Annotated in this window: 41 protein-coding genes; 19 read left to right on the forward strand and 22 right to left on the reverse strand. The window is 66.7% G+C overall.

What is annotated here, in order from left to right:
- On the forward strand, window positions 1-2,106 hold a 2,106-nt coding region (locus TL10_RS24550; RefSeq protein WP_338048688.1), incomplete at its 5' end, for an alkaline phosphatase family protein.
- A gap of 78 nt (window positions 2,107-2,184) precedes the next feature.
- Here the strand turns inward: TL10_RS24550 and TL10_RS24555 are convergent.
- The gene (locus TL10_RS24555) at window positions 2,185-3,948 is read right to left on the reverse strand and encodes an acyl-CoA dehydrogenase (protein WP_276555786.1); all 1,764 of its coding nucleotides are present in this window, start codon (window positions 3,946-3,948) and stop codon (window positions 2,185-2,187) included.
- A gap of 124 nt (window positions 3,949-4,072) precedes the next feature.
- Here TL10_RS24555 and TL10_RS24560 point away from each other — a divergent pair, with 124 nt between their 5' ends.
- Entirely contained in the window at window positions 4,073-4,657 is a 585-nt protein-coding gene (locus tag TL10_RS24560) for a TetR/AcrR family transcriptional regulator (RefSeq protein WP_043987767.1), read from the forward strand.
- Window positions 4,658-4,669: 12 nt separating this feature from the next.
- On the opposite strand, the gene TL10_RS24565 is transcribed toward TL10_RS24560, so the two are convergent.
- Window positions 4,670-5,989, reverse strand: coding sequence for a DUF445 domain-containing protein (locus TL10_RS24565; RefSeq protein WP_043987733.1), 1,320 nt, complete (start codon window positions 5,987-5,989; stop codon window positions 4,670-4,672).
- Window positions 5,990-6,125: 136 nt separating this feature from the next.
- Between TL10_RS24565 and TL10_RS24570 the strand changes: the two genes are divergently transcribed.
- Window positions 6,126-8,303, forward strand: a complete 2,178-nt coding sequence (locus tag TL10_RS24570; protein ID WP_082068076.1) for an adenylate/guanylate cyclase domain-containing protein — start codon at window positions 6,126-6,128, stop codon at window positions 8,301-8,303.
- A gap of 2 nt (window positions 8,304-8,305) precedes the next feature.
- The gene (locus TL10_RS24575; RefSeq protein WP_043987734.1) at window positions 8,306-9,748 is read left to right on the forward strand and encodes a mechanosensitive ion channel domain-containing protein; all 1,443 of its coding nucleotides are present in this window, start codon (window positions 8,306-8,308) and stop codon (window positions 9,746-9,748) included.
- 9 nt (window positions 9,749-9,757) lie between these two features.
- Here TL10_RS24575 and TL10_RS24580 read toward each other — a convergent pair whose 3' ends face one another.
- The 13 genes from TL10_RS24580 to TL10_RS24640 all read right to left on the reverse strand — a co-directional run bounded on the left by TL10_RS24580 (window position 9,758) and on the right by TL10_RS24640 (window position 25,659).
- On the reverse strand, window positions 9,758-11,254 hold the full coding sequence (locus tag TL10_RS24580; RefSeq protein WP_043987735.1) for a class I adenylate-forming enzyme family protein: 1,497 nt from the start codon (window positions 11,252-11,254) through the stop codon (window positions 9,758-9,760).
- Between the two features lie 12 nt (window positions 11,255-11,266).
- Window positions 11,267-11,758, reverse strand: a complete 492-nt coding sequence (locus tag TL10_RS24585) for an Rv1363c family protein (RefSeq protein ID WP_052506533.1) — start codon at window positions 11,756-11,758, stop codon at window positions 11,267-11,269.
- Entirely contained in the window at window positions 11,755-12,528 is a 774-nt protein-coding gene (locus TL10_RS24590; protein WP_234711534.1) for an Rv1363c family protein, read from the reverse strand. The genes TL10_RS24585 and TL10_RS24590 overlap by 4 nt, the downstream gene beginning before the upstream one ends.
- Window positions 12,529-12,796: 268 nt before the next feature.
- Window positions 12,797-14,266 carry a FadD3 family acyl-CoA ligase gene (locus TL10_RS24595; RefSeq protein WP_043987737.1) on the reverse strand — a complete coding sequence of 490 codons (1,470 nt, stop codon included), beginning with the start codon at window positions 14,264-14,266 and terminating at the stop codon, window positions 12,797-12,799.
- Window positions 14,263-15,816 carry an AMP-binding protein gene (locus TL10_RS24600; RefSeq protein WP_043987770.1) on the reverse strand — a complete coding sequence of 518 codons (1,554 nt, stop codon included), beginning with the start codon at window positions 15,814-15,816 and terminating at the stop codon, window positions 14,263-14,265. Before TL10_RS24600 ends, TL10_RS24595 begins: the two co-directional genes overlap by 4 nt.
- Window positions 15,817-15,865: 49 nt before the next feature.
- Window positions 15,866-17,134, reverse strand: a complete 1,269-nt coding sequence (locus tag TL10_RS24605; RefSeq protein WP_043987738.1) for a cytochrome P450 — start codon at window positions 17,132-17,134, stop codon at window positions 15,866-15,868.
- Window positions 17,135-17,153: 19 nt separating this feature from the next.
- On the reverse strand, window positions 17,154-18,359 hold the full coding sequence (locus tag TL10_RS24610) for a cytochrome P450 (RefSeq protein WP_043987739.1): 1,206 nt from the start codon (window positions 18,357-18,359) through the stop codon (window positions 17,154-17,156).
- An 8-nt stretch (window positions 18,360-18,367) separates the two neighbouring features.
- Window positions 18,368-19,843, reverse strand: a complete 1,476-nt coding sequence (locus TL10_RS24615; protein WP_043987740.1) for an aldehyde dehydrogenase family protein — start codon at window positions 19,841-19,843, stop codon at window positions 18,368-18,370.
- Window positions 19,836-20,843, reverse strand: a complete 1,008-nt coding sequence (locus TL10_RS24620; RefSeq protein WP_043987741.1) for an SDR family oxidoreductase — start codon at window positions 20,841-20,843, stop codon at window positions 19,836-19,838. The genes TL10_RS24615 and TL10_RS24620 overlap by 8 nt, the downstream gene beginning before the upstream one ends.
- Window positions 20,836-21,951 carry a spirocyclase AveC family protein gene (locus TL10_RS24625; protein ID WP_043987742.1) on the reverse strand — a complete coding sequence of 372 codons (1,116 nt, stop codon included), beginning with the start codon at window positions 21,949-21,951 and terminating at the stop codon, window positions 20,836-20,838. Before TL10_RS24625 ends, TL10_RS24620 begins: the two co-directional genes overlap by 8 nt.
- A gap of 3 nt (window positions 21,952-21,954) precedes the next feature.
- Window positions 21,955-23,067, reverse strand: a complete 1,113-nt coding sequence (locus TL10_RS24630; protein ID WP_043987743.1) for an ABC transporter substrate-binding protein — start codon at window positions 23,065-23,067, stop codon at window positions 21,955-21,957.
- A gap of 100 nt (window positions 23,068-23,167) precedes the next feature.
- Window positions 23,168-23,956, reverse strand: a complete 789-nt coding sequence (locus TL10_RS24635) for a CbbQ/NirQ/NorQ/GpvN family protein (RefSeq protein ID WP_043987744.1) — start codon at window positions 23,954-23,956, stop codon at window positions 23,168-23,170.
- The gene (locus TL10_RS24640) at window positions 23,953-25,659 is read right to left on the reverse strand and encodes a nitric oxide reductase activation protein NorD (protein ID WP_043987745.1); all 1,707 of its coding nucleotides are present in this window, start codon (window positions 25,657-25,659) and stop codon (window positions 23,953-23,955) included. Before TL10_RS24640 ends, TL10_RS24635 begins: the two co-directional genes overlap by 4 nt.
- Before the next feature lie 135 nt (window positions 25,660-25,794).
- Here TL10_RS24640 and TL10_RS24645 point away from each other — a divergent pair, with 135 nt between their 5' ends.
- The 4 genes from TL10_RS24645 to TL10_RS24660 all read left to right on the forward strand — a co-directional run bounded on the left by TL10_RS24645 (window position 25,795) and on the right by TL10_RS24660 (window position 29,395).
- A complete protein-coding gene (locus tag TL10_RS24645; protein WP_043987771.1) occupies window positions 25,795-26,727 on the forward strand; it encodes an SDR family NAD(P)-dependent oxidoreductase in 933 nt (310 codons plus the stop codon).
- Window positions 26,728-26,785: 58 nt separating this feature from the next.
- Complete coding sequence (locus TL10_RS24650; protein ID WP_423136076.1) at window positions 26,786-28,093, forward strand: TetR/AcrR family transcriptional regulator; 1,308 nt, start codon at window positions 26,786-26,788, stop codon at window positions 28,091-28,093.
- A 79-nt stretch (window positions 28,094-28,172) separates the two neighbouring features.
- On the forward strand, window positions 28,173-28,937 hold the full coding sequence (locus tag TL10_RS24655; protein ID WP_043987746.1) for an enoyl-CoA hydratase/isomerase family protein: 765 nt from the start codon (window positions 28,173-28,175) through the stop codon (window positions 28,935-28,937).
- 11 nt (window positions 28,938-28,948) lie between these two features.
- Window positions 28,949-29,395, forward strand: coding sequence for a hypothetical protein (locus TL10_RS24660; protein ID WP_043987747.1), 447 nt, complete (start codon window positions 28,949-28,951; stop codon window positions 29,393-29,395).
- Here the strand turns inward: TL10_RS24660 and TL10_RS24665 are convergent.
- The 5 genes from TL10_RS24665 to TL10_RS24685 are packed head-to-tail and all read right to left on the reverse strand — an operon-like array spanning window position 29,389 to window position 35,380.
- On the reverse strand, window positions 29,389-30,849 hold the full coding sequence (locus TL10_RS24665) for an AMP-binding protein (RefSeq protein ID WP_043987773.1): 1,461 nt from the start codon (window positions 30,847-30,849) through the stop codon (window positions 29,389-29,391). The two genes, TL10_RS24660 and TL10_RS24665, sit on opposite strands and share 7 nt — an antisense overlap.
- Window positions 30,846-31,613, reverse strand: a complete 768-nt coding sequence (locus TL10_RS24670; protein ID WP_043987748.1) for an SDR family NAD(P)-dependent oxidoreductase — start codon at window positions 31,611-31,613, stop codon at window positions 30,846-30,848. The genes TL10_RS24665 and TL10_RS24670 overlap by 4 nt, the downstream gene beginning before the upstream one ends.
- Entirely contained in the window at window positions 31,604-33,061 is a 1,458-nt protein-coding gene (locus tag TL10_RS24675) for an AMP-binding protein (RefSeq protein WP_043987749.1), read from the reverse strand. Before TL10_RS24675 ends, TL10_RS24670 begins: the two co-directional genes overlap by 10 nt.
- 7 nt (window positions 33,062-33,068) lie before the next feature.
- On the reverse strand, window positions 33,069-33,800 hold the full coding sequence (locus tag TL10_RS24680) for a GntR family transcriptional regulator (protein ID WP_043987750.1): 732 nt from the start codon (window positions 33,798-33,800) through the stop codon (window positions 33,069-33,071).
- Window positions 33,797-35,380 carry an SMP-30/gluconolactonase/LRE family protein gene (locus TL10_RS24685; RefSeq protein WP_043987751.1) on the reverse strand — a complete coding sequence of 528 codons (1,584 nt, stop codon included), beginning with the start codon at window positions 35,378-35,380 and terminating at the stop codon, window positions 33,797-33,799. Before TL10_RS24685 ends, TL10_RS24680 begins: the two co-directional genes overlap by 4 nt.
- A gap of 138 nt (window positions 35,381-35,518) precedes the next feature.
- Between TL10_RS24685 and TL10_RS24690 the strand changes: the two genes are divergently transcribed.
- From TL10_RS24690 to TL10_RS24740, 11 genes are read left to right on the forward strand one after another with little or no spacing between them, the layout of a single operon-like run.
- Complete coding sequence (locus tag TL10_RS24690) at window positions 35,519-36,370, forward strand: SDR family NAD(P)-dependent oxidoreductase (RefSeq protein WP_043987752.1); 852 nt, start codon at window positions 35,519-35,521, stop codon at window positions 36,368-36,370.
- Window positions 36,370-37,710, forward strand: a complete 1,341-nt coding sequence (locus TL10_RS24695; RefSeq protein WP_110789211.1) for an aromatic ring-hydroxylating oxygenase subunit alpha — start codon at window positions 36,370-36,372, stop codon at window positions 37,708-37,710. The genes TL10_RS24690 and TL10_RS24695 overlap by 1 nt, the downstream gene beginning before the upstream one ends.
- Window positions 37,707-39,548, forward strand: coding sequence for a flavin-containing monooxygenase (locus tag TL10_RS24700; protein ID WP_043987754.1), 1,842 nt, complete (start codon window positions 37,707-37,709; stop codon window positions 39,546-39,548). Before TL10_RS24695 ends, TL10_RS24700 begins: the two co-directional genes overlap by 4 nt.
- A complete protein-coding gene (locus tag TL10_RS24705; protein ID WP_043987755.1) occupies window positions 39,549-40,460 on the forward strand; it encodes an SDR family NAD(P)-dependent oxidoreductase in 912 nt (303 codons plus the stop codon).
- Window positions 40,453-41,583 (forward strand): CaiB/BaiF CoA transferase family protein, encoded by a 1,131-nt coding sequence (locus TL10_RS24710; protein WP_043987756.1) that lies wholly within the window; start codon window positions 40,453-40,455, stop codon window positions 41,581-41,583. Before TL10_RS24705 ends, TL10_RS24710 begins: the two co-directional genes overlap by 8 nt.
- A 2-nt stretch (window positions 41,584-41,585) precedes the next feature.
- Window positions 41,586-42,734, forward strand: coding sequence for an acyl-CoA dehydrogenase family protein (locus TL10_RS24715; RefSeq protein WP_043987758.1), 1,149 nt, complete (start codon window positions 41,586-41,588; stop codon window positions 42,732-42,734).
- Complete coding sequence (locus TL10_RS24720; RefSeq protein WP_043987759.1) at window positions 42,731-43,621, forward strand: acyl-CoA dehydrogenase family protein; 891 nt, start codon at window positions 42,731-42,733, stop codon at window positions 43,619-43,621. Before TL10_RS24715 ends, TL10_RS24720 begins: the two co-directional genes overlap by 4 nt.
- Window positions 43,618-44,784, forward strand: coding sequence for an acyl-CoA dehydrogenase family protein (locus TL10_RS24725; protein WP_043987760.1), 1,167 nt, complete (start codon window positions 43,618-43,620; stop codon window positions 44,782-44,784). Before TL10_RS24720 ends, TL10_RS24725 begins: the two co-directional genes overlap by 4 nt.
- Window positions 44,781-45,725, forward strand: a complete 945-nt coding sequence (locus tag TL10_RS24730; RefSeq protein WP_043987761.1) for an acyl-CoA dehydrogenase family protein — start codon at window positions 44,781-44,783, stop codon at window positions 45,723-45,725. The genes TL10_RS24725 and TL10_RS24730 overlap by 4 nt, the downstream gene beginning before the upstream one ends.
- An 11-nt stretch (window positions 45,726-45,736) precedes the next feature.
- Window positions 45,737-47,449: a thiamine pyrophosphate-binding protein gene (locus TL10_RS24735; protein WP_043987762.1), complete on the forward strand. Its 1,713-nt coding sequence runs from the start codon at window positions 45,737-45,739 to the stop codon at window positions 47,447-47,449.
- Between the two features lie 33 nt (window positions 47,450-47,482).
- Window positions 47,483-48,901, forward strand: a complete 1,419-nt coding sequence (locus tag TL10_RS24740; RefSeq protein ID WP_043987763.1) for an aldehyde dehydrogenase family protein — start codon at window positions 47,483-47,485, stop codon at window positions 48,899-48,901.
- Between the two features lie 61 nt (window positions 48,902-48,962).
- On the opposite strand, the gene TL10_RS24745 is transcribed toward TL10_RS24740, so the two are convergent.
- Together TL10_RS24745 and TL10_RS24750 are read right to left on the reverse strand one after the other, a co-directional pair.
- A complete protein-coding gene (locus TL10_RS24745) occupies window positions 48,963-50,585 on the reverse strand; it encodes an MCE family protein (protein ID WP_043987764.1) in 1,623 nt (540 codons plus the stop codon).
- A partial coding sequence (locus tag TL10_RS24750) for an MCE family protein (RefSeq protein ID WP_043987765.1) occupies window positions 50,585-51,458 on the reverse strand: 874 nt, incomplete at its 5' end. The genes TL10_RS24745 and TL10_RS24750, both read right to left, overlap by 1 nt.

Below are 51,458 nucleotides of genomic sequence, written 5' to 3' on the forward strand. Positions count from 1 at the left end.
GCGGCACAGCCCGGCGCCACACCGGCATCAACATCAGACGACTCGGCGACGACCTCCGCCCACAAACCCAAGCCGCAATCCAACAAGAGCAGCGACGCTACCAACCGTCACCGTAACGCGAACGTCAACGCTCACACCGGCAGCACCACCAAGACCGCGCCGACCTCGACGCCCCCGGCCGGCGAATCCGTCAGCGCCACAAAGAAAATCGGTCGGCCGCAAGCCGCCACGGTCGACCATCCCCCCGCACCATCGATCGTCGCCACGGCGGCCGTGCCGACCACCGCATCAGTAGCCCGTACCGCGGCGGCGACACCGTCGGCGGCACTCGTCACCCCCACCGTGTCCGCCCCGAGCGCGACCGGCGCAATCGGCCAGATCGTCACCGCGGCAAAACAACTCATCAGTATCGCGCTGAGGCCTCTGGTATCGACCCTGCCGTCGAACGTGCCGGCAAATTCGCCGGTCCTGTGGACGGTGCTCGCCTGGGTGCGCAAGCAGATCGAGACGAATCTCCTGCCACCCCATGTGGTTTCGGCATGGAACGTGACCAGCCCGAATCTCCTGACCAACCCGAGCGCAGAGCTCGGTGATCCATCGCTGTCCGGCGGCAGCACGGTGTCCATCCCCGGCTGGACCGTCACCGGCACGCCGACGGTCATCAAGTACGGCACCGTGCGCCAGCTCCCGTTGGGCCTGCCGACACCCGGGCCGACGCTCCCCGCCATCTTCAACTTCCCCAGCGATCGGCCCGCCCCCGGAGACACGCAGTTCTTCGGCGGCGGCAATGTCGCGACCTCCACACTGACCCAGACAGTCGATCTCAGCGGCGCTGCATCGGGCATCGACGCCGGCACGACGCCGTTCAAGCTCAGCGGGTTCCTGGGCGGCGCCATGATCGATCCCTCTGCGGCGTCGATCAAGGTCACGTTCCTGGACGCCACCGGAACGCAGCTGGGTGTCGGGAAAGTGGCGCCTGTCGGCCCCCTCGAGCGCTGGTTGCAGACCGGACTGCTCCAGCGCAGTACCGAAGGGACCATCCCCGTCGGTACCCGCACCGCGCAGGTGGTCGTGACGCTCAAGGATTCGAACCCGTTCACCGGCGGATACAACAACGCATTCGCCGACGATCTGTCGTTCACCGTGGGAGCCGCGCTCCCGGCACCTCCGCCGCCCACGCCGCCGGCATCGACGGTGGGCGCGCTCGACCACGTGTTCATGGTCTATCTGGAGAACAAGGGCTACAAGGACATCGTCGGCAGCCCCAACGCGCCGTACCTCAACAGCCTGATCAACACCTACGGCGTCGCGACCGACTACTACGCGCTGACCCACCCGAGCGACCCGAACTACTACCCGATCCTCGGCGGCTCCGACTTCGGTCTCAGCTACAACTGCGCGACCAACTGCATCGATGCCACGAACCTCGCCGACAGAATCGAGTCGGCCGGCAAGACGTGGGCCGGGTATGCGCAGGGCATGTCCGCGGCCGGGCCCTACGTCTCGACGAGCGATTACGCGCCCGACCAGCTGCCGTTCCTGGCGTACCGCGACATCTTCAACGACCAGGCTCGCGCCGCCGCGCACCTGCACCCGCTGACCCAGATGGCGACCGACCTCTCGTCGTCGGCCACCACGCCGAATTTCGCGTGGTTCGCGGCGAACGAGGCCAACAACGGCGAAGGGCCGCTCGACTTCCCCGGCGGCTATCTCAACTACATCGGCGCGCTGCTCACCAACCACCAGTACAACGTCAAGGCGGCTGACCAGTTCGCGCAGCAGACCATCCCGACCATTCTGAATTCGGCGGTGTGGAATGACCCGACGCAGAAGTCGGCCATCGTCGTCACATTCGACGAAGACACCGACAATCTGTCACTGGGCTTCGGCAACGGCGGCAATCGTGTTGTCACCGTGGTGATCCCGTCCCCCGGCGCCGTCAGCGCCGGGATGCGGTCGGGCAACTTCACCGACACCAGCTATGCCAATCACTACAGTCTGCTGCGCACCATCGAGGATGCGCTGAAGCTGGCACCGCTGACCAACAACGACGCCTACGCCGCACCGCTCAACGACTTCTGGGGCACACCACCGGTCATGCCGTAACCGGATACCCACCCCAGAATTGAACGTAGGGCCCGAGGAAACCTCGGACCCTACGTTCAATTCTGGGAGTTCAGCAGATCAGAACCAGTCGACCTGCGCCTCGACGGTGGTGCGGTCCAGGCTGGCCAGCAGGTCCAGCTGGGTCGTCACCTTGGGCAGCTCGTAGCGGAAGAAGTACTGCGCCGCAGCACGTTTCCCGTCGTAGAAGTTGCCGGTGTTGCCGCCGACAGCGTTCAGCTGCTCGAGCCAGATCCAGGCCATCACGATGTGGCCCGCCGCCTCCAGGTAGGCAGTCGAGTTCGCCAGCGTGGTTTCGGCATCACCGGCGGCCCACAGCGTCGCGGTCACCTCGACCAGGCGCTCGGTCTGGGCCTGCAGGTCCCTCGCGTAGCCGGCGGTGGCCTCCGACTGCAATGCGGTCTGGACGGTTTCGTTGATCCGCCGCTGCAGCAGCTTCAGGCCGGCGCCGTCCTGCATGACGACCTTGCGGCCGAGCAGGTCGATGCCGTGGATGCCGTGCGTGCCTTCGTGAATGGCGTTCAGGCGGTTGTCGCGGTACTGCTGCTCGACATCGTATTCGGTGGTGTAGCCGTAGCCTCCGTGAATCTGGATGCCGAGGTTGTTGGCTTCCAGGCACCACTGCGACGGCCAGCTCTTGGCGATCGGGGTGAGCACCTCGAGCATCAGGTTGGCCTCGTCGAGTTCGGCGCCGGTGAAGATCCGCATCTCGTCGACGAGCCGCGCGCAGTACAGCCCCAGCGCCAAGGCGCCTTCCACGTAAGACTTCTGGGCCAGCAGCATGCGCTTGACGTCAGCGTGCTCGATGATCGCGACCTGCGCGCGCGACGGGTCCTTGTCGCCGACCGGACGGCCCTGCGTGCGCACCTTGGCGTACTCCAGCGACGTGAGGTATCCGGCGTAGCCGATGGCGGTGGCCATGGAGCCGACCGCGACGCGGGCTTCGTTCATCATGTGGAACATGTAGCCCAGGCCGCGATGCTCCTCGCCCACGAGGTAGCCGACAGCGCCGGGCTCGTCGGAGGGCTGGTGGCTGCCGTCACCGAAGTTCAGCAGGGCGTTGGTGGTGCCGTGGTTGCCCATCTTGTGGTTCAGGCTGACCAGCGCGACGTCGTTGCGGGTGCCGTCGGTCAGGAACTTCGGCACGACGAACAGCGAGATGCCCTTGACGCCGGGGCCACCGCCCGGGACCTTGGCCAGGACCAGGTGCACGATGTTCTCGGCCAGCTCGTGGTCGCCACCGGTGATCCACATCTTGGTGCCGGTGACCCGGTAGGTGCCGTCGGCCGACTTGGTGGCCTTGGTGCTGATGTCGGCGAGCGACGAGCCGGCGTCGGGCTCCGAGAGGCACATGGTGCCGAAGTAGCGGCCCTCGAGCATCGGGCGGACCCAGGTGTCGATCTGTTCTTCGCTGCCGTACTCGGTCAGCAGGTTGGCGTTGCCGACGGTGAGGAATGCGTACGAGAAGGTGGCGGGGTTTGCGGCCCGGAAGAACGCCGCCGAGGACTGCGCGACCACGTTGGGCAGCTGCATGCCGCCGACGCGCTCGTCGAACGAGCTGGCCATCAGGCCCGCCCCGTTGAAGTCGTCCAGCGCCTGCTTGATCTCGTCGATCAGCACGACCTTGCCGCTTTCGTCGACGAACGGCGGGTTGTGGTCGGCCTTCTTGTTGTGCGGCGCGAAGCGCTTGGTCGCGATGTCGGCGCTCAGGTCGAGGACGGCGTCGAAGGTGTCCCGCGAATGCTCCGCGAAGTGCTCGTGCTTGGTGAGCTCGACGACGTCGAGCCACTCGTACAGCAAGAAGTCCAGGTCGCGCCGAGACATGAAATCAGTCACTGGGTTCTACCTTCCAATGCAGCCAGACATTAGCAGTCGCTCATTTCCTAAGCGATTGCTAATATCGCCTATCGGCCTGGCATGTGTCAACTGTGTGTACGATCACGTGCACATGAAGACCGACCGGACGACCGATTCGGCCGCCGCCGAACGCATCCGGCGCGCGGCCATCGAGGCGTTCGCCGAGTCCGGCTACGGCGGCAGCTCGACCCGCCAGATCGCCAAACGCCTCAACATGAGCGCGACGGCCATGTACCCGCACTACCGGTCGAAGGAAGAACTCCTCTACGCCATCGCCCTGGAGGGGCACGGCAGCCTCCTGGCGACCCTGCGCGCCACCGATGACGCCACCGCACCCTGCGCCGAGCGCTTCCACGCGGTCGTCGCGGCCTTCACCACCTGGCATGCGGAAAACAGCAAGCAGGCCAGGGTCGTGCAATACGAACTCCACGGCCTGACGCCGGCCCACTACCGCACCATCGCGCCACTGCGGCACCAGGTCACCGCGGTGATCGCCAACATCATCGAAACCGGCATGGCGACAGGCGAATTCCACGTCGACAACCTCGATGACGTCGTCATGGCGATCTCATCGCTGTGCGTCGACGTCTGCCGGTGGTTCCCCTCGCGCACGCACCGCGATCCCCACAAACTGGGCGAAATCTACGCCCAGGTCGCGGCCCGCCTGGTGCGCTGACCGACCTGCCGGTCAGCGGAGCAGGACGACCCCCACGAAGTCGTGCAGCGCAGCGGGGCTCTGCACGTCGCGGCCGAACAACTCCATGATCTGGACCTGGATTTCACCGACGATTCCGCCCAGCATCGCACCGACTGCGATCACCAGTTTCTCGTCGTCCTTGAAGATCGGGCGCAGAATCGACTCGTATTCTTCGTTGGTGAGCTGACTCATCTTGTCGACGATGATCTTGTCCAGGTCCATCATGTCCTTGGCGTAAACCTCGGCCAGCGCAAGCGTTTCAGGCAATCGAGCGAGCACGGTGTCCACCACGGTGCCTTTGAGCGCGTTGTACCGCTGCCCACCGACCACCAACTTCACGAACGGGACCGCGGCGCCGAGCTGGCTGTCGATGGCGGCCTGAATCTCCTTGGCCGCCAACGCGAACAGCTTGTCCGCGCCCGGCCCGGTCAGCACGGCGTCGAACAGGATGTCGGGCGAAAAGAGATCCTGGGCCAGGATCTTGGCGTAGTCGCGGGTGATCTTTTCGCGCTGGTCGTGCAGTAGTCCGCGAAACGGAAACAGCCCGAGATACTTCTTCCGATACACCGGGCGGAACAGCATGTTCAGCGCGATGTAGTCACTGACCGAGCCGATCCCGAATCCGAAGGCCGGCATGATCCACGGATTGTGGAACAGACCCCACGCAACCATCTGCACGCAGCCGATGCCCAGCCCGAAATAGATGCCGCTACGTCGCATGAAAGCCATCGCGTCGTCGGCGACGCTGCGCATCAACCTGACGAGCTTCTCCTTGTTGCGCACCAGGGTGGTCACCGCGATGAACTGGAAATCCAGATAGCGGTTCAGATCGGAGCTGATCTCCCCGAGCATGTGGGCCACGATGCGGGGCGTCTGCGCCTGAACCCGGGCCGAAATGGCCTGGCGCGCGGCGTCGGGCAGCGAGTCCCACAGCCCGGGCCGGAGCTGTTCGGCCAGCTCGCGGGACATCTCGTCGACCGCTCGGGTCAGCGGCACTCGCAATGCCGCCACCAGCTCGTCGGCATCGACCCGGCTCAATAGTTCGTCGGGTTTGAGCAGGTTCGCGGTCAGCAATTCGATGGTCTTGGAGCCGACCTTGCCGGCCCGCCGCGGCACGATGCCCTGCCAGCCGAACGGACCGATGCCCTGGTAGTCCAAGGGCCGGTACAGCATTTCCAGCGCCACGATCTTCGTGCTCCAGCCCACGAAAGCGGCGACGAAGGGCATGGACAGGTAGACCAGCCAGTTGACACCGAAATCGGCCTTGATCTCGGACCAGCTCTGGATCGCGAGGACGACCTCGCGGTTCACCGATCACCGTCCCGCATGGCGGCAAAGGCTATGCCGAAAGGCCATATATTGCATGATTTTTCACCAGGTACCTGCGATAACCGGCCAGCGAGCGCCGAAGGTCGTGATGTACTTGCTGCCGACGACAGGAGGCCCGATGGTCAACCCTCCACCGGAGGATCACGATGAGGTCGTGACGGCAGCCTCGGGTGACACACCGCCCGAGGTCCGGCCGCGGCGAGTGCGCGGCCGGTTCAGCATCCAGTCGAAGCTCATCGCGATGCTGTTGGGGGCCAGCATCGTGTCGGCCGCCGTGGTTGGGTTCATCGGGTACCAGACGGGGCAGGCCTCGCTGCGCAACGCCGCTTTTGACCGGCTCACGCAGGTCCGGGAGACGCAGTCCCGGCAGTTCCTCATCCAGATCGCGAACTTGAAGAATGCCCTGCTCATCTACACGAGCGGACCGGCGATGGCCGAAGCGGTGCAGGCCTTCACCGCCGGGTTCAACGAATTGGCCAATGCCACAATCGATCCCGCCGAGCAACAGGCCATCGTCAACTACTACAACCAGGATCTGATCGACCCCGTCGAGCGTGCGACGGGCGCCAAGCTCAACCTCGAGGTGTTGTTGCCGTCGTCCAACGCGGCCAAGTATCTGCAGGCCCGGTACACCGTCGCCGCCGCGCGGCCCAATGGACCGCCACCCCCGCCCGACCCCAGCGCCTGGGGCGCCGCCGCCAGCCGCTACAACGCGTTCTTCCAGGAGATCGTGCGGCTGTTCGGCTACGGCGACGCGCTCTTGATCGACTCCTCGGGCAATGTCGTGTACTCGGCCAAGAAGCGCGCGGACCTCGGCACGAACGTGCTGTCCGGTCCGTACCAGCAGGGCAACCTGCATGAGGCCTACGCGAAAGCCATGGGCGCCGACCGCGTGGGGTACGTCGCTGTCACCGACTATCAGACCTATCACCCGGCCGCAGACCACCCCACCGCGTGGATGGCGGCGCCGGTCGTTGCCGCGGGTCGCACGGTGGGAGTGGTGGCGCTGCAGTTCCCGATCAGCGGGCTGAACGAGCTGATGACGTTCAACGGCAAGTGGCAAGCGAACGGCCTGGGGGCTACCGGCGAAACCTATCTCGCCGGTACCGATGACCTGATGCGCTCGAATTCGCGCCTGTTCGAAGAGAATCCGCAGACCTATCAACACGATGTCACGGCGGCCGGAACGCCGGCCGAGCTGGCGCAGCGGGCGGTCCGCCTCGGCGGCACGACGCTGCTGCAGCCCGTCGGCGGCCCGGCGACCCGCGCGACGCAGCGCGGCCAGTCCGGGGTTCTGATCGCCACCGACTACCTGGGCAAGGAAACGCTGCAGTCGTATGCGCCGATGACCGTCGGGCCCGACGTGAATTGGTCGATCGTGGCCAAGATCGACACCGCCGAAGCCTTCGCACCCGAACGCGTCTTCACCAGGACCATGGGCGTGGCGGTGACCGCGATCGTCATCTTGGACTGCCTGGCCGCGATGGCGCTGGCACAGTTGTTCGTGCGGCCCATCCGTCGCCTGGAGGCCGGCGCGCAACAAGTCAGCCGTGGAGACTACGACGCGATTATTCCGGTGCGGACCCGGGACGAGTTCGGCGATCTGACCAAGACGTTCAACGACATGAGTCGCCTGCTCGGCATCAAGGACGATCTGCTGCGCCGCGAACGCCGGGAGAACGCACAGCTGCTGCGTTCCCTGATGCCTGAATCAATCGTCGAGCGGTACCGCAGTGGCGAGGAGACGATCAGCGAGAACCACCAGGACGTTGCGGTGCTCTTCGCCGACATCGACGGCCTCGACGCCCTGTCCAACGAACTGCCGGCCGACGAGTTCCTCACCGTGGTCAACGAATTGGTGCGCCAATTCGACGACGCCGCCGAACGTAGCGGGGTCGAGCCGGTGCGAATCCTGCGCAACGGCTACACCGCCAGCTGCGGATTGAACGTGCCCCGGCTGGACAACGTCGAGCGCACCGTCAACTTCGCCATCGAACTGCAGCGCATCGTGGCCCGCTTCAATGACGAGGACAACCTGCAGCTGGGTTTCCGGGCAGGCATCGATACCGGCACCGTCACCAGCGGCCTGGTGGGCGGCACCACGATGATGTACGACATGTGGGGCAGCGCAGTCGATTTGGCCTATCAGGTCCAGGCCGGCGGAGCCGAACCCGGGATCTACATCACCGCGCGAGTGCACGACGCCGTGCACGACACCCACCGGTTCACCCCGGCCGGCCAACTGACCGTCGGCGATACCGAGGAGCCGATCTGGCGGCTCGCGGGGCGGCGGTAAGCGTGTACTCCTCCGGTGCGTCATGGTTCGTGTGGGTCGCGGCAATAGCGATCGGACTGCCGGTCGGCCTGATCGTCCTGACCGAGTGGCGCCGGTCCCTGATCCGCCGGCACAGTCCGCTGGCCGGGCCCGTCGGACTGCTGCGCACCTATGTGCTGCCGGTGATCGCTGTCCTGCTGCTGATGCTCAAGGTCGCCGTCGTGCCCGCCCGCGACGTGCCCATCCGGATCGTGGCGACCGTACTGGTTTTCCTGGTGCTGCTGCTGGTGCTGTCCGGCCTGAGCAACACCGTGTTCGCGAACGCCCCGGAGACCTCCTGGCGCAGCCGTATCCCGCGCATCTTTCTCGACGTGGCCCGGATGGTGCTGATCATCCTTGGCTTGGCGGTGATCTCCCGGTACATCTGGGGCAGCAACATCAAGGGCGTCTTCACCGCGGTCGGCGTCAGCTCCGTGGTCCTCGGCCTGATGCTGCAGCACTCCGTCGGCCAGATCGTGTCCGGCCTGTTCATGTTGTTCGAGCAGCCGTTCCGGATGGGCGACTGGCTCGACACGGCCGCGGCCCGGGGCCGCGTCGTGGAGGTCAACTGGCGCGCCGTCCACATCGAGTCCGGCACCGGCATACAGATCACCCCCAACTCGGTGCTGGCCGGCACGTCGTTCACCAACCTCAGCCGGCTGGCCACCTCGCACATCACGATCACCACCACATTCGCAGCCACGGATGCGCCCGACCAGGTGTGCGCGACGCTCACCCGGATCGCCGCCGCCCTGCCGAACCGTGGCGACACCGTCGAGCCCGCCACCGTGCCCATCGGCGACCACAAGTACCGCACCACCATCGGCTTGAAATCCCCCGGGGACGACGACGCGGTACAAGCCACGTTCCTGCGCTGGGCCTGGTACGCCGCGCGCCGAGACAAACTTCATCTCGACGGTGTCGGCGACGACTACTCGACCGACAAACGCGTCGAAGCGGCACTCGAATCAGTCGCGGCGCCCGCCCTCCGACTGAACAAGGCCGACCAACAAGCGGTGGCGCCCTACGCACGCCTGATCCGGTATGGCACCGGCGAACTCATCCACACCCCCGGTGACATCCCCGCCACCGTCTCGGTGATCGTGTCCGGACACGTCCGACTGGCCGTGGCCACACCCGATGGGTCGATCGCAGGCGTCCGCACCCTCGACAAAGGTGCGCTGCTGGGAGTCGCCGCCTTCACCCACCAGGCCAACCTGGCCTACGTCAACGCCCTGGACGAGGTCACCCTGCTACAGATCGAGCATGACGAGATCCAACGATTGCTGACCGACCGGCCGGTACTGTCTCGCGAGTTCGGCCGCCTCATCGATGAACGCCGCGGCGAAGCGCGGGCCACGATCAAATCAGCCGGTAAATCGGATCGCGCCATGGTGATTCGCGATGCCGGGGTCGAGTCCCCATAGCTCCACCCCTCACGCCGTGCCTGCCGCGACGCTCAAATCGCCGGCCAGTTCCCGCCGCAGCACCTTCCCGGTCGGAGAGGTCGGCAATTGGTCGCGGAACACGATGCGGTCGGGGGTTCGAGAACCGCGCAGGGCTGCGCGCACGTACTCGCGCAGCACCTCTGGATCGGGTGCGGCGCCGGCTTCCGGGACGACGACCGCGACGATGATCTGTCCCCATTCGGGGTCCGGTACGCCGACCACCGCGACGTCGCTCACCTGTGGATGCTCGACGAGGACATCCTCCAGTTCGGCGGGCGCGATGTTCTCTCCCCCGCGGATGATGGTGTCGTCCGACCGGCCGTTGATGAACAGGAAGCCCTCGGCGTCCAGCCAGGCGAGGTCGCGGGTCGGGAACCAGCCGTTCTCGTCGAGGACCGAACCGAGGTCGGTGTATTTGCCCGACACCTGCTCGCCGCGGATGAAGAGCTCGCCGATTTCGCCCTGGCCCAACGGCTTACCGTCTTCCGCCCGGATCTCCACCTCGATCCCCGGCACCGGCCGGCCGACCGACCCCAACCGTCGCTTGACGTCCGCGTCCGGTGACCCGTGCGCATGGCGGTGGTCCTCCGGAGTGAGGACGGCGATGGTCGAACTCGTCTCGGTCAGCCCGTAGGCGTTGACGAATCCGACTTCGGGCAACAGATCCAGGGCCCGGCGGACCAGTGGCAGCGGCACTTTCGATCCGCCGTACGCCAGGTTGCGCAAGGAACGCGGAGCAGCGGCGCCGTGCATGAGCTCGCCGACGATGCGGTCCAACATGGTGGGCACCACCGTGCCCGACGTGACGTCTTCGGCAGCCGCCAGTCGCAGCCAGTCCGCTGCGTCGAACTTGGGCAGGTACACCATCTTTCGGCCCGCGTACAGATTCGACAAGGCCGCACTCACACCCGCGATGTGGTACGGCGGCACACAGATCAGCGCGGCGTCCTGGGCGTCGGCGGAGTCGAATTCCACTGTGCCGGTGACGTAACTGGTCAGGTTGTGGTGGGAAAGCTCGACAGCCTTCGGCGTGCTCGTCGTGCCGGAGGTGAACAGCACGATGGCGACGTCGTCGGGGTCGGCGAATTCGGCCGCGGCCTCGGCGGCGGTCGCCGCGTCGATGAAGGCCGTCGATTCCATTGCGCGGTCGCAGGCCTCGGCGACGTCGGCGTATTCGGCGTCGTAGATCACCAAAGGATCCGGCAACCGTGCGATCAGGTCGCGCAACGCGGCCGAGCTGAGGCGGTAGTTGAGCGGCGTCAGCGGACGATTCGCCCGCGCCGACGCGAAGATCAGCAGCGGCAGCATGGCGCCGCCGGTCCCGATGTAGGCGACGCTGCCTGCACCGCAGGCCGCGACGACGCCTCCGCCGCCATCGGCGAGTTGGTTCAGTTCGTCTGTCGTCCAGCGGGTTTCACCGGAGACGACGGCGGTGCGGTCCGGGTTGGCCGACGCCGCCATGTCGAGCAGTATCGCAAGACTCAACGAGGGCTCCGTCTAGATGGGATCGAATTTCGAAATCAGCCAATTGCCACCGCTTTTGGCCATGGTCACCCGAACGCTGCTGGCTGCCAGGCTCGGCTGCGGCCGTTCGGTGCTGCGTGTTTCCTGGTCGATGAACAACAAGACGACGGCCGAGTCGGGACGAAGTTCGGAGACCGCGGACTGCACGACGGACGCCGTCGTCTTCACGCCGCGTTGCTTGGCGGCCGGCGCCACGATCTGCTGACTGAATTGGCTGTAATACGTCAGGAAATCGCCGGTGAGATGTGATTTGGCAGCCGAGAAGTCTTTGTCCAAGGTGTCGGGCGAATAGGACAGCAGGGCCACGGCCCCAGCTGATGCCGCGTCGATCACCGTGCGTTCGGCCGCGGCGTCGGTCTGCTTGTCGGGCCGGTACTGGGTCCAGTAGAGCGATCCGGCCAGTGCCCCCGACGCGACGACGAGCAAGGCCAGGACGATCGGCAGCCACCACTTCTTGATGATCACGGTACGAACTCCACCTTCGCCATCTTGAGCACGCCGCCATCGCGGTTCACCGTGACCTTCAGCCGCCATGCGCGTGGGTCGTTCTTCGCGCCTGCGGAATTGGTGACCTCCGATGTCGCGGCAACGAGCACCACCGCGGAGTCCTCGGACATCGATTGCACGGCCGTGAGGTTGACGGTGCCTTTCGTCACGACCTTGGACTCTTGTACCACTTTGACGAAATCTGTTGCCCGTGAGGTGAAATCGGCCTTGAATTCGCCGGTGGAGCTGTCGAGGATGTGCTGCACACCCTCTTTGGCGTTGTTGAAGTCCAGCGACGTCATGTTGACCACGCCCAGCCGGGCCGCCGCGGTGAACTCGTCCGCCCGCTGACGGTCGGCCTCGACACCGTTGTGGTGCCACATGATGGCGGCACTGATCCCCAGTAGCGCGACGATCAGCAACGCGGCCGCGCCTGCGGCAAGCACTCCACGCAGCGGCCTCCGCCGGGGCAACTCGTCGGCCGGCTCTGCGGGCTCATCCAGGAGGTCGGCGTCGGAATGGTCGGCTGCCGGCTCATCGGCTACCACCTCGGCTATCGGCGCCTCGTCGGCAGCGGCCGCCGTCTCCTGCGCCTGCCTCCGCAGCCGGATGGCTCGCGCCCGTGCGCGCGCCGCCTCGGCAGCCGCTTCGGCGGCCTCGGCCTCCGCCTCGGCTTCCTCCGCCAGGATCTCCGGATCGTCGGTCGGTGCGTGGGCTAGCTCGTCGGCCATAGCGCTCTTCGGGGTCATGAGTCGGAGTCCAGTGCCGCCGACTCGACGGACTCCGTTATGCCTACCATCCGCCATGGGCACGTCACAGCCGGACTCGCGGTGGAGCGCCATACCGGCCTCCATCGTCGTTGTGCCGCGGCAACATGGCGACCTCCTCATCCGAGCAGTAGATGCAAATGACGTTATCAGAAACGGTAATGACATTGCCATAGCGCGGCGGCCAAGCTCGATACGTGCAGCTTTACCTGCGAGAATACTATTCTCGCTGATTGTGAGTCCGGGGTGCTCACGCCCGCGCGCGACGCTCCAGCATCGGCCCGGCCATCGCGACCAGGGCGTCTTTGGTGACCTTGCCGGTGGCGTTCTGCGGTAGCTCATCGACGAACTCGACGAACCGCGGCGCCTTGTACCCCGCCATCCGCTCCCGGCTCCACGTGATCAACTGCTGTTCGGTGGCCGGGGACGCGGGGACGACGAACGCCATGCCCACCTGCCCGAGGCGATCGTCGGGAACGCCGATGACCGCGACCTGATCCACCGCCGGATGCTCGAGCAGATAGCCCTCGATCTCCGCCGGATACGCGTTGAAGCCGCCGACGATGAACATGTCCTTCTTGCGGCCGATGATGCGCAGCCGACCGTCGTCGTCGAACGATCCGAGGTCACCGGTGTGCAACCAGCCATCGGCGTCGACGGCTTCGGTAGTGGCGATCGGATCATCGAGATAGCCCGCCATCACGGTGTAGCCGCGGACCAGCACCTCGCCGTCGTCGGCGAGTCGAACCTCGACCCCGTCCGACGGCCGGCCCACCGTGGTGGCGATGTCTTCGAACGAATCCCCCGGCCGGGACATCGTGGCCGTGCCACACTCGGTCAGCCCATATCCGGTCGCGAGGGTCTGGAAAGGCAACTCGTGCAAGACCCGGCGTACCAACTCCACCGGGATGTCGGCGGCGCCGGTGACGCCGGCCCGCAATGTCGCGAGCCTGGTCTTGTCCGGTACGGCGAGCAGTGAGTGATACAGCGTGGGCGGGCCGGGCAGCATCGTGATCCGCTCCCGTGCCACGAGTTCCACGACAGCGTCGGCATCGAAGACGGCCACCGGCAGCATCGTCGCGCCGCGGATCAGCGCCGCGACGATGCCCGCCTTGTAGCCGAAGGTATGGAAGAACGGGTTGACGATCAGGTACCGGTCGCCTTCGCGCAGGTCGACCCGGTCGCACCATTCGGCGTACTGCCGCAGGGTCTGCCGGTGGTTCATCATCACGCCCTTGGGGCGGCCGGTGGTGCCCGACGTGTAGATGATGTCGGCGATGTCGTCACCGTCGATGTCCGGGCACTCGAAAGGTGCTGCGCTGTCGAGAAATCCCGACTTGACGTCGATGGCCGGCACGCCGGTGGGGACCGCGAAATCCTGTCCGAGGAAGCCCTTTTCCACCAGCACAGCCTTGGCACCGCTGCGCGTGATGATGTCTGCAGCTTCCTCGGTCTTGAACCGGGTGTTGACCGGGACCACAACTGCGCCGGCGGTCACCACCCCCAGCGCGGCGATCACCCACTCGGCGGAGTTGGGTGCCCAGATGGCAACCCGGTCGCCTTTGTCGACACCCAGCGCGTGGAACGCCCCGGAGGCTCGCCGGATGCGCCCCGCCAGCTCGGCGTACGACAAACGCAGCGGCCCATCGATCAGCGCCTCCGCGTCGCCGAATCTGTCGGCGGCACTCAGCGCCATTTCTGGAATCGTGCGCCAGGTCATGCCCGAAGTCCTTGGCGTACCAGGAACTTCTGCACTTTTCCGCTGGCGGTCCGCGGGTAGTCCGCAACCTCGTGCAGTTCTTCGGGCCACTTCTGGCGCGCCACGCCCGTAGCCCCGAAGTGCTCGCGCACCTGCTGCAGCGTCGGCAGGACGTGGCCGGGCCGGACACGCACCACAGCAGCGACGCGCTCGCCGAGCCGGGCGTCGGGTGCGGCCACCACCACCGCGTCGGCGATACCCGCCATACCGAGCAGCACCTCTTCGACCTCGACGGCGCTGACGTTCTCGCCGCCGCGGATGATGACATCCGATTTACGGTCGGTGATGGTGAGATAGCCGTCGTCGTCGAGGAATCCGATGTCGCCGGTGCGGTACCAGCCGTCGTCATCGAATGCCGTCGCGGTCAGTGCGTCGTCGGTATAGCCGAGGCACAGGTCCGGGCCGCGGCTGAAAATCTCGCCGTCCTCGTTCAGCCGGATCTCCACGCCGGGCCGTGGATCGCCATCGGTGAAGAGGCGCTTGGCCTCGGGCGCGGTCGGGTGGGTGCCTGTGATCGACGGGTGTTCGGTGCTGCCGTACGCGCGGTAGACGAACACGCCGAGGTCCGACAGCCGGCGCGTCACCGCCGCCGGTACCGACGATCCGCCCAGGCCAACGGTTTTCAGGAGGGCGCGGTGTTCGTCCGTGCAGTCGGGATGGTCGAGCAGGCTGGTCACGAAGTACGGCGGGCCGCCGCCGACCGCCAGGCCGTCGCGTTTCATCAGCGCCAGCACCTCGCCGGTATCCCAGCTGTCGCAGAGGTTGATGGGCCGCCCCTCCAGTACCGGGATCAGGAACGCCCCGACCATGCCGATGAAGTGACCGACGGGTGCGACGGTCAGTTCCTTGCCACGTTTGGTGGGGTACCCGGCGTTGAGTTGGCGCGTCTCACACACCAGGGACTGGTGACTGTGCACGACACCTTTGGGGTTGCTCGTGGTGCCCGACGTGTAGGCGATCAGCGCCGGCGCCGCCGGGTCGACCGCCAAGGTGCCGGCCATCGGTTCCTCGGCGAGCAGGTCACCGAAGTCGCGGCCCACCACCCCGACGATCGGCACGTCGGCGCACAGATCAGCGTGGTAGGCCGGGCGGCCGGCGTTGTCTGCGGTGATGAACACCCGCGGGCCGGCATCGGCGAGGATGTGCGCCAGTTCCTTCCGGCCGTAGAAGTGCACGATCGGGACGACGACCGCGCCCAGGAACGCCGACGCCCAGAACACCGCGGCGGCTTCCATCCAATTCGGCAGCTGGAAGGCCACGACGTCGCCGGGCCCGACACCGCGTGCCCGTAGACCCGCCGCCAGCCGTCGGGCCACGCGCTCCGCCTCTGCGTAGGTACCCGACCACCCCCGGACCGCCGAGTGAATCCGGAAGTCGGCGTCGGGTGCGGACCGCAGGCCGACGGCCAGCAGGTCACCGACGGTCTCGGTGGTCCACCAGCCGTTGTCTCGGTAGCTGGCGGCGAGACCGGCGGGGACGGTGCGGTTTACGGGGCTTCGAAGACCAGTCATGACACTGGGCATCGTATTCTCCAAAATGGAGAATGCCAATATCAGCAGCCTACCCGGCCGGGCTGAATTCGAGATGCAGCTCGGTGAGCCCGCGCATCTGCCAGGTGGGTTCGTAGCTGTAGCGCCGCGCACCGTCCGGTCCGTGGTGCTCGTCGCTGATGCGGATGTCAGCCATCCGGTCGAGGATCCGGTTGAGCGAGATGCGGCCTTCGGCCCGCGCCAGCGGCGCGCCGGGGCAGGAATGGCTGCCCCGGCCGAAGGCGATGTGCTCGCGCACGTTGGGGCGGTCGAGGCGAAACTCATGGGGCCGCTCGAACTTTCGCTCGTCGCGGTTGCTCGCGCCGGGCAGCAACATGACCATCGATCCGGCGGGTACCTCGACATCACCGACGGTCGTCGACGTACGCGCCATCCGGAAATGGCACTTGACCGGGCTCTCCATCCGCAGCGCCTCCTCGACGAAAAGTGGTATCAGGTCCCGATTTTCGCGCAGCAGCTTCGCCATGTCGGGGTTCTCGCCGAGCACCTGCATCCCGAAGCTGAGCAGCTTCGTGGTGGTCTCCTGGCCCGCGGCGAACACGAATGTCGCCAGCCGCACGACGTCGATGATCTCCGGCGTCGATCCGTCCGGGTATTTGGCCTGCGCCATCTCGGTGAGCACGTCGCCGCGCGGCTCGCGGCGGCGCTCGGTGATGTAGCCGGTGAATTTCTCGTCCAGCCACTCGAGCGGATTGTGGGCGCGGGTGATGGTGTCGTCGGTGATGTCGCCGACCACCTGCGCCCCGTTCACCGCACGGAACTCATCGTGGTCGGAGCGGGGTATGCCCAGCAGGTCGGCGATCACCAGCCCGGAGAACGGCCGCGCGTAATCGGCAAGAAATTCGCAGGAGCCGCGGGAAACGAACCTGTCCAACAGTTGGTCGGACAATTCCCACATGAAGTCTTCGTTCTCCTTGAGCCGCTTGGGCGTCAGCAGCCGGCTCAGCAGCCCGCGGGTACGCGCGTGCAGCGCACCGTCCTGGGTGACGATGTGCTCGCTCATCGGAATCTGATCGCGGTACGCCTCCAGCAGCTCGCTGATGTCGTCACCTTCGGGCTGAAATGGCAAGCCGGAGAACGGTCCTGCCACCGACACGCACGACGAGAACGCGCCGTCCTTGTAGACGGCGAGTGCCTCGGAGTGACCGGACACCGCCAGTACCCCGTGGTGCGGTTGGTCCAGCACAGGGCATTTCGCGCGCAGCTCGTCGAAGTACGGGTAGGGATCGTCGACCAGCGACGGCTCGGCGAAGAAGTTGGTCGGCTCGAGATCGGTCATCACACGCTCCTGGTTGTTTTCAGCCGAACAGCACCGGCAGGGCGGTCGGCGACCTGAACACCTGCCCACGGATGTGCGGGTCCTCGGCCGCGGGGTCCAGTCGCAGGTTGGGCAGCCGGTCGAGCAACAGATTCAGCGCCACCCGCATCTCCAGCCGAGCGAGGTGCATGCCCAGGCACACGTGCGCACCGTGCCCCCACGAGATGGGCGTGCGAGCTGCCCGGAAGATGTCGAAACGGTCCGGATCCGGGTAGCGGTCGTCTTGCCGGTTCGCGGCCCCGAGCATGGGCATCACCGACGAACCCGCCGGGATGTCGATGCCGCCCAGCTGGGTGTCGTGCGCGGCGACCCGGGTGATGGTCAGCAGCGGCGCTTCCCAGCGCACCGCTTCCTCGATGGCCTGCGGGATCAGGGACCGGTCGGCGCGGATGGCGTCGAGCTGGTCCTGGTGCGTCAAGAGCCCGAGCAGCAGGTTGCCCAGCGAGCGGTAGGTGGTCTCCACACCCGCGGGCAGCAGCAGCCGCAGGAACGAGAAGATCTCGTCGTCATCGAGCTGCTCGCCGTCGATCTCGGCCGCGGCAAGGCTGCTGATCAGGTCGTCCTGCGGGTCGGCGCGGCGGGCGGCCAGGATGGGCGCGAAGTACTCCTCCAGGGCCTTCGAGGCGGCCTTGCCGCGTTCGGGATTGATGGTGAACGACAGCAGCGAGATCGACCACCGCTGGAACTGCGGGTAGTCCTCCTCGGGCAGCCCCAGCAGGCCGGCGATGATGCGGGTCGGGTAGGGGAAGGTGAATTCCTTGACCAGATCCACGCGCCCGTCGCCGACGAAGCCGTCGATCAGTTCGTTGCCGACGCGGCCGACCAGATTCTCCTCCCAACGCGCAAGAGCCTTCGGGGAGAAGGCCTTTGACACCAGCGCCCGGTGCCTGCCGTGGTCGGGCTCGTCCATGCCCAGCATCACCCGTTGTCCGAGCACCGCACCGAACGCCTGGATCACGATGGCCGACGAGAAGGTCTCGTTGTCGCGCAGCATCGTGGCGATGTCCTCGTGGCGGTACACGATGAACAGCGGCTTGCCCTCTTCGCCCGGCATCACCGACATGTCGATGCGCTGGACGCCCTCCTCCCGCCGCAGTCGGGCCATCTCGGTGTATGGGTCGCGGATGTCGCCCGACACGACGTCGTCGAACGCGCCGAAATCCTCGAGGTCGTCAAACAGCTCCATGGTTCTCCCTACGGCTCAACACTTGTGGCTGGGTACGAGACCGATTTGATCTCGGTGTACTGGTCGAATCCGGCGGTGCCGTTCTGGCGGCCGACGCCGCTGGCCTTGTAACCGCCGAACGGCGCCTCGGCGCCGTATGGCGACGTCCCGTTGAGGCCGACGAACCCGGCTCGCAGCCGGCGCGCGACGGCCACCGAATGCTCGACGGATCCGGACATCACGTTGCCGGCGAGGCCGTAGACGCTGTCGTTGGCGATGCGGATCGCGTCGTCCTCGTCGTCGAAGGGAATCACCGCGAGCACCGGCCCGAAGATCTCCTCCTGCGCGATGGTCATCGAGTTGTCGACGTCCACGAAAAGTGTTGGCCGAACCCAGAATCCCTTGTCGAATCCGGCGGTCGGTTCGGTCCCGCCGACCAGGCAGGTGGCGCCCTCGTCGATGCCCTGCTGGATGTATCCCAGCACGCGACTGCGCTGCTTGGCCGAGATCACCGGGCCGCACAAGGTGCTGGGGTCCTGCGGATCGCCCGGCGAGACGTTCTCGTAGATCGCCTTGAGGATCGCCACGCCCTCGTCGTACCGGGATCGCGGCAGCAGCATTCGCGTCGGGTTGGCGCAGCCCTGCCCGGCGTGCATGCAGGGCGCGATGCCGATGGCACACGCGAGCCCGAAGTCTGCGTCCTCCAGCACGATGGTGGCGGACTTGCCGCCGAGCTCCAGGAACAGCCGCTTCATGGTGGCCGCGCCCTTCTCCATGATCCGTACCCCGACCGGTGTCGATCCGGTGAACGAGATCATGTCGACCTTCGGCGACAGCGTGAGTTCTTCGCCCACAAGGTGATCGGATGCGGTCACCACGTTGACGACGCCCGCCGGGATGTCGGTCGATTCGGCGATCAAGCGGCCCAGCCGGGTGGCGTGGAACGGCGTGTCAGGTGCCGGTTTGAGGACGACGGTGTTGCCGGTGGCCAGGGCCTGGGCAAGTTTGTGGATGCTGACCTCGAACGGGAAGTTCCACGGGGTGATCGCGCCGACCACGCCGACGGGTTCGCGCCACACCTTGCGCGTGGTCAGCTGTCCCGTGAGGGCGACGAAGGCATCCCCCAGATCGGTCTCCCAGGGGTACTCGTCCATCAGCGCGATCGGATACTTCAGGGCGTCAGAGAGCGGCGCGTCCAGCTGCGGGCCGTAGGTGATGGCCCGTGGCGCGCCGGCTTCGCGGATGAGTTCCTCACGCAGCGCTTCTTTTTCGCCTTCGAGCGCGTCGCCCAGCTGCTGCAGGCACCGCTTGCGTAACTCGAGGTTCGTCGACCAGTCGGTGTCGTCGAACGCCCGCCGCGCGGCGTCGATGGCCCGGAGTATGTCGGCTTGCGACGCGTCGGCGACGTCCCCGATCACCTCTTCGGTGGCCGGGTTGATGTTGGCGAACGTGCCCGCTTCCCCGTCGACGAGCTTGCCGTCGATCAGCATGCGCGACTCAGACATTCGGCTCGCTCCCAGAGGTGTTGGTGGATGACAGCCGCATCAAGAGCGGGGCCATGCGCTGAAGTACCGGCGCGGGCAAGACGCGGGCAGCGGTCACCGCTGCGCGCTGCCCGACGGTCAGAGTGACCGCCCCCGCGCGGAGCTTGCCTTGCCCAGGCAGCCCCATCGCGATTCGCACGATCTGGTGCAGAGCCGCGGTGGGCAGAAACTTGTTGGAGATCAGCAGCATTCGAGCATCGATGCCGACAGGGTGTTTGGTGAAGGGCGCCTTGTCCCGCAATGCCGTGGCCAGCCCGTTGGCGAACCGTTCGGGTGGCTGTGCCAGCCGCATCGCGGCGCGGCCCCGCTTGTCGATGTTGCGGTGGTGCGGGGCGTACGGGCCGGCGAAGTCGCGGTGGTCCGTCGTCCCGGCGTCGGTGATGATGTCGGTGTCGAACGTGCCCGTGACCAGGACGGTGACACCCAAGCCGAACGGGGCGACCTCACCGGCCAGTGACTCCGCCCAGCGTTCGAGGGCCCCTTTGGCGGCGGAGTACGCGGCGATGGCCGGCATTCCGCGGACTCCGCCTTGGCTGGAGATCACCACGATCCGGCCCTGACCGGCTGCCCGCATCGACGGCAACAGCGCCTTGGTGAGCAGTACCGGACCGGTGACGTGGGTGGCCAGCATCTGGTCCCACAATTCGATGGGCGTCTCTTCGACCATGCCGGCGGCAGAGATTCCGGCGTTGTGCACCAACGCATATGGGGCACCGACGGCATCCTCGATGAGTTTGGCCGCTGCAGCGATCGACGCCCGGTCCTGCAGATCGAGTTGCACGCCGATCAGGCGCGGATCGTCGTCGAGTGCACCGGCGGCCTCGCGCAGTCGCGGCAGGCCGGCGTCCGGGTTCCGCATCGCGGCCACCACCTGCCAACCGTCCCGGTACAGGTGCACCGCGGAGGCGAAGCCCAGGCCCCGGGACGCGCCGGTGATGACGACGCTGCGTGGCTCAGCCATGCTGTCCTTGCTCCGCGCACCGGTTGCTCGTGGACCCCAGTTCCACATCGGGGCGGCCGCCCGGCTGCCCCGACATCCACGTCGACATGATGCCCACCGCGTAGGGACCTTTTTGGCCGTTTTCTTCGTAATAGCCTTGCGGGTCATAGATTTTGACCTCCGGGTACGGCCACGGGCACGCCACCGAGGTGGCGAATCCCGACATACGGATGGCGGTGAACCCGGCGCCGTAGCAGAAATAGGCGACGTTCACGATGACGAACATCACCGTGAACATGCCAAGTACCGGGCGACCCGCGAACAATCGCGCCCGCTGCGCCAGCTTCTCGGCGACGGTACGGCCGGTGTCGTCGCGGTAGACCAGGATGCCGGCGGGCACCATGACGAAGGTGACCATCGTCGACTCCCACAGCAGCGGGAACTGGAACGTCGTGCCGGTGAAGATGGACCCGAACGGGATCACCTGCGAATAGATGTACAGCCCGGTGCGCACCAGGGTGAGTTCGAGCACCATGTCGAACAGGAACCCGATCACGAAGATGAACCCGGCCAGCGTCACCAACGGGTGGCGCCACACGAACGAGTCGACAGGCTTGCGGGCCTGAATCTTTCGCAGAATCCAGACCGCCGGGAAGTACGGGCCGAACTGGAACATGACGTAGCCGAGGACGATGAACGGCTCGACCGTCGGCGACAGCGACACCCAGGGCCAGTCCTCGGGCCAGTGCCACAGCGCCGGGTTGTAGACGGCGTACGGTGACCAGTTCATGTACGGGTCCTGCCACACGATGGCCGTGGTGATGAAGGCCATCAGCACGATCGGGCTGCCCGGGTTGCGCCGCCACCCCCACACGCAGACGGCGATCAGGGCAGGCACCGAAAAGATGGTGAAGGCCTCCCAGAGGGTGATCCAGTGGTCGAATCCGAACAGGAAGTCGACGGGCCGGGGCGCGCCCTGCACGTTCGGGTTGCTGATGCGCGGTGACACCGCTCCCCTGCGGGCGTAGTGGGCGATCACCGCGACGAGCGCGACAATGATTGCCGACCACACCCAGGGCCATGGTGAACGGCTCTGCGGCTGAGCAGGTTTGGTTTCCAGCGCGGTCATGCGTCACTCCTCGCCGAAGCGGTCGACAAGATGCGAATTGGTGCCGTCGGCATCGAGTTGCCGTGCGACGAGATAGCCGGCGCCCATCCAGGCCCGGCGGGTCCACTTGCCGAAGGAGACGCGGGTCCCGGGTGCGCCGGCGGCGGCGGGCATCATCTTCACGCGCTCCAGCGCTTCTTTGACGCCACGGGGGCTCAGCGGGTGCGCATCGGTGAATGCGCGCAGCAGGGCGGTGGCGACGTCGCGGTTCACGACCGGAACGCAGTACTCGGGTCGCCGGCCGTAGGCCTTCTCGTACTCGTCGAGGAAGCGCTGCCCGACGGTGTTGGCTTCGTCGTACTGGTCGACACCGGTCCACCCCATGAACGCCTGCCACATCACCGGATTGATCCACGCGTTCTGGAACGCGGTGCTGGTGAACCGCGGCGGGTCCCAGTCGAGGGCCTGCAGTGCCGCGTTGAGAAAGACGATCCCGAACCCGAATCCGCAGTGCACCAGCGCATCCGGCTTCGCGTCGTACATGGTCTGCACGACCTCGTTGATGTTCTGCGCAGTCTGGGCGATCTTGGCCTCGGCCACGATGCGAATGCCTTTGCGCTGACAGGCATCCCGGAAGTGCTTCAGGTAGGTGTCGCCGACCAGCGAGTGCTCGACGAGCACGCCCACTTCCCGGTGTCCGGCCTTGGCCAACTGATCCGCCCAGAAGATCGGTTCGTCGGTCAGCGAGCCCTGGGGAAACGAGAATGTCCACTCGCCCAGCCAGTCATCGCTGCCGCTGACGCTGATCGCCGGGATCCGGAAGCGCTCCTCGATGGCCTCGCGGGTGGGTACCGCGTTGTCGGTGATGTGCGGCCCGAACACCGCAAGACACCCTTCGTCGACGAGTTCACCGAACGCGTCGATGACGGCCTTGACGGTCCCTTTGGGCAGGCCTTCGACTTCCTTGTAGATGATCTCGACCGGGCGGTCGATGATTCCCTCGGCCAGCGCCGCGGTGAACACCAGCTCGAAGGACTGGGAGAGGTCGTCCTTCATTTCCTTCGGATATGCGTCGGGCAGCCGGAAGTCCATCAGGTAGCCCAATTTGATGGGCTGCGCAGTGCTCTCGTAAGACATGGAACCTCCGTTGGAACCGGCCAGGAGATATGAAACCTAATATTTGTTCTGAAACTAGCTGAGCACTTGCTCAGCGTCAATCACCGTCGCGGCGGGTGGGTCAATCCCGCAGGTAGACGTCGATCATCTCGTCGAGACCCCGACCCACGATCGGGTCGTCGGTGAGCGGGCCGGCGATGGCCGCGCGCGCGGCCTCCGGCACACTCAGCCCCTCGGCGATCAACCGCCCCGCCGCGATGAGTACCCGGGTCGAGGCCACTTCACGCAGCCCGGCCGTCTCCAGCCGGCGGATCGCGTGCGCGAACGAGACCAGTCGCGCCGCGACGTCACTGCCCACCCCGGCCTCGTGCGCGACGATCTTCTCCTCGACTTCCCCTGCGGGGAAACCGAATTCGATGGCAACCATCCGCTGCCGGGTGGAGTCCTTCAGGTCTTTCAGCACGCTCTGGTAGCCCGGGTTGTAGGACACCACCAAACCGAAACCCGGTGCCGCATCGAGCGTCAGGCCGAGTCGCTCGATGGGCAGTTGCCGACGGTGATCGGCCAGCGGGTGCAGCACCACGGTGGTGTCCTGCCGCGCCTCGACCACCTCGTCGAGGTAACAGATGGCGCCCTCCCGCACCGCCCGGGTCAGCGGGCCGTCGACCCACTCGGTCTCGCCGCCCCGCAAGAGGAATCGTCCGACGAGGTCGGCCGTGGTCAGGTCGTCGTGGCAGGACACCGTGATCAGCGGGCGGCCCAGGTCGTAGGCCATCGCCTCGACGAAACGGGTCTTCCCGCATCCCGTCGGGCCTTTCAGCACGATCGAAAGCCCTTGCCGAAATGATGCTTTGAACACCCGCTCCTCGTTGCCCACTGCCACGTAGTAGGGCCGAGCTCCTGCCGTCATGTAGCCACTCCTCTGGTGGTGGATTTCGAGATGCGCCGACGCATGTCTGCCGATTGCAGTGCCGATCGGAACAGCGGGCCGATCGTGGCACTGAGTTGGTCGAGCCGCGGCAACGTCGCATGGGCGGCGCTGCCGAAGACCGCACGCAGTTCCTCGGTGTCGGTGCCGGCACCGACGGTCAGGCACAGGCAGCCGATCCCCTGGCGACGTGCTTCGGCAAGTGCGCGGCGCGCGTCAGCCGCCCCGTACGCCCGCTCGTAGCCGTGGTCGTAGGCGAGTCCATCGGTGAGCACGACCAGCAGTCGTCGCGCGGTGCCCCCATGTCGTTGCAGAACCGCGGATCCGTGCCGGATTGCCGCGCCGAGGCGCGAATACGCACCGGGGCGTAGACCATGGAGGCGGCGCAGCACCACCGCGCTCACGTCGTCGCCGAAGCGCTTGACCGGCATCATCCGAACCGACGAACGCCCTTGTGATTGAAAGGCGTACAGCGCAACACGGTCGCCGAGATCGTGCAGGGCGACCATCAGCGCGGCGGCCGCCGCCCGTTGGTGGTCATGCACAGTCTGGCCCGCGGCGCTGGGCTGCCCGACCGAGCCCGACGTGTCGAGCAGCAGCAGAACCGACAGATCGCGGCGGCGCCGGAGGCTGTCGATGTACACCGCTTCGTCGGGCGCGGATCCCGCGAGGAATTCCGCCTGAGCCTCGACCGCCGCATCGATGTCGATATCGTCGCCCTGCGCCTGCCGGCGACATCGGTCGAGTCCGACCCCGAGCCGCGCCAGCGGCCGGCGCAGGCCGTGAGCGTCCGGCACCGGAGGCACCCCGGACCGGTCGGGCTCGGGTTCCATCTCCTGGACCGTGCACCAGGCTTGCCGATACTCGCGGCGGTGGATGTCCCACTCCGGATACTTGAATCCGAGCCCGTCTCCGGTACTCCCGTCTTCGGCAGCGGTGGCCATCGAGACCACGGCATGGCCGCCACCGACCGGTCCGGAACCGCCGCGGTGGGTCGCCGTATCCGCACCGGGCATGCCGCCGTCCCCGAGCTTGCGTGCCACCGACATCAGCTTCGCGAGCAGCTTGCCCAACCCGCCGCCGCCGCCGACCGGGCTGCTGAAGATGTCGCGTACGTCGTCAGCATTATCGTCGGCATCACCGGGCAGCTCGACGAGTTCCCGCTGCCGCTGATCACGCGGAACATGGTGACCAGACATGCTGGATTTGTTTGTCGCCAAGATCTTTCGCGACCGTATCGCACCGAAGATCAGCGGCGGATCCGCGATCGGTTCGCGGCTGAGCGCCAGCGTCAGGGACGCCTCCGGCGAGTCGCTGCGGGCAGCGAGCCCGGTGTCGATGAGCAGCCGCGCACCGGGTGGCAACAGCTCATCGAGCTGCGCGAGCGCGCGGTGACCCTCGACCGCCAGATACCGGCGCGCGACGTCCGCGCGCCGCCCGATGCGGCGCACGATGTCGGGTGCCAGGCTGCCCGCCGCCAGCAGTGACGACTGCACCGCCACTGCGCACCGTTGATCGACCGCGCCGGCGACCGGATCGACGAACATCGTGGCGCCGTCGGTCCACGCCGGCTCTCCCGGGGCGGCCTCCGCCACGTCGACCGGGCACCCCGACATCGCGGATGCGAGCAGGCCGAATCGCTGTACGCCGTCGTCCGCGGCGCCGCTGTCCACCGAATCTGTCATGCCTCGCCAATGCCTTGACCAAATATCTGTTCCACCATAGAGTCCGATTTTGACCACAGTCAATGACGTCGGCGGAAAACGTTGATATCCCGCGACAGCCCCGCCACTGCGTGGCGAATTCATCAGGAGCAGAACGTGATTGACTTCGCAGGACAGTCGGCGATCGTCACCGGGGCCGGGCGCGGCCTGGGCCGTCTCTACGCGCTGGAACTGGCCCGCCGCGGCGCTGCAGTGGTGGTCAACGACCTGGGCGGCTCGATGCGCGGCGACGGCAGCGACCCCAGTGTGGCCGACGACGTGGTCGCCGAGATCACGGCCGCCGGCGGACGCGCGGTGGCGTCGCACGATTCGGTGGACACCCCGGCAGGCGGTGCGGCGATCGTCGCGACCGCCGTCGAGAGTTTCGGGCGCCTCGACGCGGTGATCAGCAACGCCGGGATTTTCAACAGCATTGCGTTCGAGGACCTCGCGGTCGACGACTGGCGCCGGATGCTGAGCGTGCACCTCGACGGCGGTTTCTATCTGAGCCAGCCCGCCTACCGGGTGATGAGAACCCAGGGCTATGGGCGATTCGTCTTCGTCTCCTCATCGGGTGGCATGTTCGGCCAGCCGATGGAGGCGCACTATGCGGCAGCCAAGGCGGGCCTGGTCGGACTCTCGAACGTCATCGCGATCGAAGGCGCCGCCCACGGCATCTTGTCCAACACGGTGCTGCCATTCGGCTTCTCCCGCATGGTCACCGAGACCGTCGGCGATCCGAAAGCCCTTGAAGAGACGGGCTTCCTGAAACTGATCGCACCGGAGCTAGTGGTGCCGCTCGCGGTGTTTCTCGCGAGCCGGACCTGCGAATTGACCCACCACAACTACTCGGCTTGTGCGGGGCGCTACGCACGGGTGTTCGTCGGACTCGGCGACGGCTGGCTGGCAGGCACCGATATGGCGCCGACCGTCGAGGACATCGTGGCCAATCTCGACAAGGTCAGCGCCACCGAGCCGTTCGCCGTTCCCGGGTCGATCTTCGAGGAGGTTTTCGGGGTTTGCGAGCGGCTGGGCGTCAAGGTCTTCTAGCCGATGGTTCGACGCTGACGAGAGCTGAACCCCAAACTTCTGTTCCACGCTAGATTGTGTGGAGCGCGGCAACCGATCGCGCGCATCTGGAGGGAGGGTTCTGCTGACCCACGCATATGACGACGGCACCCGTCGGACCGAAATCCTCCAGACCGCCGCGTCGCTGATCGCGTCCACCGGTCTGCGCACCTCGCTGCAGGAAATCTCCACTGCCGCAGGCATTCTGCCCGGCAGCCTGTACCACCATTTCGAATCCAAGGAAGCGATCCTGGTCGAGCTGATCCGGCGCTTCCACGCCGATCTCGATCGCATCGGAGCCACCGCCCAGGAGCGGCTCGACGGGCCCGACGCGGCACCGTTCCCGGACAAGATCGTCGCGCTCGGGTCCGCCATCGCCCGGTGCGCCGTCCAGCATGGCGCCGCGCTGCAGATGTCGTTCTACGAATCCCCCAGCGACAACCGGGAACTCGTCAAACTGCTCAGCGAGCCGCACACCGCCGTCCAGCAGGCCATGCTGAACACCCTGCGCGCCGGCAAGTGGGCCGGCTACCTCCGACCGGAGATCGCCGATCTGCCCACTCTCGCCGACCGCATCTGCCAATCGATGATGCACGTCGGCCTCGACGTGATCCGGAACAACGCGTCGCCCGACCAGGTCGCCACCGTCATGTGCCGGATCATGCTCGGCGGACTGGCCGGCCGACTGCCCACCGACGCAGAACTCGACCGCTCGCCCGCCCTCGCCGTCGCCGAAGCGGCCATCGAAACCTGGTCGGACGAGGTGGTTTCCGAAGGCAGTGACCGGGCCATCCATGTGCGCGCGGTGGCACGCGCCGAATTCGGCCGTCGCGGTTACGAAGTCACCACGATCCGCGACATCGCGTCGGCCGCCGGGATGGGAATCGGGACCGTGTACCGCCTCATCGGGTCGAAGGAAGAACTCCTGGCCTCGATCATGGCGTCTTTCGGAACGAAGGTTGGCGACGGGTTCGACCGCGTCCTCAATACCGAAGCCACACCGGTGCAGAAGTTGGACGCACTCAGTTGGGTCAATATCAACGCGCTGGACCGGTTCCCGGACGAGTGGAAGATTCAGCTGGCCTGGATGCGCCAGTCACCACCTGACACGCCGGCCATCGGCCTGGCGTTCACCACCCGCATGCGCCAGTTGAAGACCCTCGTGTCGGCAGGTCTGCGATCCGGGGACATCCGGATCGACAGCCCGAACCGCGAAATGCTGGCCCGCTGCGTCATGGACGTCCTGTGGATGCCCCAGAACATCGTCGCCGCCGAGGGCAAGCGCGCGGCGCTGATCACCGCGCGCGACACCATGGTGCGCGGCATCGCGGTGCGCGACGACGCCTGAGTCCGACATCTCCCCTCGGCCGGCGGCGCGGTGATGCTATTCTCCCAAATGGAGAATGCCACTATCGGTTAGGTGACGCATGCAGGGCGAGCGAAGCGACAGGTCCGTGGACGTCGAGTTCGACGGCGGATTGGCCGTGCTGACCATTGACCGGCCGCATGCGCGCAACGCCATCTCGCTGGACACGATGGACCAGCTGAACGCGGCACTGGACACGGTGGCCGACGCGCGGGTGCTGGTGGTCAAGGGCGCGGGCGATCGCGCCTTCGTCTCTGGCGGCGACCTCAAAGAACTGGCCGCCATCACCACTCACGATGGCGCCGCCGAGATGGCGTGGCGGATGCGTGAGATCTGCGACCGGCTGGTGAACTTCCCCGGACCGGTCATCGCGGCCCTCAATGGCCACGCCCTCGGCGGCGGCGCGGAGTTCGCCACCGCCGCCGACATCCGGCTGGCCGCCGACGACATCAAGATCGGCTTCAACCAGGTGACCCTGCAGATCATGCCGGCGTGGGGCGGTGCCGAGCGCCTGGCCGCCCTGGTGGGCACCGGCAGGGCGCTACTGCTGGCGGGCACCGGGGAGATCCTCAACGCGGGTGACGCCGAGCGAATCGGCTTGGTGGACAAGGTGTTCGAGCGGTCGCGCTTCGAGGACGGCTGGCGCCAAGTGGCGCAGGCCCTGACCGCCGCGCCGGTGCGCGACATCAAGCGCGTCGTTCGTGGGCTGCCACCGGCGGACGCCGTGGACGCGTTCGCCCGGCACTGGGTATCCGACGAGCACTGGACGGCCGTCGACAACCGCACCAAACCGGTGCAGAGTCTTGACGCAGGACGCTCGGCCTGAAGGGAGGCTTCGTGATTCGTCTGCTGCTTGCCGCGACGACAGCCGGTGCCGCCGCGCTCGGCTTCGCTGCCTCGGCCGCTGCTGCGCCGCCGCCAGCCCCCACCGGCTGCATCATCACGGGCTACATGCTCCCGATGGGCTGCGATCAGACCACCACTGCCGGGGGCGGCGTTCCCCGCTGGGGCAACTCCTGCAACGACCGCAACAAACTCGCGTGGGACGACACCGATGTCGGCACCGTCATCGGCACCATCCTGTGCGACGGCAACGTATGGATCCGGATGGGCCAACCCCCGCAGGGGGTACATCCTGCCGGGTCTCCGTGCGGCGTCGACGACGGCGTGCAGCCGTTCGAATTCTCGGCGACGCCGGACAACCACCTGGTGGTGTGCAACTGGATGCAGCCGCCGGAGACGCGGACCTGGGTGCCCTACGAGAAGAAGTGGTCGAGTTACTGAGCCGGTTCCGCCAGCCGCGCCCGTAGTTCGCGTTTGAGGACCTTGCCGTAGCTGTTCTTGGGCATCTCGTCGAGGTACACGTACCGCTTCGGCCGCTTGAAACGCGCGATGCGATCCAGCAGATGGGCGTCCAGGTCATCGGCCCGTGCGGCGCCGACGATGAACGCGACGACGATCTCGCCCCACTCCGGATCCGGCGTCCCCACCACGGCGGCTTCCGCGACGCCGGGGTGTTCCAGCAGCACTTCCTCGACCTCGCGCGGATAGATGTTGCTGCCACCACTGATCACGACGTCCTTCGACCGGTCGCGCAGCGTCAGGTATCCGCGACGGTCGAAGGACCCCATATCCCCCGTGTACAGCCAACCGCCTCGCAACGTGTCGGCGGTCGCGCCGGGATTGTTCCAGTAGCCAGTCATGACAACGTCACCGCGGCAGACGATTTCGCCGATCTCATCGATGGCGGCGCGGGTGCCGTCCTGCCGCAGCACAGCCACCTCGACACCGGACCGCGCGTAGCCGACCGACCCGAGGACTGCATCGTCACCGGATTCGTGGTCGGCGCGGCGCAGCCCGGTGATGGTCATCGGCGCCTCCCCCTGGCCGTACAACTGCGCGAACACGGGGCCGAACGCGGCCATCGCCTTCTTGAGGCCATCGAGGTACATCGGCCCGCCCCCGTAGATGAGGGCGCGCAGATTACGCGGCCGGGCTCGGCCGGTGTCGACCAGACGGGCCACCATCGTCGGGGCCAGGAACGCACTGCTGCCGGGGTGGTGGTCGCAGAGGTCAAGGAACTCGTCCGGGTCGAACGCGCCGGACTCCGGCACGACCTGACGCGCGCCCCGCAGCACGTACGGCGGAATGTAGAGCCCCGAACCATGCGACATCGGCGCCCCGTGCAGCAGGCTGCAGTTCTCGTCGGGGTCGTCCAGATCAGCCAAGTGGGCGAGCGTCATCGCCATCAGGTTGCGATGGGACAGCATCGCGCCTTTGGAGCGTCCGGTGGTGCCGCTGGTGTAGAACAGCCAGGCCGGCGCCGCCGGATCGGTGTCCGGCAGGGCCACAGCCGGATTGGCCAGCCGCTGCGAATACTGTTCGGTACCAATGACTTCGGCCGGCCGTCCGAGCCCGGCCGCGATGGTCGGCGACGCGAACACCAGCGACGCGCCGCTGTCGTCAAGGATCTGCGCCATCTCACGCGGGTGCAGTTTGTAGTTGATGGGGACCGCCACGCATTGCGCGGCCCAGATCGCGAACAACAGCTCGATGATCTCGGGGCGGTTCTCGCTGGCGATCGCCATCCGCGCCCCCGGTGGGCCGAGGCCGGCGGCCAGGCGTAATGCGCGCTCCCGCAACTCCTTCCAGGTGTGCAACGGAGTCTGTCCGCGGTACACCGCGCCCCGGTCGCCGAAGCGGGCGGCAGCGGAGTCCAGCACGGCGAACATGTTCACCGCGGGACCCACTCGGAGTCGAGTGCATGGTCCGACAGGTATTTGGTCGAGCTCCAGCCGCCGTCGACGACGATGGTCTGACCGTTGATGAAACTGCCCGCCTCTGAACACAAGAACGCCACGGTGCCGGCGATATCGTCGACCCGGCCGAGCCGCTGGTGCGGCGTCATCTCGACGTTGATCTTGCGGAACCGCTCGTCCTCCAGCCGGTGCGCGACCATCGGTGTCACCGTCACCCCCGGCGCCACAGCGTTGCACCGGATGCCCTGCGCGCCGTACTGGCATGCGATGTGCGTGGTCAATGCCGTCAGCCCGCCTTTGGCCGCCGAATACGCGCCGCCGCGCAACCCACCGACGACGGCGAACGTCGAAGTGACGTTGATGATCGCCGACCCCGGCGCCAGATGTGGGATGACCTCGCGAGCCAGCCGGAACGGTGCGCGCAACATCAGTCCCAGTGCGTAGTCCAGTGCCTCGTCGTCGGTTTCGTGCAGCGGCTTCGGGCTGCCGACACCGGCGTTGTTCACCAGGAAGTCGACGCGGCCCCAGCGGCTGAGTGCGGCCTCGACGATGCGGGACGGTGCGTCGTCGTCGGTGAGGTTCACGGCGAGGGTGGCGATGCGCTCGGGGTTGATCCGCTGCAGGTTCGCCAGGCGGCCCTCGTCCCGACCGGTGCCGAGCACGGCCATTTCGGCCGCGGCCAGCGTTGTCGCGCAGCCGAATCCGATTCCGCTGCTGGCACCTGTGACTATCGCTATCTGCATGTCAGCCTCGCTCTGATCTGGTGCTTGAGGACCTTGCCCGCGTCGTTCTTCGGCAGCGTGTCCCATGTCTCGACCTGCTCGGGAATCTTGAACCGGGCGATCCCCTGCGCTGTGAGGAAGCTGCGCAGGTCGGCGATCCCCGGCCGCGCCCCGGCGGCCGGCACGATGACCGCGCAGGCCCGCTCCCCCGTCCGCTCGTCGGGCAACGCGACGATGGCGATCTCCGCAATACCGGGGTGGCCGATCAAGATGTCCTCGACTTCTTTGGGGGCGATGTTCTCCCCATTGCGGACGATGATGTCTTTGGCTCGCCCGCTGACCACCAGGCAGTCGCCCTGCCACCGGCCGAGGTCCCCGGTGCGGAAATACCCTTCTGCATCGCGGAATTCGTCGTCGGCGTGCCGATAGCCGATGAGCATCTGGGGTCCCTGTACCCGGATTTCGCCGTCGACGAGCCTGATGTCGGCGATCCCGGCCCGGCCGTCGGTGTCCGCCGCGGCATCGGGATCGTCCAACGCGCCGACGGTGGCGACCGGAACCTCGGTGGCACCGTAGACCCGGCTGACCTTGGCCCGCTCGAAATATGTAGTGGCCCTGCGGATCAGGGCTGGCGGTACGGACGCGCCGCCGCAGATGAAGACCTTGAGATCAGGTAACCGGGTCCCGGCGCGCTCGGCGGCGTCCAGGATCTGCTCCAGAAACGGTGTCGCGCCGGCCATGTGGGTACACCGCTGCGCGGCCATGAGCGCGACCGCCTCGTCGGCGTTCCACCGCTCCATCAGCACCGCGGTGGTGCCCAGCAGGACCGGGCACTCGAATGCGTAGATGGAGCCACCGATGTGGGCGATCGGCGAGGGGACCAGAAACGTGTCGCCCGGCTCGATCAGCCAGTGGTCGCGGAGCTGACCGATCAGCGCACCGATCGAGTTGTGGCTGTGCAGCACACCTTTCGCCCGTCCACTGGTGCCCGAGGTGTAGAGCAGCAGTACGGGTTCGTCGGGGGCGACGGCCGGGAAATCCGATGGCACCATGGCGGTCGGTAGTGGGCCGTCTCGCACCACCACGATTTCCGGCGGCACGTCCATCGTGGCCGTCACGCGAGCGAGCATCGCGGCGTAGTCGTGGCCGCGAAACTCCCTGGGGATGAAGATCATCCGGCAGTCGGCGTCAGCGAGGATGAACGACAGTTCATGGTCGCGCAGCGACGGCAGGATGGGGTTCACCACCATGCCGGCGAGCACTGCCCCGAGGTAGACGACCGCGGCTTCAGACCAGTTCGGCAGCATGAACGACACGACGCTGCCGCGCGGTAGCCGTGCCGAAAGGTGCGCTGCCAGCCCACTGGCTTCGTCATACAGCGTGGCGCCACCGACGCGGTGCGCGCCATCCACGAGGACGGTGCGGTTGTCGTCCGCGAGTTCGCGGAGACCATCGACGATTGTGCGCATCACCGTGTCAGCTCTTGACCCGCCGCATCGTCATCGAATGCCGGTACCGTGCCGCCGGATGGGTGTTGACGGTGACCTGCGCAATGTCACCGTCCGACGTCCGGTAGGTGCGCCGCATCTGCAGGGCGGCGGTCCCGGCCTCCACCTTGAGTTCCGCGGCCAGATCGTGGGTGACGACCACAGCCGAAATCTCCTGGTGCACTTCGGCAATGCTCACGCCGAACAGGTCTTCGATCAACGGGAAGATCGGGCCCGAGTGCCGGTGCAGTAACCGGCCGACTGCCGCGAACTCCCGGTTGATGTAGTACTCGGTGCGGCAGATGGGGGCACCGTTGCCGCTGCGGAAGCCCTCGACCGCCAGCCACTGTGAACCGAGGGCCAGCCCGGACCGGGCCTCGAGGTCCGCGTCGATGGTGACCATGGAGGTGGAGGCGATCTCGAACTGTGCGCCCTCGGCGAAGGCCAGCAGGTCGTCGATCGACATCACGTCCTGCGCGTAGGTGTTCGCCGCGGACCTGGGCACCACCAGGGTGCCGGCACGGGGCTTCGACTCGACCAGGTTGTCGTCCCGAAGGCGTCGCAGTGCCTCTCGAACGGTATAGCGTGACACCGCGAATCGTTCGCACAGTTCGTGTTCGGTGGGCAATTGGGCACCGACGGGATACACCCCGTCGACGATTTCCTTCCGCAACGTGCGGGCCACCTGCAGATAGCGGTGTTCGGCGGTGGGCACGGTCATGGGCGGTCCTGACGCAGAGCCAGCACACTGCCGTCGCCGTCCGCTGACACGTAGACGGTGCCGTCGGGCGCGACGGCGATGCCGGCGAACGGGCCCTGCGGCCCGGAGAACGGCGGCAGTCCCTTGAGCGGTTTCGGCTCTACCCCGGGCGGTGCGCCGAGCGGCAAATCGGCGGCAATGGTGTTGCGGGCCTTGCTGTTCAGATCGAGCATGACGACTTCCTTGGCGCCGGCGTCGACGACGTAGAGCCGTCCCTCGGCAACGACGATGCCCTGCGGACACCCCAGGCCGTCTACCACGACTTCTACGGTCGAGCCCGTCAGTTTCACCACCCGGCCGGCGGCCGACTCCGCGACCAGCACGTTGCCGTCGGGCGCAATCGCCACGCCCACGGGGTCCAGCAGTCCTACGGCGAGTACCTCGACCCGACCGACCCGCACCGCCAGCACCCGACCGGTGCCGAACTCCGCGACGACCACGGCGTCACCGTCGACCGCCACGCCATACAGCTGATCGAATCCGTCTGCCAGCACCTCTGTTTCGGCACGGGCGGGCACATAGCGGCTGACCTGACCGCCTGAGGTGGTCACCACGAACTCCCCTGGGCCGCACGGCGCCAGGCCCCGCAGAAACCCGGGGTAGCCCGGCGAGAACAACATCCCGACGGTGATCAGCGCGCCGTCGGCGCCCACGACATAGAAGTAGGTGCCGTCAGCGACGTACAGGTTCCCATCTGCCCCTACCGCCAGGTCCAGTGGCCAGTTCAGTCCGCCCGGCAGCAGGGCGCGGGTCTGGCCGTCAGCGAGGATCTCGGTGATCTCGCCGGTGAAATTCGAAGCGAACAGCCGATTTCCGACGAAGGTGAGATTGTCGAGCCCGGGCGTCAGCTGCGCCAGTACCTGTTGTTCGCCGGTAAGAGGGTCGATACGGAGCACCTGTCCGGTCGCCACCTGAGTCGAGACGAGGAAACCGTCGGCGTCGAACTTGACGGCGTCGGGCACCCCGAGGTCCGCCGCGACCCGCTGCGGCTCACCACCATTCGGATCGACCCGCCAAATCTCATTGGCAGTCAGCAGCGGGAAGTACAGCATCCCGTCAGGGCCGACCTCCATCGCGTTCGGTGACGGCAAGTCCGCCAACAAGATCCGCGACACTGCCCCGTTTCGGTCAAGTTCCAGCAGCCGTCCACCGTCGCGGCATTCGTTGACGAACAACCGATCCTGGTACACCGTGATGCCGTTGGCGCTGGGGAGGTCGTCCCGAAGGACACGGGCCTGGCCGGCGGTGTCAAGGACGCTCACCCGGCCGTCCATCACCTCGGTGGCGTACAGATTCCCGGCCCCGTCGAACGCGACGTCGTCGGGCGCGATGATGTCGCCGCCCTTGGCGGCCACTGCCTCCAGCTCTCCGGTGACCGGATCGAGTGCGCTGATCTGGCTGCCGGTCACCTGTGCCACATAGATGCGTCCATCGGGACCGGTGCGCAATCCGTTTGCGCCGAACAGCCGACTCGGCGCGGTCACCCGCTCAAGGCACCAGCCCTGCGCAACGCTCGGTTCGGTCGCGATGTACCGGCTCATGACGGGCGACGGTATCAAGCAACAGTAGTCCAGACAATAGGGCGATTCGTTCCCGCCAAACCTCTTGACGAGCCGATTCTCCCTGCGGAATAGTGTTCTCCAATATGCAGAACAAGCTATGTTGTCCGGACAATTAGCATGTCGGCCACGGAACTCCTGAGGTTGGACGGCCGCGTCGTTGTCGTCTCCGGTGCCGGCGGCGGTGGTATCGGCACCGCCGTGACGCGCATGGCCGCGGAAGCGGGAGCCACCGTCGTCGCCGTCAGCCGCTCGCAGGCGAACCTCGACGAGCACGTCGCACCGTTGGCCGCGGCCGGCCTTCCCGTCATCCCCCTCGCCGCCGACGCCTCGACCGACGACGGCATCGCCGCGGTCATCGACCAGGTGCGCCGCACCGATGGCGCGCTACACGGGCTGGTGAACGTTGCGGGCGGCGCCGACCCGCACACCTGGATGCCGTCGACCCGGGTCACCCGCGCAGATTGGCGGGCGCTGTTCACCCGGAACCTGGAGACGGCGTTCTTCATGAGTCAGGCGGTGGCAGGCGAGTTGCGGACAGCAGGGCGTCCGGGGTCGATCGTCTCGATCTCCTCGGTGAGCGGCATGAACACCGCGCCGTTCCACATCGCGTACGGCACGGCCAAGGCGGCCATCGTCGCGATGACCCGAACCATGGCCGTCGAGCTCGCCGCCGACGACATCCGCGTCAACGCTGTCGCGCCCGGAGTCACCCAGACGACCGCTTCGGCGACATACGTCGACGACGACCCGGACCGCGACCGTCGGGCCATCGCCATGGGCCGCCGCGGACGCCCCATCGAGCAGGCCGGCGCAATCCTTTTCCTGCTGTCGGACCTGTCGAGCTACATAACGGGACAGACGCTGCTGGTCGACGGCGGCCTCAACCTCAAGTGGAGTCACCTCGGCGCGGACCACACCTCGCTGTTCCTCAAGGACGAGTCGTTCCGCACGACGATCAAGGAGATGTGATGGAGGAACTGTCACAGCCGATGACGATCGGCGTCGACGCCTATGTCAGTCCCGAATACGCCCGTGCCGAGCGGGATCGGTTGTGGCGCAAGGTGTGGCAGCAGGTCGGGCGCGTCGAGGAACTGCCGGAGATCGGCAGCTATCTGACCTACGACATCCTCGACGACTCGATCATCGTGGTGCGCACCGGACCGGAAGAGTTTGCCGCCCACCACAACGTGTGCATGCATCGCGGCCGCCGGTTGATCGATATCCCCGACGGCGCCAAGAACGCGTGCGGCCGCAACCACAAGAGCTTCGTGTGCGGATTTCACGGCTGGACCTACGGGCTCGACGGCGCCTGCACGCATATCCGCGAACAGGACGACTGGCAGGGAGTGCTGACCCCGCAGAACACGCACCTGACGCCCGTGCGGGTCGAGCGTTGGGGCGGCTGGCTGTTCGTCAACATGGACAACGACTGTGAGCCGTTGGCGGACTATCTCTTTCCGGCCGCCAAGATTCTCGACCCGTTCCGCCTCGACAACATGCGCTACAAGTGGCGCAAGTGGCTGAACTTCGACTGCAACTGGAAAGTCGCGATGGAGGCCTTCAACGAGACCTACCACGTGTTCACCACCCACCCGGAGTTCAACAGATTCGGCGAGTTCAAGGGCTGGGCCAAGGCGCAGGGCCGGCACAGCAACATCGGCTACGACGCGCCGAAAGGCATGGACGAAACGAAGTCCAAGATCCGGCTCGGGATCGGCGATCCCCGGGTATCAACCGCCGAAATGCAGGTCTACACAATGGAAGAGACCAACGCGACCACCACGCAGACGCTGGTGAACGCCGCCAAGCGCCTGGTCGACGAGTTACCGGAGGACACCCCCGCCGACAAGGTGCTGGAGCACTGGCTGTCCTCGGCGCGTCGCGATGACGAGGCGCGCGGGGTCATCTGGCCGACCATTCCCGCCGATGTCCTGGGCCAGAGTGGCACGGCATGGCAACTCTTCCCGAACTTCCAGATCGGACAAGGGCTGACCAGCGCGCTGTGCTACACCGCCCGGCCGGACCCGAGTTACGACCCGAACAAATGCATCTTCGAAGTCGCGGTATTCGAGCTGTACCCGAAAGGGCAAGAGCCGCAGACAGAGTGGGAGTACACCCCGAAAGACAGCCCGAACTGGCTGTCGGTGCTCCCCCAGGACTTCTCGAACATGGCCGCGGTGCAACAGGGCATGAAATCGGCCGGATTCCCCGGCACCAAACCCAATCCCTACCGCGAACGCAGCACCGTGAACCTGCATCACCAACTGTCGAAGTACATGGGCACCGGCGAACCACAGGAGTTGCGATGAATGACACGTGTGGACCCACCCAGACGCCCGACGACGTCGATATCGACGCGATGCGGGAGAAGTACGCGTACGAGCGGGCGAAGCGGTTGCGCCCGGAAGGATCTGCCCAATACCTCGAAGCCGCCAGAGATTACGCCGATTTCTCCGAAATTGATCCGCATACCCCAGTGACACCGAGGGCGGCGATCGACACTGACCTCGAAGTCGTGATCCTGGGTGGCGGGATCGCCGGACTGCTGGCGGGCGCCTACTTGACGAAGGCCGGCGTCGAGGATGTGCACGTCATCGAGGCGGGCGGCGACTTCGGCGGAGTCTGGTATTGGAACCGCTTCCCCGGAATCCAGTGCGACAACGACGCCTACTGCTACATTCCGCTGCTCGAAGAGCTGAACTTCATGCCGTCGAAGAAGTTCGCCGACGGCGCCGAGATCCTCGAGCACTGCCAGCACATCGGAAAACACTTCGGGCTCTACGACGGCGCTCTCTTCTCGACGCAGGTGCGCACTGTGCGCTGGGACGAGGACATCAAGCGGTGGCGGCTGACCACCAATCGCGGCGACGATATCCGCGCGCGTTTCGTGGTGATGACACAAGGCTCGTACAACCGGCCGAAGCTGCCCGGCATCCCCGGCATCAACGACTTTCAGGGACACGTCTTTCATTCCGCGCGTTGGGATTACGACTACACCGGCGGTGACGCGAGCGGCGGACTCGACAAGCTCGCCGACAAGCGGGTCGCCCTGGTGGGCACTGGCGCGACGGGGGTTCAGCTGGTACCGCACCTCGGCCGCGATGCCCAGCACCTGTACGTCTTTCAGCGGACGCCATCGTCGGTGGACTTCCGCGGCAACGAACCCACCGACCCGGCGTGGGCCGAGTCGCTGCGGCCCGGTTGGCAGGCCGAACGCAAGCGGAACTTCCACCGCTGGTCGCCCTTCGAGGGCGTGGTTTTCGATGCGCCAGACCAGGTCTGCGATTTCTGGACCGAACTCGGCCGCAATCTGACGGCCCGCATCGCGGCAAGTCCTGACCCGTCCGCGCTGGGCGTCGAACAGATCATGGCGATGCGGGAGGAGGAGGACTACAAGATCATGGAGCGGCTGCGCCGTCGCATCGCCGACCTGGTCGACGACCCCGACACCGCGGAGGCGCTCAAGCCGTACTACCGATTCATGTGCAAGCGCCCGACATCCAGCGACGAGTACCTGTCCAGCTTCAACCGGCCCAACGTCACACTGGTCGACGTCTCGGAATCACAGGGCGTGGAACGACTGACCCGGACCGGGATCATCGCCAATGGCGTTGAGTACGAAGTGGATTGCGTCATCTTCGCCAGCGGGTTCGAGATCTCCACGGAGATCAGCCGCCGCTACGCGATGGATGCGGTCGAGGGCCGCGACGGCGTTTCGCTGTTCGACCACTGGCGCGACAACTACCAGACACTGCACGGGATGACGAGCCGCGGCTTCCCCAACCAGTTCCACACCGGCTTCATCCAGGGCGGCGTATCCGCCAACACCACCGCGATGTTCGAGCAGCAGGCCGAGCACATCGCCTACATCATCGTCGAGGCCATCAAGCGCGGCGCCGCCACCGTCGAGCCCAGCCAGGCGGGCCAGGACGCGTGGGTGGCCACCATCCGGGAACTCGCCTTCGACAACTCGGCGTTCGACAACACCTGCACGCCCGGCTATTACAACAACGAAGGCAGTGGCTTCGGCAATGCCACCCGATCCTTCCTCGGTGAGGTGTACACGCCGGGCTTCTACGCCTTCGACGACCTGCTGAAGGCGTGGCGCGACGCCGGCGACCTCGATGGCCTGGCGCTGGGAAACTAGATGTCCGACTTGAGATTCGATGGTCGCGTCGCGATCGTCACCGGTGCCGGCCGAGGGCTGGGGCGCTCGTACGCCCTGCTGCTCGCGTCGCGTGGCGCCAGTGTGGTGGTCAACGACTCCGGCGGGACCCTGTCCGGCGACGGGGTCAACGCGGGCCCGGCCCACGATGTCGTACAAGAGATCACCGCAGCCGGCGGCCGCGCCGTCGCGAGCACCGACTCGGTCGCTACACCCGCCGGCGGACAGGCGATCATCGACGCTGCGCTGGCACGCTACGGGCGTGTCGACGTCCTGGTCCACAACGCCGGCAACGTCCGGCGGGCGCCGCTGCGGGAGATGACGTCCGACGATTTCGATGCGGTCCTCGACGTCCACCTGCGCGGCGCGTTTCACGTTGTGCGCGCGGCATTTCCGGTGATGTGCGACGCGGGATACGGCCGCATCGTGCTGACCTCCTCGATCGGCGGGCTGTACGGCAACCACCAGGTGGCGAACTACGCGGCCGCCAAGGCCGGCGTCATCGGCCTGTCGAACGTCGTTGCCCTGGAAGGCTCTTCGGCGGGTGTCGCCTGCAACGTCGTCGTCCCCGCGGCCGTCACCCGGATGGCCGAAGGTATCGACACGTCGTCCTATCCCCCGATGTCACCCGAACTGGTGGCCCCCGTGGTCGGCTGGCTGGCCCACGAATCCTGTTCGGTCACCGGCGAAATCTTCGTCGCGCTGGCCGGCCGGGTGGCGCGGGTCGTCGTCGCCGAAACACCCGGGGTATACCGACCGTCGTGGTCCATCGAGGACGTGGCCGCGCAATCGGCCGCGATCCGCGACGCCGACGAACCGGTGACCTTCCCCGTCGTCCCCGACGGACACGGCGACCACATCCGCTACAGCTTCGCGATGGCCGCTCATGGCTAGCGGGCCATTGCACGGGGTGCGCGTCATCGACCTCACCGCGATGGTGATGGGGCCCTACTGCACGCAGATCATGGCCGACATGGGTGCCGACGTCATCAAAATCGAACCGCCGCAAGGTGATGACACGCGCTTCATCTCAGTGGGTCCGGCGCCAGGCATGAGCGGGGTGTTCGTCAACGTCAACCGCGGCAAGCGCAGCGTGGTGCTGGACCTGCGCAGCGACGCCGGCAAGTCGGCGCTGCGGGCACTGTGCGAGACGGCCGATGTCTTCATCCATTCGATGCGCGCCAAGGCAATCGCCCGGCTGGGCTTCGGCTATGACGACGTGGCCACGCTCAATCCGCGCATCGTCTACACGAACTGCTACGGGTACGGGCGCCGCGGACCGGACCGCGACCGGCCCGCCTACGACGACACCATTCAGGCCGAATGCGGGCTGCCCGCCGTCCAGGCACAACTCACCGGGCAAGCCGACTATGTCGGCACCATCATGGCGGACAAGATCGCCGGACTCACCGCGCTCTACGCCACCACCATGGCGCTGTTCCACCGCGAACGCACCGGGGAGGGGCAGGAGGTCGAGGTCGCGATGTTCGAGACCATGGCCTCCTTCATGCTCGTCGAGCACGCCAACGGCGCCATGTTCAACCCGCCCCTGGGCCCCGCCATCTACCCGCGCACCGTGGCGCCCAACCGCCGTCCCTATCGCACCAGCGACGGCGAGATCGCCGCACTGATCTACAACGACCGGCACTGGACGGCATTCATCGATGCCGTGCAGCCGCCGTGGGCCGGCGACCAATACGCCACGCTGGAACAACGCGCCCGCAGCATCGACACGGTGTACGGCCTGGTGGCCGGGACCATGAAGGAACGCACCACTGCCGAATGGCTCGCGCTGTTCCGCACCTTGGAAATCCCGGCCGCGCCGCTGAACACCCCCGACGCCTTGTTCGACGACCCCCATCTCAATGCCGTGGGCCTGTTCGAAACGGTCGACACCCCACACGGCCCGGTGCGCTTTCCCGGTGTGCCTACCTGGTTTTCCCGCACACCCGGCCGGGTCGCCGGCCCGGCACCGATGTTGGGCGCAGATACCGATGAGGTGTTGAGCGAACTGTGAGCATGGACTTCGAGATGGGCGCGGACGCCGCGGCGTTGCGTCGCCAGTTGCGGGACCTGGTGAAAGAGCATGTGCCGGAGGACTTCCTGGGCGCCTTCACCGACGATCCGGCCGATCTCGCTGTGGCGCAGCAGTTCTGCCGCGTCCTCGCCGAGCAGGAACTGCTGTGCCTGGCCTGGCCGGAAGAATTCGGTGGTCGCGGCGCATCGGTGTGGGAACAGACCGTGGTGCGCGAGGAGATGTGGGCACACCACGAGCCGCGCGGCGCCCAGTACATGGGCGTCAACTGGGTCGGCCCCATCATCATGCGCCACGGCACCCAACAGCAACGGCAGCAGCACCTTCCACTGATCGCCTGCGGCGAGGTGATCTGGTGCCAAGGCTTCTCCGAACCGGAGGCGGGCTCTGACCTCGCGTCGCTACGCACCACTGCACGTCCGGACGGCGACGGCTGGCGGATCACCGGGCAGAAGATCTGGACGTCGTACGCCACCATGGCGCAGTGGTGTTTCCTGCTGGCCCGGACCTCGCGCCAGGAGAAGAAACAACAGGGACTCACGATTTTCCTTGTCCCGATGGATGATCCGGCGATCCAGGTCCGGCCCATCCGCACCATGCTCGGCCCCCACCACCTCAACGAGGTGTTCATCGACGAGTTGCGCGTCACTCCTGCCGACGTGCTCGGCACGGTCGATCAGGGCTGGTCGATCGTGCAGGACGTGATGTCCTTCGAACGGGTCGGCATCGCCCGCTACGCGCGTTGCGAGCAGCTGCTGGCCGCGGCACCGACGGCACTGGGCGACCGGTGGCAGACGCTGCCGGATGAGTTGCGCAGCAGGTGGGTACGCATGATGACGCACTGCCGGCGGGCCCGCCTGATGGCCTACCGGGTGGTGGCACTGCAGGCCGCCGGGCACGTGCGGCCGGGCGACGCGGCGGCATACCGCATCGCCGTCACCCGGCTGGATCAGGACAGCGCCGAGGTGCTGACCGATCTGGCCGCCGAGGTGACCGACGACAGCACATACGCCCGGTGGTTCAAAGCCGAGGTGGCAGACCACTGGCGCTACTCGCAGGCGTCGACGGTGTCCTCCGGCAGCATCGAGATGCAGCGCATCCTGCTGTCTCGAGTCATGTTGGCGGCGCGATGATCCTCGATCTCGATGAGCAGGCCAAAGAGTTTGGCCGACAGGCGCTTCGGGCGTTCGAAGCCGCCGGTGGCGACGCCCTGGTGCAGCAGGCCGAGGCGAAGCCGCGCATGCGGGCAGAACTCGTCGACGGGGTGTTGCGCGAGCTGGGCGTCTGGGACCTGAATGCCCGCTCCGATGCCGACGAACTGGAGGCCGCGGCGGCGCTGTGCCGCAGCGCCGGGCATTGGGCGGTCCCCTATCCCGTCGCCGAAATTCTTGCCCGGCCCGCCGATCTCGAGGTCGACGGCCTGACCGTGGTCGCCGACGTCAACCCGTCCGCGCCGGTGGCCGGACTCGAAGGGCGGTGGGCGGCCGTCACCGTCTTCGGGGCCCGTAGCGAGGTGGTCGGACACGGTCCGGCCGGGCCGGCTTTCGTGACCCCGCTCGAACTGTCCGCCATCGACGATCGTGGTGCCTCCGATGTGGCGCTGGCTCTGGTCCTGCCGTGCTGGACCCTGCTGGGCATGCTCGATCGCGCGCTGGAACTCACGGTCGCGCACGTCACGCTGCGCAAGCAGTTTGGCGCGCCCCTGTCGTCATTCCAGGGCGTGCAGTTCCAGCTGACCGACGCCGAGGTGGAGCGCAGCGGGCTGGACATCTTGGCCAAACATGCGTTGTGGAGTGTCGGCACCGGCCAACCGGATGCCGTCAACGATGCGTTGGCACTTCGGATGTCGGCCATCGAGGCGGCCGATGTCGTCTTCCGGGTCTGCCACCAGTTGCACGGGGCGGTCGGCTTCTGCGACGAGACCACCCTCTCGTGGCTCTCGCGCTACAGCCAGCCGCTGCGCCGCCTGCCGCTGGGGTTGTCGGCGACGAAAGCGGAACTCACGCGGAGAATGTCGTGACCCCCGGCTTCCGCGAACACGTGCGCGCCTGGTGCGCAGAGCATGTCCCCCGCGACTGGCGCCGCACCCAAACCGGCGTCCCGGAAACGGAATTCGTGCGGTTCCAGCAGGCGTGGTTCGCCGAATTGCACGCCGCCGGGTTTGCCGTCCCGCACTGGCCCCGCGAGTGGGGCGGCGGCATGAGCGTGGCTGATCAGATCGTGCTCTACCAGGAGCTGGCCGCGCACGACGCGCCCCGGCTGGTCCTCGCGTTCGTCGGCATCCATCACGCCGCGGCCACCCTGTTGGCGGCGGGCACCGAAGAGCAACGGCAGCAGCATCTTCCGGCGATCCTCGACGGCGAAATCTGGGTGCAGGGCTTCTCCGAACCGGAAGCCGGCTCGGACCTGGCGAGCCTGCGGACCTCGGCCCGCCGGACCGGCGACTCGTACATCGTCAACGGCCAGAAGCTGTGGGCCAGCGGGGGTGCGCACGCCGACTGGTGCCTACTGCTGGCCCGTACCGATCCTGATGCCCCCAAACGCAAGGGTATTTCGTACTTCCTGCTCGACATGACCAGCCCTGGCGTCGAGGTGCGACCGATCCGCAACGCGATGGGCGACTCGCACTTCTGCGAGATCTTCCTGACCGACGTGGTCATTCCGGCGGCGAACCTGGTGGGCGCGGAAAACGCCGGCTGGCAGGTGGCGCAGGAGACCCTGGGCGCGGAGCGTGGCCTGACCATGTTGGAACTGTCGGAGCGACTGGCTCACACAGGCTTTCGCCGACTGGTGCAGACCTGTCCCACCGATGATCCGGTGGTCGCCGACCGGCTCGCCCAGTTGGAGATCGAGCTCACCGGGCTGCGCGGCCTGTGCCGCCGCTTGGTGGAGAACGCTGATAAGGAAGGATCGGGCTCGAACAATCCCGCCGACGCGTCGATCGTGAAACTGTTCTACAGCGAAGTGCTGCAACGCCTCACCGATTTGGGTGTCGAGGCCGGCGGTCTGGACGTCCACACCCAGCTGACGAAGCCCATGTCCAGCGGCTGGGAGTCCGGTTCGTGGCTGCTCGATTTCATCGGGTCGTGGGAGTGGACCATTCCCGGCGGAGCCAGCGAGATTCAGCGGACCATCATCGGCGAACGCGGCCTCGGTCTGCCGCGCGAAGTGGGTGCGCCGTGACCGCTTTCGGCGAATTCCATGAGGAGCTGCGGTCGGTGGCCGGCGACCTGCTGGCCAAGGGCAGGGAGGCCGACTGGCCGTCCCTGGTCGAGGCGGGCTGGGTCGGGCTGGAGGTGCCCGAGGAGTTCGGTGGGGCCGGTGCGACGTTCGCCGAGGTGGCCGTCATCTGTGAGGAGATGGGCCGGGCCGCCAGTGCCACCAGCTATCTGGGCAGTGCGGTACTGGCGGTCGGCGTGCTGAACATGCTGGCGCCCAGCGCTGTTCGTCATGAGCTGGTAACGGGAGTGGCGACCGGCAGTATCCGGCTGGCCGTGACGATGGACGGGCAGGACTTCGTACCCGACGCCGAGGGCGCCGACCGCATCCTGCTCGTCACCGCTGACGGAGTTTCCGTCGTCGACTCGCGTGTCATCCCCCAGCCCGTGCTCGACGAGACCCGGAGACTGGCCACGGTGATAGCCGACGGCTCGACCGAAACCCTTTGCTATGCAGACGCTTCCATCGATCGGCTCGGACTTCTGCGTAACCGGGCCGCGGTGGCGCTGGCCGCCGACAGCCTCGGCATCGCCGAGGCGATGCTCGCCGCGACAGTGTCCTACGCCAAGGTACGACAGCAGTTCGGCCGGCCGATCGGGTCGTTCCAGGCCGTCAAACACGCGTGCGCCGACATGCTGGTCCAGGTCCAGGTGGCCCGCCAACTTGTCGGCGCGGCAGTCGAATCCGTGGTGCAGGACCGCGATGACACCGCCGCGTCGATGGCCAAGGCGTACGCCTGCGGCATGGCCGTGGACGTCGCGGGCAAGGCCATGCAGTTGCACGGCGGCATCGGATACACGTGGGAAAGCGGCGTCCACGTCTACCTCAAACGCGCCGCCCTCAACCGTTCATTGTTCGGCTCCCCTGCGGCACATCGCAGGCGACTGGCCAAACGCTACCGATAAAGGAGTTTCACATGGGTGTACCGGTCTACAAGCGCATTCTCGACCTGTTCGAGGCCGAAGGCGTCAACACGTTGTTCGGCATCCCGGACCCGAACTTCGTGCATATGTTCACCGAGGCCGAGGCCCGCGGCTGGTCTGTCGTGGCGCCGCACCACGAACTGAGCGCAGGCTTCATGGCCGAGGCCGCCTCGCGGATGACCGGGAAGCCGGGTCTGTGCATCGGAACGCTCGGACCGGGCGTCGCGAACATCGCCGGCGCGATGATGTGTGCCCTGGTGGAGAACTCGCCGGTCATCTTCCTCGGCGGGCAGCGTGCCCGCATCACCGAGCGCCGCGTGCGCCGTGGCCGGATCCAATTCGTCCAGCAGGAAGGACTTTTCGCGCCGTCGGTGAAGTACAGCAGCTCCATCGAGTACGCGGATCAGACCGACGAGATCATCCACGAGGCCATCCGCCGGGCGATGTCGGGCACCCCGGGCCCGGCCTACGTCGAGTTCCCATCGCACGTGATCCTCGACGAGCTCGATGTGGCAGAGGCACCGAGCCCCGCGACCTACCGGCTGGTCAACCAGGGCGCGGGCTCGCGTGAGGTCGCCGAAGCCGCGCAGCTGATCCGGGAAGCCAAGAGCCCGATCCTGCTGGTCGGTCACGGTGTGCACACGTCACGCACCCAGCAGGAGGTCAAAGAGCTGGCCGAGCTGATGAACTGCCCCGTCATCCAGACCTCCGGTGGTACGTCCTTCATCCCCGGTCTGCAGGACCGGACGTTCCCGTACCTGTTCTCGCCGGCGGCGAACCAGGCCGTCGAGGAATCCGACCTGTGCGTCGCGCTGGGCACCGAACTCGGTGAACCCATGCACTACGGGCGGACCCAGCACTGGGCGGCGGCCAACGCGGACCGCAAGTGGGTATACGTCGAACAGGACCCGACCGCCATCGGCGTCAATCGTTCGTTCGACGTGGCGCTGGTCGGCGACCTGCGCGGAGTCGTGCCGCAGCTCGTCGAGGCACTGCGTGACACCCCGCGCGCTCCGTCGGCCAACCTCGACACCCTGATCGCGTCCGACGCCGCCGAACTGGCGGGGCTCGCCGAGAATGCGCCGTCCGGGCGAGCGCCGATCCATCCGGCGCGTTATGTCGTCGAGGCCACCAAGGCGTTCAACGAACTCGAGGACGGCATCTTGGTGCGCGACGGCGGCGCGACCGTCATCTTCCAGTGGACCTACTCCCAGTCCAAGCCGCGCGACGTGATCTGGAATCAGAACTTCGGCCACTTGGGCACCGGGTTGCCCTACGCCGTCGGCGCCTCGATCGCTGACGGCCGTAAGCGCCCGGTCATGCTGCTGACCAGTGACTCGGCGTTCCTGTTCCACATCGCGGAACTGGAAACCGCTGCGCGAGAGGGCGTCCCACTGGTATGTGTGGTGGGTGTCGACCACCAGTGGGGCCTGGAGGTCGGCGTCTACAAGCGGACCTTCGAGCAACCGTCGCCGCAGCCCGGCGTGCACTGGAGCAAGGACGTCCGGATGGACAAGATCGCCGAGGGCTTCGGCTGCCACGGCGAGTACGTTGAGAAGGACGACGAGATCGGTCCGGCCATCGCGCGTGCCTACGCCAGCGGCAAGGTCGCAGTGGTGCATGTGTGCATCGACCCGAAGGCAAACTCCGAGGAGATGCCCAAGTACGACCGATTCCGCACCTGGTACGCAGAGGGCACACAGTGAAAACGTCTAGGGCACCACACTAAAGGAGATGCAATGCGCGAGTATCTGCAGTTCTACATCGACGGTCAGTGGGTCGACCCCGCCGAGCTCCGCCCGCTCGATGTCGACAACCCCAGCACCGAAGAGGTCGCAGGGCGCATCGCCCTGGGCTCGTCGGCCGACGTCGACAAGGCGGTCGCGGCCGCGCGGCGCGCGTTCGGGTCGTGGTCGCAGACCAGCCGCGAAGAACGCCTCGATGTGCTGCGGGCGATCAGCGCTGAATATCTCAGGCGCCAAGGCGATCTCGCCGATGCCGTGAGCGAGGAGATCGGTGCCCCGCCGGCACTGGCTGCGGGCGCGCAGGTGCAACTGGGCATCGGTCACCTGATGACGGCCATCGAGGTACTGAAGAATTTCGAGTTCTCCCGCCAGCTCGGCAACACGCTGGTCTCCAGTGAGCCGATCGGCGTCTGTGGACTGATCACGCCGTGGAACTGGCCGCTCAACCAGATTGCCGTCAAGGTGTTCCCGGCGTTGGCCACCGGCTGCACGGTGGTCCTCAAGCCGTCCGAGGTCGCGCCGTTCTCGGCACAGATCTTCACCGAGGTCATCGAGGCCGCCGGCGTCCCCGCCGGGGTGTACAACCTGGTCTTCGGCGACGGGGCCGGTGTGGGAGCGGCTATTTCGAGCCATCCCGGTATCGACATGGTGTCGTTCACCGGCTCGACGCGCGCCGGTATCGAGGTCGCCAAAGCTGCGGCGTCGAGCGTCAAGCGGGTCAGCCAGGAACTCGGCGGCAAGAGCCCCAACATCGTGCTCGACGACGAGGCCTTCGCGACCAGCGTGGCCGCCGGGGTCTCGGCGATGATGCCGAACTCGGGCCAGAGCTGTAACGCGCCGTCCCGGATGCTGGTGCCGAACTCCCGGATGGCAGAGGCCGTTTCGATCGCCGCAGAGACCATCGGGGGCGTTCGGGTGGCGGACACCGACAACCCGAAGGCCATCGGACCGGTCGCCTCGCGCGCCCAGTTCGAGCGCATCCAGGGCCTCATCGCCAAGGGTGTCGCCGACGGCGCCAACCTGGTGGCCGGCGGCGAGGGACGTCCGGACGGACTGGACCGCGGATTCTATGTCCGGCCAACGGTATTCGCGGACGTCACCAACGACATGACCATCGCCCGCGAGGAGATCTTCGGCCCGGTGTTGTGCATGCTGGGATACGACGATATCGACGACGCGGTCGAGATCGCCAACGACACCGAATACGGTCTCGCCGGCTATGTGTCGGGCGCCGACATCGAAGCCGCACGCGCGGTGGCCGGCAGGATCCGGGCCGGCTGGATATCGATCAACCACGCCTTCGACATGAACGCGCCGTTCGGCGGCTACAAACACAGCGGCAACGGCCGCGAATGGGGCGAAGCCGGTTTCCACGAATACCTGGAAACCAAGAGCGTGCTCGGCCACGGCTGATACTCGGACTCGGTTGACCGCGGGCGGCAGAGCACATCTGCGCCGTCCGCGGTCTCGCGTTTCAGGACGTCAACATGTCCTGCCAGGTCTTCGGCCCGCCACCGGCGGCCAGATCGGCCTGGCGGTACAACTGACCGTCAGGAGCCATGTACTCACCCGTGCGCGGGTCGTACTGCGCGTACCCGAGCCCGCCGGTGAACGCGCTCGGCGCGACACCGGGCTCGGCTGCCGGCGGGACCTCCGGCCTGGGCTCGACGGGGTCGCCGCCCGGGATCGGCGGGACGCTGCCCGCGTTGCCCGAAGCACCCGGTGTGGTGATCGGATTCTGCGGCGGCAGCACCGGGTTGTTCGGCGGCGGCCCTGCCGGCGGGACGCCGGCGGCGGGCCCTTCGCCGACCGGGGCGTACAGGCCCTGGTCTGGGAACCAACGCGAATCCGCCGGCACACCTTGTCTTTCCAAGCTGGGGTCCCGCGGGTACGGGCCGACGACCGGCATCCGCGACGCCAGTGGCTCGTATTCCTTGTCGCTGTTACAGATCTCCGCGGTCGGCGCGAACTTGCCCGGTTTCGTCATGCACGGAGTGTTGCGGATACCGCGAACACCGACCGGCGCATCCTGCGGCAGTTTGCAGTAGACGTCGTCGGGCAGGTCCACCGTCGTGGTGTCATACGCAGGCCGCCAGGAAGAGGGCGGAAGAAAGCCCAACGTACAGGGCGGCGGATCTTCCGCACCGATCCGGAAACTGCCGATACCGAGGCCACCCGCGTTCCGAGTCGTGCCGTACGAGATCACCGTCGACACCACCGGCGGCAGCAACACCAACGCCTGCTCCAGGCCGGGACGATAGGTCACACCGAGCTGCCCCAGGGTCGTCAGGTTGGCGAGCAGTACCGGCACAGTGATTTTCAGTTTGTCGAAGAGCTTCGTCGCATCGTCGGCCACCCCGGGGCCGTGGTCCAGCAGGCTGCGGAGCTGCGGGTCATTGGTGACCAGCTGAGAGGTGACGCCCGTCAGGCCCCGCGACCAGACCCGTAGTGAATCCGTGCTCTGCGCTTGCGAGTCGAGCAGCGGAGAACTGTTCTCGATGAGGTCCCGTACCTTGTCCCGCTGGTCATTGAGCCCACCGACGAGTTTCCCCGACGAATCGGCCAACGACTGCAGGTCGTAGTCGGCGCCGTTGAACGCCTTGTACGTCTCATCGAGGAGCTGATGCAGCTTGTCTTTCGGCAGGGAGGCGACCAGCTCGCTGGCACGGTCCATCATCGGGCCGATCGGTGGCGGGACCGCATCGGCACCGCCCCGAACCACGGAACCGTCATGCAGATACGGCCCGGAATCGGTGCGCGGCAACAGATCGACGTACTGCTCCCCCACGGCCGACACACTGCGCACCACTGCCGACAGGTCTGCCGGGATGTCGGTCGAGGAGTCCAGCGACATCTTCGCGCGCACACCGGTTTTCGTGAGCGCGACGTCGGTGACCCGGCCCACCTGCACACCGCGGTAGGTGACGTTGCCGAAGCGGTACAGCCCACCGGTGTCGGGTAGGTCGAGAGTGACGTTGTACCGCCCGATCCCCATGAGTGTCTGCAGCTGCATGTAGCTGAAGCCCATCACGAAGATGCCGACGACGGCCGCGATGGAGAAGATCACCAACTGGATTCGGACGAGACGGGACAGCATCAGTGACCCCCTTGATCCGGGGTTGGCGCGGGTCCTGGCAGCGGCGGCGGAGCGACTTCCGCCGGCCGTGGCGCAATCACCGCCGGCGGCGGCGCTACCCCGATGCCGAGCGGATCCTTTGTCTGTTCGGCGTATCCGGGATCACCGATCGCGGCCTGAATCCCTTGGGTCGGGTCACCGAAACGGGTACCCATCCACAGTTCTCGCCGGATGCGCGGCAGCGTCAGATCGAGGGTCGCCGACAGATTCAGATAATCGCCCTTGATGTAGCGGTCGATAGCGGCCTGTCCGTAGGGGAACACCGTCGCCATCGCAAGCGACTTGTCGATGACGATTCCGACGTCGGCCAGTGACCGCGTGATCGGCTCCATGTGGCGCAGGTTCTCGACGAGGTCGGCCTGGGTGTCGTTGATCAAGGACGTCGCGGTGTCACTGAAGGTCCGCAACTTCGTCAGTGCCGCAGTGATATTCGGCCGCTGCGCGACCATGACTTCCAGCGCCTGGGGCATGATCCGGAGCGCCTCGGTGATGGCGTCGCGCTGGCCGGCGAAGGTACCGGCCAGTCCGTTGAGACCCCGGATCGTGGCGACGATGTCGTCCCGTTGATCGTCGATGGTGCCGACGAAGCGGTCCAACCGGCCGATCAGGTCGCGGATCGATTCCTGGCGGCCGTCGAACGCGGTGTTGAAACTGTGGATGATGCCGCCGATCTGGCCGACGCCACCACCGTCGACCACCGTCGCCAGCGCGGCCAGCGTGCGCTCCGTCGACGGATAGGTCGACGATTGGTTCAGCGGGATCGTCGTACCGGGGGCCAGCCGGCCGGCCGGCGCCGCCCCGGCGATCGGGTCGAGTGCGACGGGCGTCGAACCG

The organism is Mycolicibacterium llatzerense, assembly GCF_000878195.1.
In the GTDB taxonomy this organism is placed as follows: domain Bacteria; phylum Actinomycetota; class Actinomycetes; order Mycobacteriales; family Mycobacteriaceae; genus Mycobacterium; species Mycobacterium llatzerense.

Excerpts from the sequence above, each read along its gene's own strand:
- TL10_RS24745 (WP_043987764.1), bottom strand. The coding sequence starts at position 50,585 with ATGCTGTCCCGTCTCGTCCGAATCCAGTTGGTGATCTTCTCCATCGCG.
- TL10_RS24630 (WP_043987743.1), bottom strand. The coding sequence starts at position 23,067 with ATGTCTTACGAGAGCACTGCGCAGCCCATCAAATTGGGCTACCTGATG.
- TL10_RS24735 (WP_043987762.1), top strand. The coding sequence starts at position 45,737 with ATGGGTGTACCGGTCTACAAGCGCATTCTCGACCTGTTCGAGGCCGAA.
- TL10_RS24640 (WP_043987745.1), bottom strand. The coding sequence starts at position 25,659 with ATGACAGATTCGGTGGACAGCGGCGCCGCGGACGACGGCGTACAGCGA.
- TL10_RS24620 (WP_043987741.1), bottom strand. The coding sequence starts at position 20,843 with ATGGCTGAGCCACGCAGCGTCGTCATCACCGGCGCGTCCCGGGGCCTG.
- TL10_RS24655 (WP_043987746.1), top strand. The coding sequence starts at position 28,173 with ATGCAGGGCGAGCGAAGCGACAGGTCCGTGGACGTCGAGTTCGACGGC.
- TL10_RS24570 (WP_082068076.1), top strand. The coding sequence starts at position 6,126 with ATGGTCAACCCTCCACCGGAGGATCACGATGAGGTCGTGACGGCAGCC.
- TL10_RS24560 (WP_043987767.1), top strand. The coding sequence starts at position 4,073 with ATGAAGACCGACCGGACGACCGATTCGGCCGCCGCCGAACGCATCCGG.
- TL10_RS24590 (WP_234711534.1), bottom strand. The coding sequence starts at position 12,528 with ATGACCCCGAAGAGCGCTATGGCCGACGAGCTAGCCCACGCACCGACC.
- TL10_RS24700 (WP_043987754.1), top strand. The coding sequence starts at position 37,707 with ATGAATGACACGTGTGGACCCACCCAGACGCCCGACGACGTCGATATC.
- TL10_RS24670 (WP_043987748.1), bottom strand. The coding sequence starts at position 31,613 with ATGCAGATAGCGATAGTCACAGGTGCCAGCAGCGGAATCGGATTCGGC.
- TL10_RS24705 (WP_043987755.1), top strand. The coding sequence starts at position 39,549 with ATGTCCGACTTGAGATTCGATGGTCGCGTCGCGATCGTCACCGGTGCC.
- TL10_RS24685 (WP_043987751.1), bottom strand. The coding sequence starts at position 35,380 with ATGAGCCGGTACATCGCGACCGAACCGAGCGTTGCGCAGGGCTGGTGC.
- TL10_RS24675 (WP_043987749.1), bottom strand. The coding sequence starts at position 33,061 with ATGCGCACAATCGTCGATGGTCTCCGCGAACTCGCGGACGACAACCGC.
- TL10_RS24610 (WP_043987739.1), bottom strand. The coding sequence starts at position 18,359 with ATGGAGCTGTTTGACGACCTCGAGGATTTCGGCGCGTTCGACGACGTC.
- TL10_RS24625 (WP_043987742.1), bottom strand. The coding sequence starts at position 21,951 with ATGACCGCGCTGGAAACCAAACCTGCTCAGCCGCAGAGCCGTTCACCA.
- TL10_RS24695 (WP_110789211.1), top strand. The coding sequence starts at position 36,370 with ATGGAGGAACTGTCACAGCCGATGACGATCGGCGTCGACGCCTATGTC.
- TL10_RS24605 (WP_043987738.1), bottom strand. The coding sequence starts at position 17,134 with ATGACCGATCTCGAGCCGACCAACTTCTTCGCCGAGCCGTCGCTGGTC.
- TL10_RS24690 (WP_043987752.1), top strand. The coding sequence starts at position 35,519 with ATGTCGGCCACGGAACTCCTGAGGTTGGACGGCCGCGTCGTTGTCGTC.
- TL10_RS24710 (WP_043987756.1), top strand. The coding sequence starts at position 40,453 with ATGGCTAGCGGGCCATTGCACGGGGTGCGCGTCATCGACCTCACCGCG.
- TL10_RS24555 (WP_276555786.1), bottom strand. The coding sequence starts at position 3,948 with ATGTCTCGGCGCGACCTGGACTTCTTGCTGTACGAGTGGCTCGACGTC.
- TL10_RS24680 (WP_043987750.1), bottom strand. The coding sequence starts at position 33,800 with ATGACCGTGCCCACCGCCGAACACCGCTATCTGCAGGTGGCCCGCACG.
- TL10_RS24635 (WP_043987744.1), bottom strand. The coding sequence starts at position 23,956 with ATGACGGCAGGAGCTCGGCCCTACTACGTGGCAGTGGGCAACGAGGAG.
- TL10_RS24615 (WP_043987740.1), bottom strand. The coding sequence starts at position 19,843 with ATGTCTGAGTCGCGCATGCTGATCGACGGCAAGCTCGTCGACGGGGAA.
- TL10_RS24600 (WP_043987770.1), bottom strand. The coding sequence starts at position 15,816 with ATGACTGGTCTTCGAAGCCCCGTAAACCGCACCGTCCCCGCCGGTCTC.
- TL10_RS24740 (WP_043987763.1), top strand. The coding sequence starts at position 47,483 with ATGCGCGAGTATCTGCAGTTCTACATCGACGGTCAGTGGGTCGACCCC.
- TL10_RS24720 (WP_043987759.1), top strand. The coding sequence starts at position 42,731 with ATGATCCTCGATCTCGATGAGCAGGCCAAAGAGTTTGGCCGACAGGCG.
- TL10_RS24595 (WP_043987737.1), bottom strand. The coding sequence starts at position 14,266 with ATGACCTGGCGCACGATTCCAGAAATGGCGCTGAGTGCCGCCGACAGA.
- TL10_RS24715 (WP_043987758.1), top strand. The coding sequence starts at position 41,586 with ATGGACTTCGAGATGGGCGCGGACGCCGCGGCGTTGCGTCGCCAGTTG.